At 73.2% G+C, this 56,252-nt stretch carries 56 protein-coding genes, 1 tRNA gene and 1 riboswitch (2 of these 58 cut by a window edge); of the genes, 37 read left to right on the plus strand and 20 right to left on the minus strand.

Annotation, left to right across the window (positions count from 1 at the left end; genetic code table 11):
• From rsmA to CKY47_RS11850, 4 genes are all read left to right on the plus strand, one after another.
• A protein-coding gene (rsmA, locus tag CKY47_RS11835) for a 16S rRNA (adenine(1518)-N(6)/adenine(1519)-N(6))-dimethyltransferase RsmA (RefSeq protein ID WP_306745770.1) crosses the window boundary here: on the plus strand, nt 1–353 show its final stretch. The gene continues 526 nt to the left of window position 1, outside the view; 353 of the gene's 879 nt are visible here — the last part of the coding sequence; its start codon lies beyond the left edge, outside the window; the stop codon is at nt 351–353.
• Nucleotides 354–440: 87 nt separating this feature from the next.
• Nucleotides 441–533: riboswitch (SAM riboswitch) on the plus strand.
• 215 nt (nt 534–748) lie between these two features.
• Nucleotides 749–1,759 (plus strand): methionine ABC transporter ATP-binding protein, encoded by a 1,011-nt coding sequence (locus CKY47_RS11840; protein ID WP_306745771.1) that lies wholly within the window; start codon nt 749–751, stop codon nt 1,757–1,759.
• Nucleotides 1,756–2,439 (plus strand): methionine ABC transporter permease, encoded by a 684-nt coding sequence (locus CKY47_RS11845; RefSeq protein ID WP_306745772.1) that lies wholly within the window; start codon nt 1,756–1,758, stop codon nt 2,437–2,439. The genes CKY47_RS11840 and CKY47_RS11845 overlap by 4 nt, the downstream gene beginning before the upstream one ends.
• Before the next feature lie 31 nt (nt 2,440–2,470).
• Nucleotides 2,471–3,280, plus strand: coding sequence for a MetQ/NlpA family ABC transporter substrate-binding protein (locus tag CKY47_RS11850; protein WP_306745773.1), 810 nt, complete (start codon nt 2,471–2,473; stop codon nt 3,278–3,280).
• 43 nt (nt 3,281–3,323) lie between these two features.
• On the opposite strand, the gene CKY47_RS11855 is transcribed toward CKY47_RS11850, so the two are convergent.
• Entirely contained in the window at nt 3,324–3,776 is a 453-nt protein-coding gene (locus CKY47_RS11855) for a hypothetical protein (RefSeq protein ID WP_306745774.1), read from the minus strand.
• Between the two features lie 130 nt (nt 3,777–3,906).
• Between CKY47_RS11855 and CKY47_RS11860 the strand changes: the two genes are divergently transcribed.
• On the plus strand, nt 3,907–4,872 hold the full coding sequence (locus CKY47_RS11860) for a 4-(cytidine 5'-diphospho)-2-C-methyl-D-erythritol kinase (RefSeq protein WP_306745775.1): 966 nt from the start codon (nt 3,907–3,909) through the stop codon (nt 4,870–4,872).
• A 3-nt stretch (nt 4,873–4,875) separates the two neighbouring features.
• Here CKY47_RS11860 and CKY47_RS11865 read toward each other — a convergent pair whose 3' ends face one another.
• A complete protein-coding gene (locus tag CKY47_RS11865) occupies nt 4,876–5,313 on the minus strand; it encodes a PASTA domain-containing protein (protein ID WP_306745776.1) in 438 nt (145 codons plus the stop codon).
• A 108-nt stretch (nt 5,314–5,421) separates the two neighbouring features.
• Between CKY47_RS11865 and CKY47_RS11870 the strand changes: the two genes are divergently transcribed.
• A complete protein-coding gene (locus tag CKY47_RS11870) occupies nt 5,422–7,194 on the plus strand; it encodes an ABC-F family ATP-binding cassette domain-containing protein (protein WP_306745777.1) in 1,773 nt (590 codons plus the stop codon).
• 100 nt (nt 7,195–7,294) lie between these two features.
• Here the strand turns inward: CKY47_RS11870 and CKY47_RS11875 are convergent, their stop codons facing one another.
• A complete protein-coding gene (locus tag CKY47_RS11875; protein WP_306745778.1) occupies nt 7,295–8,668 on the minus strand; it encodes a DivIVA domain-containing protein in 1,374 nt (457 codons plus the stop codon).
• Nucleotides 8,669–8,774: 106 nt separating this feature from the next.
• Here CKY47_RS11875 and CKY47_RS11880 point away from each other — a divergent pair, with 106 nt between their 5' ends.
• From CKY47_RS11880 to CKY47_RS11890, 3 genes are read left to right on the plus strand one after another with little or no spacing between them, the layout of a single operon-like run.
• Nucleotides 8,775–10,427 carry a fatty acyl-AMP ligase gene (locus tag CKY47_RS11880; RefSeq protein WP_306745779.1) on the plus strand — a complete coding sequence of 551 codons (1,653 nt, stop codon included), beginning with the start codon at nt 8,775–8,777 and terminating at the stop codon, nt 10,425–10,427.
• 39 nt (nt 10,428–10,466) lie between these two features.
• Nucleotides 10,467–11,237 carry a DUF3626 domain-containing protein gene (locus CKY47_RS11885; RefSeq protein ID WP_306745780.1) on the plus strand — a complete coding sequence of 257 codons (771 nt, stop codon included), beginning with the start codon at nt 10,467–10,469 and terminating at the stop codon, nt 11,235–11,237.
• Between the two features lie 19 nt (nt 11,238–11,256).
• The gene (locus CKY47_RS11890; protein WP_306745781.1) at nt 11,257–11,724 is read left to right on the plus strand and encodes a GNAT family N-acetyltransferase; all 468 of its coding nucleotides are present in this window, start codon (nt 11,257–11,259) and stop codon (nt 11,722–11,724) included.
• A 127-nt stretch (nt 11,725–11,851) separates the two neighbouring features.
• Here the strand turns inward: CKY47_RS11890 and pth are convergent, their stop codons facing one another.
• The 8 genes from pth to CKY47_RS11930 all read right to left on the minus strand — a co-directional run bounded on the left by pth (nt 11,852) and on the right by CKY47_RS11930 (nt 19,663).
• Nucleotides 11,852–12,421 carry an aminoacyl-tRNA hydrolase gene (gene pth, locus CKY47_RS11895; RefSeq protein ID WP_306745782.1) on the minus strand — a complete coding sequence of 190 codons (570 nt, stop codon included), beginning with the start codon at nt 12,419–12,421 and terminating at the stop codon, nt 11,852–11,854.
• Nucleotides 12,411–12,926 carry a DivIVA domain-containing protein gene (locus CKY47_RS11900; RefSeq protein ID WP_306745783.1) on the minus strand — a complete coding sequence of 172 codons (516 nt, stop codon included), beginning with the start codon at nt 12,924–12,926 and terminating at the stop codon, nt 12,411–12,413. Before CKY47_RS11900 ends, pth begins: the two co-directional genes overlap by 11 nt.
• 58 nt (nt 12,927–12,984) lie before the next feature.
• Nucleotides 12,985–13,590 (minus strand): 50S ribosomal protein L25/general stress protein Ctc, encoded by a 606-nt coding sequence (locus CKY47_RS11905; protein ID WP_306745784.1) that lies wholly within the window; start codon nt 13,588–13,590, stop codon nt 12,985–12,987.
• Nucleotides 13,591–13,919: 329 nt separating this feature from the next.
• Nucleotides 13,920–14,891, minus strand: a complete 972-nt coding sequence (locus tag CKY47_RS11910; protein WP_306746012.1) for a ribose-phosphate diphosphokinase — start codon at nt 14,889–14,891, stop codon at nt 13,920–13,922.
• Between the two features lie 13 nt (nt 14,892–14,904).
• A complete protein-coding gene (glmU, locus tag CKY47_RS11915) occupies nt 14,905–16,404 on the minus strand; it encodes a bifunctional UDP-N-acetylglucosamine diphosphorylase/glucosamine-1-phosphate N-acetyltransferase GlmU (protein WP_306745785.1) in 1,500 nt (499 codons plus the stop codon).
• Nucleotides 16,405–16,472: 68 nt separating this feature from the next.
• Entirely contained in the window at nt 16,473–18,098 is a 1,626-nt protein-coding gene (locus tag CKY47_RS11920) for a GGDEF domain-containing protein (protein WP_442638267.1), read from the minus strand.
• 112 nt (nt 18,099–18,210) lie between these two features.
• Nucleotides 18,211–18,281, minus strand: a tRNA-Gln gene (locus CKY47_RS11925).
• A gap of 236 nt (nt 18,282–18,517) precedes the next feature.
• Nucleotides 18,518–19,663 (minus strand): alpha/beta hydrolase family protein, encoded by a 1,146-nt coding sequence (locus tag CKY47_RS11930; RefSeq protein WP_306745787.1) that lies wholly within the window; start codon nt 19,661–19,663, stop codon nt 18,518–18,520.
• A gap of 154 nt (nt 19,664–19,817) precedes the next feature.
• Between CKY47_RS11930 and CKY47_RS11935 the strand changes: the two genes are divergently transcribed.
• Together CKY47_RS11935 and CKY47_RS11940 are read left to right on the plus strand one after the other, a co-directional pair.
• A complete protein-coding gene (locus tag CKY47_RS11935) occupies nt 19,818–20,777 on the plus strand; it encodes an acyl-CoA desaturase (RefSeq protein WP_306745788.1) in 960 nt (319 codons plus the stop codon).
• Nucleotides 20,778–20,882: 105 nt separating this feature from the next.
• Nucleotides 20,883–21,476 (plus strand): TetR/AcrR family transcriptional regulator, encoded by a 594-nt coding sequence (locus tag CKY47_RS11940; protein WP_306746013.1) that lies wholly within the window; start codon nt 20,883–20,885, stop codon nt 21,474–21,476.
• 196 nt (nt 21,477–21,672) lie between these two features.
• Here the strand turns inward: CKY47_RS11940 and CKY47_RS11945 are convergent, their stop codons facing one another.
• Together CKY47_RS11945 and CKY47_RS11950 are read right to left on the minus strand one after the other, a co-directional pair.
• Nucleotides 21,673–22,806 (minus strand): PQQ-dependent sugar dehydrogenase, encoded by a 1,134-nt coding sequence (locus CKY47_RS11945; protein WP_306745789.1) that lies wholly within the window; start codon nt 22,804–22,806, stop codon nt 21,673–21,675.
• Between the two features lie 36 nt (nt 22,807–22,842).
• Nucleotides 22,843–23,367: a DUF4291 domain-containing protein gene (locus CKY47_RS11950; RefSeq protein WP_306745790.1), complete on the minus strand. Its 525-nt coding sequence runs from the start codon at nt 23,365–23,367 to the stop codon at nt 22,843–22,845.
• Nucleotides 23,368–23,512: 145 nt separating this feature from the next.
• Between CKY47_RS11950 and mfd the strand changes: the two genes are divergently transcribed.
• Genes mfd through CKY47_RS11970 form a run of 5 tightly spaced genes read left to right on the plus strand, consistent with a single transcriptional unit; the run spans nt 23,513 to nt 29,594 of the window.
• Nucleotides 23,513–27,067, plus strand: coding sequence for a transcription-repair coupling factor (gene mfd, locus CKY47_RS11955; RefSeq protein WP_306745791.1), 3,555 nt, complete (start codon nt 23,513–23,515; stop codon nt 27,065–27,067).
• Nucleotides 27,068–27,092: 25 nt separating this feature from the next.
• Nucleotides 27,093–28,031: a SurA N-terminal domain-containing protein gene (locus CKY47_RS11960; RefSeq protein WP_306745792.1), complete on the plus strand. Its 939-nt coding sequence runs from the start codon at nt 27,093–27,095 to the stop codon at nt 28,029–28,031.
• Nucleotides 28,028–28,939: a nucleoside triphosphate pyrophosphohydrolase gene (locus tag CKY47_RS11965; protein WP_306745793.1), complete on the plus strand. Its 912-nt coding sequence runs from the start codon at nt 28,028–28,030 to the stop codon at nt 28,937–28,939. The genes CKY47_RS11960 and CKY47_RS11965 overlap by 4 nt, the downstream gene beginning before the upstream one ends.
• A gap of 39 nt (nt 28,940–28,978) precedes the next feature.
• Entirely contained in the window at nt 28,979–29,416 is a 438-nt protein-coding gene (locus CKY47_RS36890) for a DUF6247 family protein (protein WP_371320655.1), read from the plus strand.
• On the plus strand, nt 29,406–29,594 hold the full coding sequence (locus tag CKY47_RS11970) for a hypothetical protein (protein ID WP_306745794.1): 189 nt from the start codon (nt 29,406–29,408) through the stop codon (nt 29,592–29,594). Before CKY47_RS36890 ends, CKY47_RS11970 begins: the two co-directional genes overlap by 11 nt.
• Nucleotides 29,595–29,666: 72 nt before the next feature.
• Here the strand turns inward: CKY47_RS11970 and CKY47_RS11975 are convergent, their stop codons facing one another.
• Nucleotides 29,667–30,233, minus strand: coding sequence for a hypothetical protein (locus tag CKY47_RS11975; protein ID WP_306745795.1), 567 nt, complete (start codon nt 30,231–30,233; stop codon nt 29,667–29,669).
• Nucleotides 30,234–30,245: 12 nt separating this feature from the next.
• Nucleotides 30,246–30,485, minus strand: a complete 240-nt coding sequence (locus CKY47_RS11980; protein WP_306745796.1) for a hypothetical protein — start codon at nt 30,483–30,485, stop codon at nt 30,246–30,248.
• 68 nt (nt 30,486–30,553) lie between these two features.
• Here CKY47_RS11980 and CKY47_RS11985 point away from each other — a divergent pair, with 68 nt between their 5' ends.
• The 3 genes from CKY47_RS11985 to CKY47_RS11995 are packed head-to-tail and all read left to right on the plus strand — an operon-like array spanning nt 30,554 to nt 34,738.
• Nucleotides 30,554–31,378 carry a helix-turn-helix domain-containing protein gene (locus CKY47_RS11985; RefSeq protein WP_306745797.1) on the plus strand — a complete coding sequence of 275 codons (825 nt, stop codon included), beginning with the start codon at nt 30,554–30,556 and terminating at the stop codon, nt 31,376–31,378.
• Nucleotides 31,375–31,545, plus strand: a complete 171-nt coding sequence (locus CKY47_RS11990) for a DUF397 domain-containing protein (protein WP_306745798.1) — start codon at nt 31,375–31,377, stop codon at nt 31,543–31,545. Before CKY47_RS11985 ends, CKY47_RS11990 begins: the two co-directional genes overlap by 4 nt.
• A gap of 22 nt (nt 31,546–31,567) precedes the next feature.
• Nucleotides 31,568–34,738, plus strand: a complete 3,171-nt coding sequence (locus tag CKY47_RS11995) for a S41 family peptidase (RefSeq protein ID WP_306745799.1) — start codon at nt 31,568–31,570, stop codon at nt 34,736–34,738.
• Between the two features lie 101 nt (nt 34,739–34,839).
• Here CKY47_RS11995 and CKY47_RS12000 read toward each other — a convergent pair whose 3' ends face one another.
• Nucleotides 34,840–35,985 carry a hypothetical protein gene (locus CKY47_RS12000; protein ID WP_306745800.1) on the minus strand — a complete coding sequence of 382 codons (1,146 nt, stop codon included), beginning with the start codon at nt 35,983–35,985 and terminating at the stop codon, nt 34,840–34,842.
• A 165-nt stretch (nt 35,986–36,150) separates the two neighbouring features.
• Between CKY47_RS12000 and CKY47_RS12005 the strand changes: the two genes are divergently transcribed.
• Nucleotides 36,151–36,999 carry a lytic transglycosylase domain-containing protein gene (locus CKY47_RS12005; protein WP_306745801.1) on the plus strand — a complete coding sequence of 283 codons (849 nt, stop codon included), beginning with the start codon at nt 36,151–36,153 and terminating at the stop codon, nt 36,997–36,999.
• A gap of 28 nt (nt 37,000–37,027) precedes the next feature.
• Here CKY47_RS12005 and CKY47_RS12010 read toward each other — a convergent pair whose 3' ends face one another.
• Together CKY47_RS12010 and CKY47_RS12015 are read right to left on the minus strand one after the other, a co-directional pair.
• Nucleotides 37,028–37,405 carry a tetratricopeptide repeat protein gene (locus CKY47_RS12010; RefSeq protein ID WP_306745802.1) on the minus strand — a complete coding sequence of 126 codons (378 nt, stop codon included), beginning with the start codon at nt 37,403–37,405 and terminating at the stop codon, nt 37,028–37,030.
• An 81-nt stretch (nt 37,406–37,486) separates the two neighbouring features.
• Nucleotides 37,487–38,200, minus strand: a complete 714-nt coding sequence (locus CKY47_RS12015) for an alpha/beta fold hydrolase (protein ID WP_306745803.1) — start codon at nt 38,198–38,200, stop codon at nt 37,487–37,489.
• 109 nt (nt 38,201–38,309) lie between these two features.
• Between CKY47_RS12015 and eno the strand changes: the two genes are divergently transcribed.
• The 10 genes from eno to CKY47_RS12065 all read left to right on the plus strand — a co-directional run bounded on the left by eno (nt 38,310) and on the right by CKY47_RS12065 (nt 49,087).
• Nucleotides 38,310–39,596 carry a phosphopyruvate hydratase gene (eno, locus tag CKY47_RS12020; RefSeq protein WP_306745804.1) on the plus strand — a complete coding sequence of 429 codons (1,287 nt, stop codon included), beginning with the start codon at nt 38,310–38,312 and terminating at the stop codon, nt 39,594–39,596.
• Nucleotides 39,596–40,252, plus strand: coding sequence for an FtsB family cell division protein (locus CKY47_RS12025; RefSeq protein ID WP_306745805.1), 657 nt, complete (start codon nt 39,596–39,598; stop codon nt 40,250–40,252). The genes eno and CKY47_RS12025 overlap by 1 nt, the downstream gene beginning before the upstream one ends.
• On the plus strand, nt 40,249–40,746 hold the full coding sequence (locus tag CKY47_RS12030; RefSeq protein ID WP_306746014.1) for a DUF501 domain-containing protein: 498 nt from the start codon (nt 40,249–40,251) through the stop codon (nt 40,744–40,746). The genes CKY47_RS12025 and CKY47_RS12030 overlap by 4 nt, the downstream gene beginning before the upstream one ends.
• A gap of 203 nt (nt 40,747–40,949) precedes the next feature.
• A complete protein-coding gene (locus CKY47_RS12035; protein WP_306745806.1) occupies nt 40,950–42,248 on the plus strand; it encodes a lytic transglycosylase domain-containing protein in 1,299 nt (432 codons plus the stop codon).
• Between the two features lie 65 nt (nt 42,249–42,313).
• Nucleotides 42,314–43,264: a Ppx/GppA phosphatase family protein gene (locus tag CKY47_RS12040; RefSeq protein ID WP_306745807.1), complete on the plus strand. Its 951-nt coding sequence runs from the start codon at nt 42,314–42,316 to the stop codon at nt 43,262–43,264.
• Nucleotides 43,265–43,586: 322 nt separating this feature from the next.
• The gene (locus CKY47_RS12045; protein WP_306745808.1) at nt 43,587–45,212 is read left to right on the plus strand and encodes a peptide ABC transporter substrate-binding protein; all 1,626 of its coding nucleotides are present in this window, start codon (nt 43,587–43,589) and stop codon (nt 45,210–45,212) included.
• Between the two features lie 76 nt (nt 45,213–45,288).
• On the plus strand, nt 45,289–46,212 hold the full coding sequence (locus CKY47_RS12050; RefSeq protein ID WP_306745809.1) for an ABC transporter permease: 924 nt from the start codon (nt 45,289–45,291) through the stop codon (nt 46,210–46,212).
• Nucleotides 46,205–47,104, plus strand: coding sequence for an ABC transporter permease (locus CKY47_RS12055; RefSeq protein ID WP_306745810.1), 900 nt, complete (start codon nt 46,205–46,207; stop codon nt 47,102–47,104). The genes CKY47_RS12050 and CKY47_RS12055 overlap by 8 nt, the downstream gene beginning before the upstream one ends.
• An 8-nt stretch (nt 47,105–47,112) precedes the next feature.
• Entirely contained in the window at nt 47,113–48,099 is a 987-nt protein-coding gene (locus CKY47_RS12060; protein ID WP_306745811.1) for an ABC transporter ATP-binding protein, read from the plus strand.
• Complete coding sequence (locus CKY47_RS12065) at nt 48,092–49,087, plus strand: ABC transporter ATP-binding protein (protein WP_306745812.1); 996 nt, start codon at nt 48,092–48,094, stop codon at nt 49,085–49,087. The genes CKY47_RS12060 and CKY47_RS12065 overlap by 8 nt, the downstream gene beginning before the upstream one ends.
• A 55-nt stretch (nt 49,088–49,142) precedes the next feature.
• Here CKY47_RS12065 and CKY47_RS12070 read toward each other — a convergent pair whose 3' ends face one another.
• A complete protein-coding gene (locus tag CKY47_RS12070; protein ID WP_306745813.1) occupies nt 49,143–49,697 on the minus strand; it encodes an RICIN domain-containing protein in 555 nt (184 codons plus the stop codon).
• A 127-nt stretch (nt 49,698–49,824) separates the two neighbouring features.
• Between CKY47_RS12070 and CKY47_RS12075 the strand changes: the two genes are divergently transcribed.
• Nucleotides 49,825–50,286: a helix-turn-helix domain-containing protein gene (locus CKY47_RS12075; protein WP_306745814.1), complete on the plus strand. Its 462-nt coding sequence runs from the start codon at nt 49,825–49,827 to the stop codon at nt 50,284–50,286.
• Nucleotides 50,287–50,331: 45 nt separating this feature from the next.
• Here the strand turns inward: CKY47_RS12075 and CKY47_RS12080 are convergent, their stop codons facing one another.
• A complete protein-coding gene (locus tag CKY47_RS12080) occupies nt 50,332–51,816 on the minus strand; it encodes a S10 family peptidase (protein ID WP_306745815.1) in 1,485 nt (494 codons plus the stop codon).
• Nucleotides 51,817–51,846: 30 nt separating this feature from the next.
• Here CKY47_RS12080 and CKY47_RS12085 point away from each other — a divergent pair, with 30 nt between their 5' ends.
• The 6 genes from CKY47_RS12085 to CKY47_RS12110 form a co-directional block, all read left to right on the plus strand.
• Nucleotides 51,847–52,551, plus strand: coding sequence for a uracil-DNA glycosylase (locus CKY47_RS12085; protein WP_306745816.1), 705 nt, complete (start codon nt 51,847–51,849; stop codon nt 52,549–52,551).
• A gap of 162 nt (nt 52,552–52,713) precedes the next feature.
• Nucleotides 52,714–52,965: a hypothetical protein gene (locus tag CKY47_RS12090; RefSeq protein WP_306745817.1), complete on the plus strand. Its 252-nt coding sequence runs from the start codon at nt 52,714–52,716 to the stop codon at nt 52,963–52,965.
• A 172-nt stretch (nt 52,966–53,137) separates the two neighbouring features.
• Entirely contained in the window at nt 53,138–53,797 is a 660-nt protein-coding gene (locus tag CKY47_RS12095; RefSeq protein WP_306745818.1) for a DUF4129 domain-containing protein, read from the plus strand.
• Nucleotides 53,794–54,258, plus strand: coding sequence for a hypothetical protein (locus CKY47_RS12100; protein ID WP_306745819.1), 465 nt, complete (start codon nt 53,794–53,796; stop codon nt 54,256–54,258). The genes CKY47_RS12095 and CKY47_RS12100 overlap by 4 nt, the downstream gene beginning before the upstream one ends.
• Nucleotides 54,255–55,232 carry an AAA family ATPase gene (locus CKY47_RS12105; protein WP_306745820.1) on the plus strand — a complete coding sequence of 326 codons (978 nt, stop codon included), beginning with the start codon at nt 54,255–54,257 and terminating at the stop codon, nt 55,230–55,232. Before CKY47_RS12100 ends, CKY47_RS12105 begins: the two co-directional genes overlap by 4 nt.
• Nucleotides 55,229–56,252, plus strand: partial view of a DUF58 domain-containing protein gene (locus CKY47_RS12110; protein WP_306745821.1) — the 5' portion only. It continues 332 nt past the right edge of the window; the window shows 1,024 of its 1,356 coding nt (coding positions 1–1,024); it begins with the start codon at nt 55,229–55,231; its stop codon lies off the right edge, out of view. Before CKY47_RS12105 ends, CKY47_RS12110 begins: the two co-directional genes overlap by 4 nt.

Here is a 56,252-nt window from a genome sequence, read left to right on the forward strand (position 1 = left end):
GCAAGGTCTACGGCGTGCCGAGCGTGAAGCTCGCCTGGTACGCCGACGCCCGGCGCGCGGGTCCGGTGTCGCGCGCCGTGTTCTGGCCGGTGCCCAACGTGGACTCCGCGCTGGTCGCGTTCACCCGCCACGAACAACTGTCCACAGTGGACAAGAAGTTGCTGTTCTCGTTGGTGGACGCCGCTTTCGCGCAGCGGCGCAAGATGCTGCGCGGCGCGCTGGCCGGCTGGGCCGGGTCGGCCGCGGCGGCGGAGCGGTTGCTCGTCGAGGCCGGGGTCGACCCCGCCGTCCGGGGCGAACAGCTCGCCGTCTCCGACTTCATCCGGATAGCCGAGGTCGCGTCCACCCGATAGTCGTTGATCTTTCGGCCGAACGTGTGATTTGCCGAACGATCCTGTTTCGGACTTGCGTCAGGCGCGGGTCGTCGGGTGTACTCGGTGCTGCCATCCCGAGCGGCCGAGAGACCTGGCTCTACGACGCCGCAGCAACCACTCCTCCACAGGGGCAGGTGCTTCAGCCAGGACCGATGGAGGATCACATGCCCAGGATGCTGCTCACGCGAAGGCGGGTCGTCGACCACGGCCGCCGCACGGCCTCGGGCTGTCGCAGCCTCTAGGAGAGCCACGCGCCCGGTCACCGGGCCGCTTTTCGATCCTCGCCGTCCCCTCCGGGACGCCTTCCTGAGCTGAGCCCGCCGGTTGCCCGCGCCACGAGCGCGGGCCGCCGCACGCCTTCGTGGAGTGAAACCGTGATCACTGTCGAGAACCTCACCAAGACCTTCCCCGGGAGTACCGGCCAGGTCCGCGCGCTGGACGGCGTGAACCTCGACGTCGCGGCCGGCACCGTCCTGGGCGTCGTCGGCCCGAGCGGCGCCGGCAAGTCCACGCTGGCCCGCTGCGTCGCCCTGCTGGAGCGCCCGGACAGCGGCGCGATCCGCGTGGACGGCACCGACCTCGTCTCCCTCGACGGCACCGCCCTGCGCGCCGCCCGCCGGCGGATCGGCGTGGTCCCCCAGGGCGACTCCCTGCTGCGCCAGCGCACCGCCGCGGGCAACGTCGCGCTGCCGCTGGAAGCCGCGGGCGTCGCCGGGCCGCAGCGCCGCAGCCGCGTCGCCGAGCTGCTCGACCTGGTCGGCCTGACCGACAAGGCCGGCTCGTACCCCGACCAGCTGTCCGGCGGCCAGCGCCAGCGCGTCGCCGTGGCCCGCGCGCTCGCCGCGTCCCCGTCGGTGCTGCTGGCCGACGAGCCGACCTCGGCGCTCGACCCCGACACCACCGGTTCCGTGCTGACCGTGCTGGACCGGGCGCGCGCCGAGCTGGGCGTGACCGTGCTCGTCGTCACGCACGACATGGGCGTGGTCCGCAGGATCTGCGACGACGTCGCGGTGCTGGAGGGCGGCCGGGTCGTGGAGCACGGCAAGGTGCTCGACCTGGTGTCCGACGCGGCCAGCCGCACGGCCGCCTCGCTGCTGCCCGCCGTGGACCAGAACCCGGGCGCGGAGGCCGCGTTCGACCGGGTCGCGGACGTGGTGCTCGTCGGCTTCGCGGCCGTCGGCGCCCTGCTGCCCGAGGCGACCAGCCGGTTCGGCGTCGACCTGAACCTCCTGGGCGGCGGTCTGACCCGCCTGGGCGAGACCCCGGTCGCGCGGTTCCGCGTCGGCCTGAAGGGCGAGCGCGCCGACTCGGCGCTGGAGTGGATCTCCGAGGCCGGGGGCTCCGTGCGCAGGACCCTCGCGGGTCCGCAGGGAGTGGCTGCGTGAGGTCTGCGACACCCTGGTCCACCGTGTTCGACCACCTGCTCGTCGCGACCGGCGAGACGTTGTACATGGTGGCCGTCTCCACCCTGGTCGCCACCCTCCTGGGTGTTCCCGTCGGCGTCTGGTTGCAGCTCACCGCCCCCGGTGGGCTGCGCCCCGGGCCTCTGCCGCACAAACTGCTCGGCTTCGTGGTGGACCTGGGGCGGGCGATGCCGTTCCTGGTCCTGCTCGTGCTGCTGACGTCGTTGACGCGGCTGGTCATCGGCCAGTCGATCGGACCGACGGCGGCCATCGTGCCGCTGTCGGTCGGCGCCATCCCGTTCGTCGCCCGGCTCGTGCAGAACGTCCTGGCCGAGGTGCACGTGGCGGTCGTCGAGGCCGCCGTCACCACCGGCGCCTCGACGTTCCGCGTCGTGCGCAGCGTCCTGCTCCGCGAGTCGCTGCCCGCCCTGGTCAACGCCATCGGCGTCACCGCGATCGCCCTGCTCGGGTACTCGGCCATGGCCGGCGTGCTCGGCGGCGGCGGTCTCGGCGACCTCGCCGTGCGACTCGGCTACCAGCGCTTCGACGACCGCGTCCTGTGGTCGACGGTCGCGGTCCTCGCGGTCGTCGCGACGCTCATCCAGTTCTCGTTCAACCGCGTGGCGCGCGGTGTCGACCGCCGCCGCACGGCCTCCGTCTGAGGCCCCCTCTCCTCCACATCCAAGGAAAGCCATGCGTATTCGTGCTGCCCTGCTCGCCGTGCTGCTGACCGCGGTGGGCTGCGGAAGCGGCGCCCCGACCGGTGCCGCCTCGGACCCGGACGCGGCGCTCAGGGTCGGTGTGAGCCCCGTCCCGCACGCCCAGGTGCTGCGGTACGTGGCGGACAACCTCGCCGCGTCCAAGGGCCTGAAGGTCGAGGTCGTCGAGTTCACCGACTACGTGCAGCCCAACACGGCGCTGGTCGACGGCTCACTGGACGCCAACTACTTCCAGACCGTCCCCTACCTCGACACCTTCACGTCCGAGAGCGGCGCGGCCCTGGAGTGGATCGGCCCGGTGCACGTCGAGCCGCTGGGCGTGTACTCGAACAAGCACGAGTCGCTCGCCGACCTGCCCGAGGGCGGCCGCGTGGCCGTCGCCAACGACGCCACCAACGAGGCCCGCGGCCTCACGCTGCTCCAGGACAACGGCCTGATCAAGCTCAAGGCCGGCACCGAGAAGACCGCGACCGTCCGCGACATCGAGGACAACCCGAAGGACCTGGAGTTCGTCGAGCTGGAGGCCGCGCAGCTGCCCCGGTCCCTGGAGGACACCGACGCGTCCGTGGTGAACGGCAACTACGCCATCGACGCCGGCCTCAAGCCCGCCGAGGACGCCCTGGCGCTGGAGGCGGCGGAGGGCAACCCGAACGCCAACGGCCTGGTCACCCGCGCCGAGCTGAAGGGCGACAAGCGGATCGCCGACCTGCTCGAACTGCTCCAGTCGCAGCAGGTCGAGGACTACATCCGGACCGAGTTCGCCGGTTCGGTCCTGGCGGTCTGACGGTGCGGCGCCCCCGCCCCCCGGTCGGGGGCGCCGCCGTGCCTCACCCGCAGGCGAGCGGCCCGCCGCTGTAGGAGAACCGGTCCACCGAGTACGGCCCCATCTGGAGCGACGCCGACAGGTACACGCAGGTGTTCGCGGTCCCGGTGACGGCCACCCCGCCCGCGTAGGTCGTGTACACGCCGGAGTCGCTGCCCGCGTACGACAGGTTCGCCCGGCGCAGCGTCACGCTCATCTGGTGCGAGCCGGACGCGTTGTCGTACACCACCGCGCAGTTCGTGCCCCCGTTCACGCTGCTGTAGTACAGGTGGACGCTGCCCTGCGTGTCGCCCAGCCGGTTGGTCAGCACCTTCGGGAAGCCGCTGACGGGCGAGCCGGGGCACGAGCTGACGAGCTTGTAGGGCGCGGGCGTGCTGGGCGCCGCCTGCGCCGTCGGCGTCACCAGCGCCACGCCGGCGAACGCCGCCAGGGCCGCGAGGCCAAGGGTCTTCTTCATCGGGTCTCCCCCTCTTCGATCGGACCCGCACAGCCTGGCGAGGCCGTCTAACAACCCCCTAACAACCACGTCGCCGCAGGTGGGGCGTGGGGTGGCGCGGACGACCCGCAAACGCCCGTAGGCTCATGGCGTGCTCGCAGTCGTCCCGCCCCCGGTCACCGTCCGCGTCCCGGCCAAGGTCAACCTGCACCTGGCCGTCGGCGATCCCCGCGCGGACGGCTACCACGACCTGGTGACGATCTTCCAGGCCTTGTCGCTCACCGACGAGGTCACTGTCGCCACCGCCGACGACCCCGGGGTGGAGGTGCACGGCGAGGGCGCCGACTCGGTGCCCACCGGGCCGTCCAACCTCGCGTGGCGGGCCGTGCGGGTGCTCGCCGAGCACGTCGGCCGCGACCCGGACGACCCGAAGGTCCGGATCGTCATCCGCAAGTCCATCCCCGTCGCGGGCGGCATGGCGGGCGGCAGCGCGGACGCGGCGGCCACCCTCGTCGGCCTCGCCTCGCTGTGGCGGCTGGAGGTCACCCGCGACGAGCTGGCCGACCTGGCCGGGAAGATCGGCGCGGACGTCCCGTTCGCCCTCTACGGCGGCACGGCCCTGGGCACCGACCGGGGCGACCGGATCGTGCCCGTGCTGGCCCGGCACACGTACCACTGGGTGCTGGCGTTCGACCGGCGCGGCCTGTCCACGCCCGAGGTGTTCGGCGAGCTGGACCGGCTGCGCGCGGACGGCGACCCGCCCCGGGTGGGCGAGGCCGAGGCCGTCCTGGAGGGGCTGTCGTCCGGCGACCCGAGGCAGCTCGCGCTGCTGCTCGGCAACGACCTCCAGGCTGCGGCCGTGTCGCTGCGGCCCAACCTGCGGCGCACGCTGCGCGCGGGCGTGAACGCGGGCGCGCTGGCCGGCATGGTGTCCGGCTCCGGGCCGACCTGCGCGTTCCTGTGCACGGACGGTGACTCCGCGGTGCGCGTGGCGGCCGAGCTGGCGGGCGCCGGCGTGTGCCGCACGGTCCGCGTCGCGCAGGGACCCGTGCACGGGGCGCGCGTCGTGGGCACCGAGGAGGCGCCCAGGCCGGCGCCGCCCGAGGTGCACGCCTGAGGGCTACTCGTCGGTCTTCCGCGCCGCCAGGGTGATCTCCGTGTCGCACGCCACGACCTGGCCGGCGGCGACGCTCTGCGCCGTCGTGGTCCAGTTCCGGTCGACGATCAGCATGCGGCCCCGACCGGTGGCGTCCTCCTCGCGCAGCTGGAACAGGCCCGCGTCCTGCATGGTGTCCTGGGCCTGCTGGTGCACCATGCCGACGACGTCCGGCACGGTGCACGTCTCCGGCGCCGTGTCCTGCCTGCCCGCGTCCTGCCTGCCCGCGTCCTGGCTGCCCTCGTCGGGCGGCACGGCGGTCGGTTCGCCCACGGCCGCGGTCGCGGTCGTCGTCGTCGCCGGCGGCGCGTCCCCCTGCCCGCTCCCGTCGTCGTTCACGACGCCGATGACGAACAGGACGGCCAGGCCGCCCGCGATCCACACCCACTTCGGTTGCGCCACCACCTGATTACAGCGCGTGAGGTGGCCGCGGGCACACCGCCGTTCCGGGAGCGCCGGCTAGGCTGGAGTGTCGCTGTGTCCTCGCGTTCCCGATGAAGGTGCTGGTAGATGGCCAACTTGGTCAACTTGGAGAACGTCTCCAAGTCGTTCGGCGTTCGCCCGCTGCTCGACGGCGTGTCCCTGGGTGTCGGTGAGGGTGACCGCATCGGCGTCGTCGGCCTCAACGGCGGCGGCAAGACGACGCTGCTGGAGGTGCTGGCGGGCCTCGCCGAACCGGACGAGGGGCGCGTCAGCCAGAACCGCGGGCTGCGCATGGCCGTGGTCACGCAGCGCACCGAGCTGGGCGAGGGGTCCACGGTGCGCAACGCCGTGCTCGACCCGCTCGGGTACGGCGCCGACGACCACGAGTGGGCCGCCGACGCGCGGGTCCGGTCCATCCTCGACGGCCTCGGCATCACCGGCTTCGGCCTGGACTCGCCGGTCGCCACCATGTCTGGCGGCGAGCGGCGTCGCGTGGCCCTGGCGGCGGCGCTGGTGCAGGACCTCGACCTCGTGGTGCTGGACGAGCCGACCAACCACCTCGACGTGGAGGGCGTGCGCTGGCTGGCCGACCACCTGCTGACCCGGCGCACGGCGCTCGTCGTCGTCACCCACGACCGGTGGTTCCTGGACACCGTGTGCACCCGCACGTGGGAGGTCGTCGGCGGGCGCGTCGAGCAGTACGAGGGCGGGTACGCCGACTGGACGTTCGCCCGCGCCGAGCGCGGTCGGCTCGCCGACACGCTGGAGGAGAAGCGCCGCAACCTGGCCCGCAAGGAGCTGGCGTGGCTGCGCCGCGGCGCGCCGGCCCGCACGTCCAAGCCGCGCTACCGCATCGAGGCCGCCGAGGCGCTGATCTCCGACGTCCCGCCGCCGCGCGACTCGGTCGAGCTGATGGCGTTCGCCAAGCGCCGCCTGGGCCGCACCGTGCTGGAGCTGGAGGACGCGACCCTCACCGTGCCGGACCGGGTGCTGGTGCGCGACCTGACGTGGCGGATCGGCCCCGGCGACCGGGTCGGCATCGTCGGCGTGAACGGGTCGGGCAAGACGACGCTGCTGCGCGCGCTCGCCGGTGAGCGGGAGCTGGAGGCCGGCAGGCGCATCCAGGGCCAGACGGTGAAGCTCGCGCACCTGAGCCAGGAGCTGCACGACCTCGACCCGTCGCTGCGGGTGCTGGAGGCCGTGGAGGAGGTCGCCCGGCGGGTCGTGCTGGGCAAGCAGGAGATCTCGGCGTCGCAGCTCGCCGAGCGGTTCGGGTTCTCGTCGCAGAAGCAGTGGACGCCGGTCGGCGACCTGTCCGGCGGCGAACGGCGGCGGTTGCAGCTGTGCCGGCTGCTGATGGCCGAGCCGAACGTGCTGCTGCTCGACGAGCCGACCAACGACCTGGACATCGACACCCTCCAGCAGCTGGAGGACCTGCTCGACTCGTGGCCGGGGACGCTCGTCGTCATCTCCCACGACCGGTACCTGGTCGAGCGCGTGTGCGACCACGTGGTGGCCCTCTTCGGCGACGGCGGGCTGACCGACCTGCCGGGCGGCATCGACGAGTACCTGCGGCGGCGGGACGCGCAGAAGGAGGCGCAGGCCCCGGCCCCGGCGCAGAAGGCGGCGTCCACGTCGAACGCGGCCGACCAGCGCGCGGCGCGCAAGGAGCTGGCCCGGCTGGAGCGGCGGCTGGAGACGTTGCAGAAGAAGGAGAAGGACCTGCACGCGAAGCTCGCCGAGGCCGCCACCGACCCCGACCGCCTGCTGGCCCTGGACGCCGAGCTGCGCGCCGTGCTGGCCGAGGCGGAGGACGTCGAGGGCCAGTGGCTGGCGGCCGCGGAGACCGCCGAGGGCTGACGCGCGGCCGGTGGCTCGCCCGGGCGGAGGTGCGGGCGAGCCGTTCGGTCGGTTCGGGCCGGTTGGGCCGGGTCGGTCCGGTTCGGTCGGGTCGGTCCGGTCAGACGCCCCGGCGGCGGAGTTCGGCGGCCAGGAGCGGCATCAGCTCGTCGACGAACGCGGTGTCGTAGCCCTGTCCCGCCATGATCGACTGGGTGAACCTGGTCTTCGCCACCTCGGCCGAGGTCGCGCCGACCATGCCGTCCAGGGCGATGCCGACCTCCTCCAGCACCCGGTCCACCTGGGACGTGCGGTAACCGCGCGCCGCGGGGCCCGCCAGGGGGATCTTCAGCCGGCGCAGCTCCTTCCACGACGTGATCGGGGGCAGCGCGTCGGGCGGGAGGGGGCCGTCGCCCAGCTGCTTCTCCACCCGGGCCAGGAAGGCGTCGACCTCGGTCTCGTCGTAGCCGCGCCGGCCGAACATCGGGCGGCTGAAGCGGACCTCGCGGACCTCGCGGGCGGTCAGGTCGTCCTGGCCCAGGAGGGTGTTCTCGATGCGGTCCAGGAACCGGTCGACCTGCGACTCCTGGTAGCCGCGACGACCGCGGGGCGGTTTGCCGAACGCGGCGGTGCGGACGTCGCGCGCGGTCAGCGGGCGGGTTCCCGGACCCTGGCGGGGACGGGCGGGGATCGGCGGTGGCGGGGTGGTCGCCGTGGTCGAACCGGTCGGCGGGACCGACGTGACCGGTGGGACCCGGGCCGGGGTCGGGGCCGCCGTCGGGCCCGTCGTCGGCGGCGAGGCGGGCGGTGGGGTGCGGCCGGAAGGGGGGCGGTCGGAAGGGGTGCCCGCCGGCGGGCGGACCGCGGGGCGGACGGGCGGCGGGGTGCGCTCCAGGGTGACGACGACCAGGTCGAGGAACGTGTCCACGTCGTCCTCGTCGTACCCGATCCGACCGGGCGGGGCGTGCCTGAACTCCTGCTCCTGCACCTCCAGCGCGGTCAGTGTGTCGCGGCCCGCCAGGGTGTTCTCGATCCGGTCGAGGAACGCGTCGATCTCGCCCTCGTGGTAACCGCGGTTGCCCGGTCTGGGCTTGTGGAACCGCACGCCGCGCACGTCCTGCGGGGTCAGCCGCGGCGCGGCGGGGCGCATCCCGGTCGACGTGGCGTGCGCGCCCTGCGCGGGCGCGGTGGCCTGCCTCCGCTGCGGGGTCGAGCCCAGGGTGTCCGCGACGAGGTCCATGAACGCGTCGACCTCGGCCGCGTGGTAGCCGGGCCGCGCGGGTCTGAACCGCGCCCGGCGCACGTCGTCCTCGGTCACGTCGTCCCGGCCCAGCAGCGTGTCCTCGATGCGGTCGAGGAAGGCGTCCACCTGCGCCTCGTCGTAGCCCGGCTGACCCGGGGGCGGGCGGTGGAAGGCGACCTGCCGCAGGTCTTGCGCGCCCACCAGCGGCGCCGGGTGTGCGGGGGTGTGCTGGCGCGCGTCGAACCCGGCCACCCATTACCTCCTTCGTGTGGTGTACCGGGGAGTATCGCCGGATGGTGGTGTCGTTGTTTCGCCCTATCGGCTCAATGCTTCACGGGATCGCTCTACTCTGGCCCCCATGAGCCGGTTCGTGGACACGATGGTGGCAACCGCTGTGGGTGCCGGAGGACGTGAGCGGGGCATGACCACGGGAGAGCCGGGTGAGCCGGTCCGCCGCACGTGGGCCGAGGTGCACGAGCGGGCGACCCGCGTGGCCGGGGCGCTCGTGGCCGGCGGGATGACGCGCGGCGCGTCCGTCGCGGTGCTCGCGGGCGACCCGGCGGCCATCGCGCCCGCCGTGCAGGCGGTGTGGCTGGCGGGTGGCAGCACGACGATGCTGCACCAGCCGACGGCCCGCACCGACCTCGCCGAGTGGGCCGAGGACACGCTGCGCGTGCTGCGCATGATCGACGCGGAGCTGGTGCTGCTCGGCACGCCGTTCGACGCCCTGTCCGCGGTGCTCGACCAGCACGGCGTGGCCTACCGCCGGCTCGACGAGCTGGACGGGGAGCCCCTGGCCGCGCCGGTCGAGGTCGACGAGGACATGCCCGCGCTGCTCCAGCTCACCAGCGGCTCCACCGCCGACCCGAAGGCAGTGCGCATCACCCACGGGAACCTCTGGTCCAACGCCGAGGGCATGCGGGTCGCCGCCGCGCTCGACCCGGGCAGCGACGTGATGGTGTCGTGGCTGCCGCTGTTCCACGACATGGGCATGGTCGGCTTCCTGACCGTCCCCATGCTGCTCGGCATCGAGCTGGTCAAGGTCACCCCGCCCGACTTCCTGGCCCGGCCCACGCTGTGGCCGGACCTGATCTCGCGCTACCGGGGCACCATCACCGCCGCGCCGAACTTCGCCTACGCCATCGTCGCCCGCCGCATGAACGGCGTGGACGACGACGCGTTCGACCTGTCCGCGCTGCGCATCGCGCTCAACGGGGCCGAGCCGATCGACCCGGTCGCGGTGAAGGCGTTCACCGACGCCGGCGCGCGGTTCGGGATGCCCCCCGAGTGCGTGCTGTGCGCGTACGGCATGGCCGAGACGACGCTGGGCGTGGCGTTCGCGCCGCTGTTCTCCGGCCTCGCCGTCGACTGGGTCGACCCGGGCGAGCTGGAGGCCGGCAAGCGGGCCGTGCCGGTCGCCCCGGACACCCCGAACGCGCGGGCGTTCCCGCTCAACGGACCGCCCCTGCCGGGCCTGGAGGTGCAGGTCGTCGACGAGTCGGGCGCGGTGCGCGGCGAGCGCGAGGTCGGGCAGCTGCGGGTGCGCGGCGAGGCGGTGACGCCCGGCTACCTGACCGTGGACGGGCCGCTGGCCACGCAGGACGCCGACGGCTGGCTCGACACCGGCGACGAGGGCTACCTGGTGGACGGCCAGGTCGTCGTGTGCGGGCGGCGCAAGGACGTGATCATCATGGGCGGCCGGAACATCTACCCGACCGACATCGAGCGGGCCGCGCTGTCCGTGCCCGGCGTGCGCGCGGGCAACGCGATCGCCGTGCGGCTGGACGCGGGCACCCGGCGCGAGCGGTTCGCCGTGGTCGTCGAGTCGAAGCTGGCCGGCGAGGACGACGCGGTGAAGGCGCTGTCCAAGGAGATCAGCGCGCGGGTCGTGGACGCGGTCGGGCTGCGGCCGTTCTCCGTGGTCGTGCTGAAGCCCGGCAGCCTGCCCAAGACGCCGTCCGGCAAGCTGCGCCGCTCGTCCGCCGCGTCCCTGGTGCCCGCCGCGGGGTGATGCGGGGTGCTCGGCGCCGCGGCGCGCGCACTCGCCTTCGTGACCGCGCGGTCGACCGGTCCGCCGCTCGACCGCGCGGTGCGCGTCACCCTGAACTTCCACCCCGGACGAGTGGTTCCCGGGTTGGTGGACGGTGGCGCGTACGTGTCGCAGTTCGTGACCGGGACGAGCGGCGGCGGCCTGACCGCGTTCGAGGGCGGTGACCGGTGGCGGTGGGAGAGCCGCATGTTCGGCGGCGCCTACGACTCGGCCGCCGCCCACGAGAGACCGGTGTACGGGGGCCTGAACTTCCGGCTGAGTCAGTACGGCGCGTCACCACGTTTCGGATCGTCACACCTGCGGCTGAAACCTGACGTCCCGAGGCGTACTACGTTCTGCTACCCGGACAGCGTGACCGAGCCCGAGCACTTCGGCGTCGCCGACCGCATGCCGCTCGTCGCCGTCGCCCTGGCCGACCGCCGCGACCTCCTCGACGACTACGTCGAGGCCCACGTGCACGGCGGGGTGTCCGTCGCGATCGACGCGGAGGCCCTCGTGCTCGACCCGAGCTACCGGGGCACGCCCGTCGAGGAGGCCGCGCTGCGCCTGCCCTGCCCGGTCGAGTGGCACCCCGGGTTCCACCTGCACGTGGACGAGCTGCGCCGCCACCCGGACTTTCGCGGTCCGGAGTCCGTGGCGCTGGGGGAGCGCATCGCCGTGGACGGCGTGCTGACGCCGGAGGTCATCGGCGACCACGCGGGCCGCCACCACCCGCAGGACCTCAAGGAGGTCTGGCACCTGCTGGCCCGGTTCGGGCGGCGCGTCCCCTGATCCGGGCACCACGGGTCGCGTGACGTCGATCGAGATCCGCCCCGCCCGCCCCGACGACCTGCCCGCCGTGGCCGAGCTGCGCTGCCGGTGGGAGCACGAGAGCCGGGGCACCCGGGTGACGCCCGTGGAGGAGTTCGCGCCCCGCTTCGCGCAGTGGGCCCGCGAGCACGAGTCGACCCACCGGTGCGCGGTCGCCGCCGTGGACGGGCGCGTCGTCGGCATGGCGTGGCTCGCGGTCCTGCCCAGGGTGCCCCGCGGGGCCGCGTCCGACCGGGCGAGCGGCGACGTGCAGTGCGTGTACGTGACGCCCGACCACCGCGGCGCCGGGCTCGGCGGGCGGCTCGTCGACGCCGTCCTCGACCAGGCCCGCGCACTCGGGCTCGAACGGGTGACCGTGCACTCCGGGGAACGCGCCGTCACGGCGTACGCGCGCAGCGGCTTCGCGGTGTCCCCGCGCCTGCTCCAGGTCGAGTTCGGCCACCGCTGACCACTGGTCAGGGCTCGGCGCGGAATCGTGCCCAGTGGAACTCGTGCCCAGTGGAACTCGTGCCCAGTGGAACTCGTGCCCAGTGGAACTCGTGCCCAGTGGAACTCGTGCCCAGTGGAACTCGTGCTCAGTGGAACTTGTTCTGGGCGGCTTCCAGGCCCAGCTCCAGCAGCGCCTCCACGGCGTCCGCCGCCCGGTCCAGCTCGAACGCCAACTCCTTGCGCTCCACCAGCGAGAAGTCCCGCAGCACGTAGTCGGCCGGGTCCATCCGGCCCGGCGGGCGGTCCACGCCGAAGCGCACCCGGTGGTAGTCCTTGGTGCCCAGCGACTTGGTGATCGAGCGCAGGCCGTTGTGGCCGTTCTCGCCGCCGCCCAGCTTCAGCCGCACGGTGGCGAACGGCAGGTCCAGCTCGTCGTGCACCACGACGATCGACGCGGGCGGCACCTTGTAGAAGTTCGCCGTGCCCGCCACCGGACCGCCCGAGAGGTTCATGTAGCCGCGAGGCTTGGCCAGCACGACCCGACGCCCGGCCAGGCGGCCCTCCAGCACCTCGGCGCCGCCCTTGTGGGCCTTGAACTTCCCACCAACGCGTGAAGCCAGCTCGTCGAGGACCATGAAGCCGACGTTGTGCCGGTTGCCCTCGTACTTGGGGCCGGGGTTGCCCACCCCGACGACCAGGGCCACGTCATCGCCCACGGAACCGCAACTCCTGCTCCAGCTCGTCCAACAGGGTGTCGACCGCCCGCACCTGGTAACCGCGCCGGAGGCCCGACGTGGTGCTGAACCTGGTGTGGCGGACCTCGGCCGCGCTCATCCGCCCCCGGCCGTCCAGCGCCGCGGCGGCCCGGCCCAGGAAGGCGTCGACCTCGCCGCGATCGTAGCCGTTGGACGCCTTCGGCAGCTTCACCGCGAGCAGCGCGTCACCGGTCTGGAGCGTGGTCGGCGGCACGTGGCCGGAGCGCAGTTGGTGCTCCGCGGCGGTCAGGAACTCGTCCACGGCGCGCTGCTCGTAGCCGCCCGCGATCTCGGTGAACGCGACCGACCGCACCTGCTCGGGTCGCAGCACGAGCCGTCCGGCGAGGGCGTCCGCGATCTGCCGGGCGAACGCGTCGACCTGCGCCGGGTCGTACCCCCGGCCGCTCTTGCGGCGCGGGAACCGCAGGGCGCGCACCTGGGCGGGGCTCAGGTACGGGAACGGCACGCCACCCCAGCCGTGAGGCGGGGGAGGCGTGCCGTTCGAGTCGCCCGACGTGATGGGCTCAGCCTTCTTCGGTGGCCTCGGGCTCGGTGCCCTCGCCCGTGTCGCCCTCCATGGCGGCGGCACTCGGGGCCTCGTTCACCGCGAGCACCATGGCCTCGGGGTCGGTGGCGAGGGTCGAGCCCGCGGGGAGCACCAGGTCGGAGGCGTGCACCTGGGTGCCGGCCGCCAGGCCCTCGATCGAGTACTCGATCTGCTCGGGGATGTTCAGCGCGTCGGCCTCGACCTGGACCGTGGTGAGGTCCTGCGTGAGCAGGGTCGCCGAGGCGGGCTCGCCGGTGAGGACGATGGGCACCTCGACGGTGACCTTCTCGCCCCGCTGCACCAGCAGCAGGTCGACGTGCTCGATGTAGTTCTTGATGGGGTGGGTGGTGACGGTCTTGGTCAGCGCAAGCTCGCTGGACGAATCGATGTCCAGGGCGATGACAGCGTTGTGACCGTGCTCGCGGACAACACGGGCGAACTCGAGCGCCGGCAGGGCCAGGTGCTTCGGGTCGGAACCGTGGCCGTAGAGCACCGCGGGGATCTTGCCGGCGCGGCGGGTGCGGCGGGCGGCGCCCTTGCCGAACTCGGTGCGCTGCTCTGCGGCGAGACGGACCTCGGACACGGTGGGGCTCTCCTAACGGTCTGGCCTGGTACGTCGGGCGGGGCGTAAGCGGGGTGGCGAGCCTGCGGCGGCCGGGCGGCGCGGAAGGTGAACACGCGCGGCATCACAACCGCCGCGTCGATCACGCCGAGCGTGATGCTCGCCCTCGCCGAGGCAACCCGACCAGTGTAGGCCGACCGCGGCGGAGCGGCCTAATCGGGGGTTCGTTCCCCGCCCCGAACCCACCGAAACCCGAGAGTTAAACCCCCAGCTCGCGAGGGTCCAACCCCCGTTTCGACGCTCGCGACCTGGGGGGTGGACTCCCGCGACCTGGGCGTGGACTCCCGGGGTCAGGCGTTGCCGTCGAACAGGGAGGTCACCGAGCCGTCCTCGAAGACCTCCTGGATGACGCGGGCCAGCAGCGGGGCGATCGGCAGCACGGTCATCGCCTCGAAGCGCTTGTCGGCCGGGATCGGGAGGGTGTCGGTGAACACGACCTCGCGGGCGCCGCAGTCCTGCAACCGCTCCACGGCCGGGCCGGACAGCACCGGGTGGGTGGCCGCGATGACGACGTCCGACGCGCCCTCGGCGAGGAGCTGCTCCACGGCCTTGGTGATCGTGCCGCCGGTGTCGATCATGTCGTCGATGACCACGCACAGCCGGTCCTGGACCTGGCCGACCACGCGGTTCGCGACGACCTCGTTCGGACGCAGCGGGTCGCGGGTCTTGTGGATGAACGCGATGGGCGTGCCGCCCAGCGTGTCGGCCCACTTCTCGGCGAGCTTGGTGCGGCCCGCGTCCGGCGACACCACGGTGATGTCGTGGCCCGCGTACTTGGCGCGGATGTGCTCCGCGAGCAGCGGCATGGCCCACAGGTGGTCCACCGGGCCGTCGAAGAAGCCCTGGATCTGGGCGGTGTGCAGGTCGACCGCGACGAGGCGGTCGGCCCCGGCGGTCTTGAACAGGTCGGCGACCAGGCGCGCGGAGATCGGCTCGCGGCCCCGGTGCTTCTTGTCCTGCCGCGCGTACGGGTAGAACGGCATGATCACGGTGATGCGCTTGGCCGAGGCGCGCTTCAGCGCGTCCACCATGATCAGCTGCTCCATCAGCCACTGGTTGATGGGCGCGCAGTGCGACTGGATGACGAACGCGTCGCAGCCGCGGACGCTCTCCTCGAACCGCACGAAGATCTCGCCGTTGGCGAAGTCGTACGCCGACTGCGGCGTGACGGAGACGTTCAGGTGCTTGGCGACCTGCTCGGTCAGCTCGGGGTAGGCGCGACCGCCGAAGAGCATCAGGTTCTTCTTGGGTGTCCCGGCCATCGTGGGGTTCACGTCAGCGCCCTTCATCGGTTGTGCCATTCCCATTCTCGGACGCCAGTGCCCGCTCCGCCGCCTCCGCCGATGCGGTGCCGGCCCGACGGGACAGCACCCAGCCCTCCAGGTTGCGCTGGGGACCACCCGACACGGCCAGCGCGCCCGGCGGCACGTCGCGCCGCACGACGGTCCCGGCGCCGGTGTAGGCGCCGTCGCCGACGGTCACCGGCGCCACGAACATGTTGTCCGAGCCGGTGCGGCAGTGGGACCCGATCGTGGTCCGGTGCTTGTTCACGCCGTCGTAGTTCACCGTGACGCTCGCCGCGCCGACGTTCGAGTGCTCGCCGACCGTGGCGTCGCCGAGGTAGCTCAGGTGGGGGACCTTCGAACCGGCGCCGATGTCCGAGTTCTTCACCTCGACGAACGTCCCGATCTTGCCGTTCTCGCCCAGCCGCGTGCCCGGCCGCAGGAAGGCGAACGGGCCGACGGACGCGCCCTCGCCGATCTCCGCGCCGGAGCCGTGCGTGCGCACCACGGACGCGCCCGCGCCGACCGCGCACCCGCTCAGCGTGGTGTCCGGCCCCACGACCGCGCCCTCGCCGACGACCGTCCCGGCGCGCAGCTGCACGCCCGGCTCGATCAGCGCGTCCCGGCCCACCCGCACGTCCGCGTCCAACCACGTGGTGGCCGGGTCGACCACGGTCACGCCGGAGCGCATGGCCCGCTCGACGAGCCGCCGGTTCAGCTCCGCGCCCAGCCTGGCCAGCTGCACGCGGTCGTTCACGCCCTCCACGAGCCAGGCGTCGGGCGTCACGAGCGCGCCCACGCGCCTGCCGTCCGACCGCGCGATGGTCAGCACGTCGGTCAGGTACAGCTCGCCCTGCGCGTTGTCGGTCGACAGCCGCGACAGCCCGTCGCGCAGCACCGCCGCGTCGAAGGCGTACACGCCCGAGTTGACCTCGGTGATCGCGCGCTGCTCCTCGGACGCGTCCTTCTGCTCGACGATCGCCTCGACCTCGCCCGAGGCCGACCGCACGATCCGCCCGTACCCGGTCGGGTCGTCCACCACGGCGGTCAGCACGGTCACCGCGTTGCCCTGCCCGCCGTGCTCGGCCAGCAGCGCGCGCAGGGTGTCGGCGTCCAGCAGCGGCACGTCGCCGTAGGTCACCACGACCGTGCCGCCCGGGTCGTCGGACGTGCCCGTGACCTCGGCCAACGCGTCCAGGCCGCAGCCCACCGCGTGGCCGGTGCCCTTCTGCTCCTCCTGCACCGCGACGGTGACCTTGCGGTCCAGCGCGGTCGAGAGGCCGTCGAGGTGGTCGGCGACCGCGGCGCGGCCGTGGCCGACCACGACGGCCAGGTGGTCCGGATCGGTTCCCGCGGCCGCGCGCACCGCGTGCTCCACGAGGGAGCGACCGGCGATGCGGTGCAGGACCTTGGGGGTGGCGGAGCGCATGCGGGTGCCTTCACCCGCTGCGAGGACGATCGTGCTGACCGGGGTGGGGACACCCTCAAGCATCAGCGCTCTCCCTAGCTCGGTGCGTGCCTTGCAGCGGGAGGGGCCTGGCTTCCCGCCAGGTGCCGATACTAAGCCTCCGGGTCGGGCTCGCCTTCCACAGCCGCAACCCGGCAGCCACCCCCGCGCTTCGCCGCGTACATCGCCGAGTCGGCTCGCGCGAGGGCCGCGTGCGCCGTCTCGCGGGGGCGCGCGGAGATCACGCCGACCGACAGCGTGACCCCGCGCGACAGGTCGGAAGGCAAGGCCGCGACGGCTTCCACGGCGCGTGCCAGCGCCGCCTCGGCCGCGTGCAGCGGCGCACCCGGCAGCAGCACCACGAACTCGTCGCCGCCGTACCTGGCCACCAGGTCGTCACCCCGCAGGGCCTGCCGCAGTGTGCTGGCAATCACGCGCAGGACGTCGTCGCCCTCGGCGTGCGAGTACTTGTCGTTGACCACCTTGAACCCGTCGAGGTCCACCAGCGCGATGGCCATCGGGTGGGTCTGGGCGCTGATCAGCGCGGCCAGCCGGTCGTCGAGCGCGCGGCGGTTCGGCAGGCCCGTCAGCGGGTCCTGCAACGCCTGCTGCGCGATGGCGCCGTGCGCGCGGGTCAGCCGTTCGTGGTCGCGGCGGGTGAGCAGGGTGGCGGTGCGGGCCTCCTGCATCAGCCACAGCTCGGTCTCCAGGGCGGTCGCGTAGGTCTCCAGCGCGCTGATCGTGCGCTCGTTCTTCGGACCGGACATGCGGGCGAACTCGCGGGTCAGGCACAGCATCAGCGTCGGCTCGGACGTGTCGCGCTCCAGCCGCTCGCGGGCGCCGTGCAGCACCTGGAGCGCCTGCTGCGGCAGTTCCTCCATCTCCAGGCAGCGGGCCAGCGCGATCGACACGATGATCAGCTCGCGGGCGTACATGGACATCTCGCGCAGCGACCACAGCCGCGAGATGTGCCCGGCGCCCGGTTTCGCCAGCGCGTGGGCGGCCCCTATCACCGGCACCTGCTCGGCGGCGGTGCGGTCGCGGCGACCGGGGTGCAGGGACTCGCGGAACGCGCCCTCGACGGCGGTGGCGATGGCCGACGCGGTGGCGAACCGCTCGGCGGCCTCCTCGAAGTTGTCCACCCGCTCCAGCCGCAGCCCCCAGCCGATGAGCATGCGGGTCCGGTTGAGCAGGTGCACGTAGATCAGGTGCGGGTTGGCGCTCTCCCGGATGGCGTTGTGCGCGCGGGCCAGCACGTCGTCGGCCATCTCGTAGACGCCCAGCTGGGTGAGCACGAGCCCGGTCGACTGGAGCGCGGACGCCAGCAGGCGGTCCCACGTGCGCTTGTCGAGCATGGGGTCGGGGGCGAGGTCCTCCTCCAGCATCGCCAGGCCGCTCGCGACCTCGGTCAGCGCCTTGTCCTCGAACCCGCCGAGCAGGTAGCGGCGACCGCGCAGCGCGTGCGCCTCGGCCTCCAGCACCAGCAGGCCGTGCCGCCGGCAGTGGGCGAGCATCTCGTCGAGCACGGAGTCGGAGAGGTCGACCAGGCCGGGGGTGACGATCCGGACCACGGCGGCGGCGCGGAGCAGCTGGCCGACGATCCGCGGCTCGCCGCGGCCCTGCGCCTCGGCGAGGATCTCGTCGACCTCGTGCGCCGCGTCGAGCTGCTCGGACAGGTGGCTGCTCTGCGCGACGGCCACGAGTTCACTCGCGCGGCCGACCAGCCACGCGTCGGACATCTCGTGGAGCACCGGCGCCACGTTGCCCTGCTCGTCGACCGCTTCCTCGCGCAGCGACTCACACCCCCATGCAGACGCAGGGCGACCGGGCCCGGGCGGCCCGACCGGCTCGCTCCGCCACCAGGATTCGAACCTGGACCATCGGAACCAAAATCCGAGGTGCTGCCTTTACACCATGGCGGAACGGTCGAGGCGGACCCCGACCGCGCGAACACATGTTGTCACGAGTGCCCCCCGTAGGTCAGCACCACCACTCAAGTGGCGGCAACCCGTGGGTGATTGGATCATGACACACCGTGTTGTGGCTGGTCAGCGCAGGGATGTAGACAGTGCGCGCGGAGCGTCCGGCGTGCCGCGGCGGGCGGAGAACAATCATGTACACAACTACCGTCGGTAGTTAATCGAACACCTGACAGGGTTCAGCGGATGGTCTCGACCGAGTCGAGGAACTCGGTCACCGCCTCCTCGTACGCGTCCGGGTCCACGTTCCACGCCGCGGTGTGCTCGGCGGCGGGCACCTCGACGTAGCGCATCGGCCAGTCCAGCCGCGGCGCGGCCGCGGCCAGCTCGCGCGACGACCCCACGGGCACGGTGCCGTCCGCGCCACCGTGGAACAGCAGCGTCGGCGGCCGGTGCGCGGGCGGGTGGTCGGCCAGGTCGAACCGGTCGAAGTCCAGGTCGGCGCGCCAGTCCGACACCAGCTCCGCGATCGGCACGAGCTGCTCGGGCACGCCCCGGTTGCGCGACTGGAGTTCGAGCGTGTCCGTCCAGCTCACCACCGGCGCGTCCAGCACGACCGCCCGCACCAGCGGCGCGTCGGCGGACCGGGTCAGGAACTGGCCGACGATCGCCCCGCCCATCGACCAGCCGTACAGCACGACGTCGCGCGCGCCCCGGTCGCGGGCGAACCGCACGGCCGCCTCCACGTCACGCCACTCGGTGTCACCCAGGTGGTACAAGCCGTCCGGCGAACGGGGGGCTTCCTCGTCGTTGCGGTAGGTCACGGCGAGAACGGGTAGCCCGAGGTCGTGCAGAGTCGGCGCCACCCGCAGCGCCTCCGCCCGGGTGCCACCCCGGCCGTGCACCGCGACGACCCACGTGGACGACGTCGCGGGCACGAGCCACGCGGGCGCGTCCCCGAGTTCCGTGGGCACGCGCACGTCCTCGTGCTCCAGGCCGAGGGCGGTGCGCGGGTCGGTCGTCCACACGGAGGTCTCCAGCCGCACGCGCGTGCCGTCCGGGGGCGCCTGGCCGACCAGCTCGCGCACCACCGAGCCCTGCGACCGCCGCGTCACCGGGCCCACCTCCGCCCCGCCGCCGGGCCACACGAGACCCCACCTCCCGGGCAGGGCGCTCACCCGCGATTCCGCCAGCGTGACGGTCCCCGCGGCGGACGAGGTGACGGTGTCGCGGTAGCCGGGGCGGGAGTTCTCCGGCTCCAGCAGCTGCCCGCTGTAGTACCAGCCGAAGCCGACGACACCCGCGACGAGCAGCGCGAACACCGTGACGAGCGAGATCAGCGCGATCCGCAGGCGACGCCTGCCGCGAACGTTCGGGGACGACACCCCCGAATGATGCACCGGCGTTGATCGACACGCCCGGCTTCCTGAGAACACGCCGTGATTTTGAGCCGCCACCCTGGCGGCATCCGCAGGACCTAACCTACGGTGTCGTAAGTTACGGTTCCGTAGGTAGTCCCCGAGCGACGAGGTATCACGTATGACCAGCACCCTTGAGAGCAGGTCCACGCCGCAGGGCCCGGACGACAAGGGCCCCAAGCCGATCATCGAGGGGCGGCGCGGCCACGTCGAGCAGTTCAGCGTGTACGTGTTCGTCATCGTGCCGTTCCTGGCTCTGCTCGCGGCCGTTCCGCTCGCCTGGGGCTGGGGGCTGGGCTGGGTCGACGTCGCGCTGTTCGTCGTCTTCTACTACCTGGCCGGCATGGGTGTGACCGTCGGTTACCACCGCTACTTCACGCACGGCTCGTTCAAGGCCAACCGCGGGCTCAAGATCGCCCTCGCCATCGCCGGCGGCATGGCCCTCCAGGGCCCGGTCATCGTGTGGGTGGCCGACCACCGGCGCCACCACGCGTTCTCCGACCGCGAGGGCGACCCGCACTCGCCGTGGCTGTTCGGCTCCGGCCCCGTCGCCCTGGCCAAGGGCTTCTGGCACGCCCACATGGGCTGGCTGTTCGACCGCGACCAGACCAACGCGCGCCGCTTCGCCCCCGACCTGCTCGCGGACAAGGACCTCGTCCGCATCGACAAGCTGTTCCCGCTGTGGACCACGATCAGCCTGCTCGCCCCCGCCCTGCTGGGCGGCCTGATCACGATGTCCTGGTCCGGGGCGCTCAGCGCGTTCTTCTGGGCCGGTCTCGTCCGGGTGGCGTTCCTGCACCACGTGACCTGGTCGGTCAACTCCATCTGCCACATGGTCGGCGACCGCCCGTTCGCCGCCCGCGACCGCTCCGCCAACGTGTGGGCGCTCGCGATCCTCAGCTTCGGCGAGTCGTGGCACAACCTGCACCACGCCGACCCGACGTGCGCCCGGCACGGCGTGAAGCGCGGTCAGATCGACATCTCCGCGCGGGCCATCTGGCTGTTCGAGAAGTTCGGCTGGGCGACCAACGTGCGCTGGCCGAACGAGCAGCGCCTGGCCCGGATCAGCGCCAAGAAGTAGCCGACCACCCGCCCCCCTCGCAGTTCGCGCGGGGGGCGGGTGTTTAGGGTGGCTGGGATGGCGGGGAGACGGCGCGACGACGAGACACCGGTGCCGCGTGTGCGGATGACGGGCAAGGAGCGGCGCGAGCAGCTGCTCGACGTGGCCCGGGCGCTGTTCGCGGAGAAGGGCTTCGAGGTCACCTCGGTCGAGGAGATCGCGCACCGGGCGGGCGTGTCCAAGCCGGTCGTCTACGAGCACTTCGGCGGCAAGGAAGGCATCTACGCCGTCGTGGTGGACCGCGAGATGCAGCACCTGATGGACCACATCGTCAACGCCCTGTCCGGCGGGCACCCGCGTGAGCTGCTCGAACAGGCCGCGACGGCGTTGCTGGACTACATCGAGGGCTCGACCGACGGGTTCCGCATCCTGGTGCGCGACTCACCCGTGGCCTCCTCGACCGGCACGTTCTCGTCCCTGCTGAACGACATCGCGTCCCAGGTGGAGTCGATCCTGGGGCTGCACTTCTCGCGGCAGGGCTACGACCGCAAGCTCGCGGCGCTGTACTCGCAGGCACTCGTGGGGATGGTCGCGCTGACCGGCCAGTGGTGGCTGGAGGTGCGCAAGCCGAAGAAGGACGAGGTGGCCGCGCACCTCGTCAACCTGGCCTGGAAGGGCCTCTCCCACATGGACCACAAACCCCGCCTCCGCATCCGCTGACCCGCGAGTCGTAAGCCCACCCCGCGCGAGTCGTAAGTTCAAGCCCCGCGAGTCGTACGTCCACCCCGCGCGAGTCGTACGCCCAGGTCGCGCGAGTCCAACACTCAGTCACTCTGAGTTCTTCACTCACGAGTAAAGAACTCACGGTGCCTGAACGTACGACTCGCGCGACCTGAACGTACGACTCGCGGGGTGGTCAGGGGGTTCGGGTGATTCTCAGGATCTTGTCGTCCTCGCCGTTCGACGTGGTCACGTAGAGGGCGTTGTCCGGACCCAGCTCGGCGCCGCGCAGGCGGCCGTGGGTGCCGTCCAGTTCGACCGGGATGGACACCGAGTGGACGCCGCCCTCGGGGGTGACGGTGAACAGCAACACCTTCGAGCCCTTCAGGGCGGTGACGGCCAGTACGCCCTCCATGCCGCCCCACTGCTCGCCGGTCAGGAACGCGGCGTCGCAGATCGCCTCGGTCGGGTCGCCGGACGACCACACGGCCTCGACGGCGTCGGGGAACCGCTCCAGGTCCGTCATCGGCACGCTCTCGTCGTAACCGCCGGCCGTGCCGCCCCGCGACGGGTCCCACCCGTAGTTCGCGCCGGGGCGCAGCAGGTTGACCTCGTCGTCCACGCCCGGGCCGTGCTCGGCGGTGAACACCAGGCCGTCCCGCCGCACGGCGACGCCCTGCACGTTGCGGTGCCCGTAGGTGTAGATCCGGTCCCCGAACGGGTTGCCCTCGACGCCCTCGCCGGTCGCCAGGTCGACGCGCAGCACCTTCCCGCCGAGGCTCGACCTGTCCTGGGGCACGGTGCCGACCGCAGTGTCGCCGGTGCCGACGAGCAGTCGCCCGTCGCCGTCCAGCGCCATCCGGCAGCCCGAGTGCCGCCCGCTCGGGTTGTTCGGCAGGCCCGCGAGCAGCGGGTCCTCCACCCGGGTGGCCTTGGCGCCGTCGAGCCGCCACGTCACCAGCCGCACGTCCTCGGCCGTGTTGAAGCAGGTGGTGAACTGCTTCGAGGTCTCGAAGTCGGGGTGCACGACGAGGCTCATCAAGCCGCCCTCGCCGCGGACCGCCACGTCACCGAGGTCGGCCTCCACGTCGGTGGCCTTCCCGTTCTCGACCAGCGCGATCCTCGCCGGGCGCTGCGGCACGAGCATCCGCCCGTCGGGCAGGAACCCCACGTCCCACGGGTGGCTCAACCCGCCGACGACGACCTCGACCCGCAGCCCGTCCGGGTCCGTGGTGGCGGGCGCGTTGCCGCCCGGCGCGGCGGACGAGCACCCGGCCGCCGTGCTCGCGGCCAGCAGGGCAACGGCGGCAAAACCGGTGATCCGACGCATGCCGCCCAGCATCCCAAGCCGGGTGTGTGGTCGTGATCAGGCGCGGGGGTAGGGGCGTTCCTCCGGGAGCAGGGCGCGGGCCGCGTCGAGGTCGCCCGCGCGCACCAGGTCGCGCACCTCGTGCGCGAGCGGCGTGACGTCGGTGATCGACCCGGTCCACTCCTCGACGTAGCGGCGCGACGCCTCGCCCGCCAGCCCCAGCTGGAGCGAGCGGTGGGGGAGGGGGCTCAGGTGGAGGTCGCGCTCCGGGTCCCACTGGACGCGCACGTCCGGCCGCGAGCCGACGCCCGCGTCGCTCGGCACGGCCCGGTCCAGCGCCCAGTCGAACCCCGATCGGGTGATCCTGACGGCCAGCACGCACTCCTGGTCCGGCTTCGCGCCCCACCCGGAGCGGTACATCATCCACAGGAACGAGGGCTTGACCCAGGTCATCCGGCCGGGCTTGAACGGCGGCACGAACCGGCCCGCGGCCAGCGCCGCACGGGCGATCGCGGCCGGGTAGGCCTGGTAGACGGTGACGTGCCGATCGTCGTAGTCGGCCCTGATCCGCCTGTGCTCCACACCTCCAGGGTGATCACCCCGTCAACCGGTAATCCGCGCGCAGCCCGCGTCGGCGGCACGTAGGCTTGGTGGCGAGAACCCCTCCCGAGGCCGTTCCGAGGTCCCGGGCAGGGGTCTGTCCGCGTCTTCCCCGGGAGCCATCGCAATGCCCCAGTCCGGCCCGCTCTCCGGCCTGCTCACCGCAGTCCTGCCCGACAAGGCGCTGCGCGCCCTCGTGGACTCCGTCGGCGTCCCCGACCTGGAGCTGGAGGGACCGCCCGCCGCCCGGCCGCTGGTCGCCGCGGCCCTGGCGGGCAGCGCGCCCGTGCTGGCGGTGACGGCCACCGGGCGCGAGGCCGACGACCTCAAGAACGTCCTGTGCGACCTCATCGGGCACGGTTCCGTGGCGATCTTCCCGTCCTGGGAGACGCTGCCGCACGAGCGCCTGTCGCCGCGCGCGGACACCGTCGGCGCCCGCCTCCAGGTGCTGCGCCGCCTCGCCCACCCCGGCGACGACCCGCTCAAGGTGGTCGTCACCACGGTCCGCAGCCTGATCCAGCCGATGGCCCCCGGCCTCGGCGACCTGAAGCCGGTCGACCTGGCGGTCGGCTCCGAGCACGACTTCGAGCAGCTGCTCACCGACCTCGCCGGCCTGGCGTACACGCGCGTCGACATGGTGGAGAAGCGCGGCGAGTTCGCCGTGCGCGGCGGCATCCTGGACGTCTTCCCGCCGACCGCCGAGCACCCGCTGCGCGTCGAGTTCTGGGGCGACGAGGTCACCGAGATCAGGCCGTTCTCGGTCGCCGACCAGCGGTCGCTGCCCGACCAGGTGACCGGGTTCACGGCGACGCCGTGCCGGGAGCTGCTGCTCACCGACGACGTGCGGCGGCGGGCGGAGGCGCTGGCCGCCGAGCACGAGGCCGACGCCCAGCTGCACGAGATGCTGGAGAAGATCGCCAACGGCATCCCCTCGGAGGGCATGGAGGCGCTGATCCCGGCGCTGTGCGAGGGGCGGCTCCAGCTGCTCACCGACGTCGTCCCGGCGGGCACGCACGTCGTGCTCAACGACCCGGAGAAGATCCGCGCCCGCGCCCACGACCTGGTGCGCACCGGCCAGGAGTTCCTGGAGGCGTCCTGGATGGCCGCCGCCGGCGGCGGGAAGGCCCCGATCGACCTGGGCGCGAGCGCCTACCGGAACCTCGGCGACGTGGCCGGGGCCGCGCGCGCCGCGGGCCGGCCGTGGTGGACGCTCAGCCAGCTGACCACGGAGGGCGCCGACGTCCTGCGCCTGGAGCTCAAGCACGTCGAGGCGTACGGCGGCGACGTCGAGCGCGCGTTCACCGACCTGCGGGCGCACACGGCGTCCGGCGGCACGGCCGTGCTCGTCGTGCCCGGCGCGGGCACGGCGCAGCGCGCCACCGAGCAGCTGCGCGACGCCGGCGTGAGCGCGACCTGCGCGGACGCCCTCACCGACAAGCCTGCGGCGGGCGTCGTCACGGTGGTGCGCGGCGCGCTGGAGGACGGGTTCGCGCTGCCCGGGCTGGCGCTGGTCGTGCTCACCGAGACCGACCTGACCGGCGGCAGGCACGGCACGTCCACCAAGGACATGCGCCGGATGCCGAGCAAGCGCCGCAACGCGGTGGACCCGCTCGCGCTCAGGCCGGGCGACTTCGTCGTGCACGAGCAGCACGGCATCGGCAAGTACGTGGAGATGGTGCAGCGCACGGTGGCGGGCGCGACCCGCGAGTACCTGGTGCTGGAGTACGGCTCGTCCAAGCGCGGCCAGCCCGGCGACCGGCTGTTCGTGCCGACCGACCAGCTCGACGAGGTGTCCCGCTACGTCGGCGGCGAGCTGCCCACGCTCAACAAGCTCGGCGGCAGCGACTGGAAGAACACCAAGGCGAAGGCGAAGAAGGCGGTCAAGCAGATCGCCGCCGAGCTGGTGCAGCTCTACGCCGCCCGCCAGTCCGCGCCCGGCCACGCGTTCGGGCCCGACACCCCGTGGCAGCGGGAGCTGGAGGACGCGTTCCCGTTCACCGAGACCGTCGACCAGATGGCGGCGATCGACGAGGTCAAGTCCGACATGGAGCGGACCGTCCCGATGGACCGCGTGATCTGCGGCGACGTCGGCTACGGCAAGACCGAGATCGCGGTGCGCGCGGCGTTCAAGGCGGTGCAGGACGGCAAGCAGGTCGTGGTGCTGGTGCCGACGACGCTGCTCGCCCAGCAGCACCTGAACACGTTCGTCGGGCGGATGCACGCGTTCCCGGTGAACATCAAGGGCCTGTCGCGGTTCACCGACCCGCAGGAGGCGGAGCAGACGATCGCGGGCCTGGCCGACGGCGAGGTGGACATCGTCATCGGCACGCACCGCCTGCTCCAGAAGGGGCTGCGCTACAAGGACCTCGGCCTGGTCATCGTGGACGAGGAGCAGCGGTTCGGCGTCGAGCACAAGGAGCACATCAAGGCGCTGCGCACGAACGTCGACGTGCTCACGATGTCCGCGACGCCGATCCCGCGCACCCTGGAGATGTCGCTGGCGGGCATCCGCGAGATGTCCACGATCCTCACCCCGCCCGAGGAGCGGCACCCGATCCTCACCTACGTCGGCTCCTACGACGACAAGCAGGTCGCCGCCGCCATCCGCCGCGAGCTGCTGCGCGACGGCCAGGTGTTCTACGTGCACAACCGCGTCTCGACGATCGAGAAGGCGGCGCGGCGCATCCGCGAGCTGGTCCCCGAGGCCCGCGTGGTCACCGCGCACGGCCAGATGAACGAGGACAAGCTGGAGAAGATCATCCAGGGCTTCTGGGAGAACGAGTACGACGTGCTGGTGTGCACGACGATCGTCGAGACCGGCCTGGACATCTCCAACGCCAACACCCTCGTGGTGGAGCGCGGCGACCTGCTCGGGCTGTCGCAGCTGCACCAGCTGCGCGGGCGCGTCGGCCGCGGCCGGGACCGCGGCTACGCCTACTTCCTGTACCCGCCGGAGTCGCCGCTGACCGAGCTGGCGCACGACCGGCTGGCCACGATCGCGCAGAACACCGAGCTGGGCGCGGGCATGGCGGTGGCCATGAAGGACCTGGAGATCCGCGGCGCGGGCAACATCCTCGGCGCCGAGCAGTCCGGGCACATCGCGGGCGTCGGCTTCGACCTGTACCTGCGGCTGGTCGGCGAGGCCGTCGACGCGTTCCGCCGGCACGCGGGCGCGGACGGCGAGCTGGAGGAGGAGCTGGCCGAGGTCCGGGTGGACCTGCCGGTCGACGCGCACATCCCGCACGACTACGTGCCGGGCGAGCGGCTGCGGCTGGAGGCGTACCGCAAGATCGCGGCGGCCGGTGACGAGGAGGCGCTCCAGTCCGTGCGGGACGAGCTGAAGGACCGCTACGGCGCGCCGCCGCTGCCCGTGGACCGGCTGCTGGCGGTGGCGCGGTTCCGCCAGACGTGCCGCGCGCACGGGGTGACCGAGGTCGTCGTGATGGGGCAGACCATCCGGTTCGCGCCCCTGGACCTGCGGGACAGCCAATTGGTGCGGTTGAAGCGGCTGTTCCCCAAGGCGGTCCACAAGCCGGCGGCCAAGACGGTGAGCGTGCCGCGCCCGACCGAGGGCGCGGCCGGCGGCCGGATGGGCGCGCCCCAGCTGCGCGACCAGGAGCTGCTCGACTGGTGCGCCCACTTCCTGGAGACGCTGTCCGTGAGCCCCGTCACCAGGAGCTGACGGGCGTCGTGAGAAGGTACCGGTCGTGAGGACTGCACAGAGGCGCTCCACCCTGATCGCTGCGGCCGTCGCACTGCTGGTCGCGGGCTGCGGAACCGGCCCGGCCAAGGTCGGCTCGGCCGCGATCGTCGGCGACACCGTGCTGCCGCTGCAGACGGTGCAGCAGCGGCTGGAGGTCGTGCTCGACAAGGAGCCCGAGGCCCGGAAGCTGCACGACCAGCGCAAGCTGGACCAGGTCGCCCGCCAGCTGGTCACGCTCGGCGTGCAGCACGAGCTGATCGGCCTGGCCGCCCAGCGCGAGGGCATCACCGTGTCCGAGGAGGACGTGGCCGAGTCCGTCGAGCAGGCGGGCGGCGCCGACCTGGCCTCGCAGAACACCGTCTACGACGCGACGACGTTCCGGGAGCGCGCCAAGGACCAACTGCTGCTGGTCGAGCTGGCGCGCAAGTACGTCGACCGGATGGAAGTCACGTTCGACTACTTCTTCACCAAGGACAACACCGAGGCGGTCGAGAAGGCCAAGCAGGTCGCGGCCGACCCGGCGAAGATGGCCGAGTTCATCGCCGCCGCGCCGCGCAGCGAGCAGGGCCAGTCCCTCGGTCGCGAGAACCAGGTCGTGCGCTCGGCGGAGTCGCCGCAGTCGGCCCAGTCGCCGCTGTTCGGCGTCGAGCCCGGCACGGTCGTGGCGTTCCCGCCGGACCCGGGCAGCGCCCAGTGGATCGTCGCGCACGTCAAGGAGCGGCGCACCGACGTGCGGCCGTCGTCCGAGGAGTCGTCCACCGAGCAGCTCACGCCGCAGCTGCTGGAGCAGATCGGCCTGCGGCTGGTGCAGCAGCTGGCCGGCGACCCGTCGATCCGGGTGAACCCGCGCTACGGCGTGTGGGACACCACCGCGATCTCCCTGGCGCCGAGCGAGGGCGAGCTGTCCGGCTACCAGGCCACCGCCCGCCAGATCGCCCCGTGACGGTCGTCCACCTCGGTCGCGCACCGGTCCTGCCCGCCGCCGCGCTCCCCGCCGTGAGGAGCGCGGCGGTGGTGTACGCGGGGGTCGGCGTGGACGCCTCGCTGTGGGGCGCGGTGCCGGTGCCGGACGTGCTGAAGCCGGGCGCGGTGCTGCTGACGACCGACCCGTCCGAACCGGCCGCGCTGTGGATGGCCACGACGGGGTCGGAGGTGATCGGCCCCCCGTCGCCGCTGCTGGACGCGGTCGCGGTGATGGACCGGCTGCGCTCGCCCGGCGGGTGCCCGTGGGACGCCGAGCAGGACCACGAGTCGCTGCGGCAGTACCTCGTGGAGGAGACCTACGAGCTGCTGGAGGCCATCGAGGACGGTGACCGGGCCGCGTTGCGCGAGGAGCTGGGCGACGTGCTGCTCCAGGTCCTCTTCCACGCCCGGATCGCCGCCGAGGACCCGTCGGAGCCGTTCGGGATCGACGAGGTGGCCGGCGACCTGGTGGCCAAGCTGGTCGGACGTCACCCGCACGTGTTCTCCGGTGGCGACCCGAAGGTGACCGACGCGTCCTCCCAGCAGCACCGGTGGGAGGAGCTGAAGCAGGTCGAGAAGCAGCGGACGTCCAGCCTGGACGGCGTCGCGACCGGTCAGCCCGCGGTGGCGCTGGCGGGGAAGCTCGCGCAGCGGGTGGCGCGGGCCGGGTTCCCGGTGGACCTGCTGCCCGAGGGCGACGACACGGGGACGACGCTGTTCGCGGTGGCGGCCCTGGCCAAGTTGGCCGGCGAGGACCCGGAGACGGAGCTGCGCGCGGTGGCGCGGCGGTTCGCCTCGTCGGTGCGGGCGGCCGAGGCGTCGGCGCGCGCGGCGGGCGTGACGGGTGCCCTGACGGCCGAGGACTGGCGCGCCCACTGGCTCGCGTAAGTTCCTGGGCTTCGGGGCCGGTGACGCTACGACGAGGTCATGAGTTCCCCGGCGGCGCGCACTCCCGAGCCTGCCCGGCGCGGACCCGCCTCGTCGGACTCCGACGAGTTGGAGCCCGCGCCGGAGTGGGTTCGCGACGACGAGGCGGCCACTCGGTCCGGCACACCTGAGGCCATCCGCGCGGGACTGCTGCCCGAACAGGCCGCAGAGTTCGACGCCGCCTTCGACGCCGCGCTCACGGCCGCTCGGCGAACGCTGCGCCCGGACCAACCGCGCGGCACGCTCCAGGCGTGGCGGCGGGTGGCCCTGATGACCCAGGACGACCCCGACTCGGCTCGCGAACCGGCCGCTGCCATCACGGGGGGTCCGACGTACCGGTGCTCCTCGTCCGGGCAGTGTGAGCTGGGCGGACCTTCGATCCGAACTCGGGCTCCGATCGCTTTCGACGGGACTCCTCGACCGGCACGTGGCTCATGAACTCGACATCGGTCCCCGGGCCCGGGATCGGATCAACGCGCTGCCACCTGAAGCCCTCGCCGCTCTGGTCGAGGCGTTCGAGGTCCTTGCGATCGTGCCGGAACGAGGCCGTCCGTTGAACGCCGACAACCCCGGCGGAGGGCTGTTCACCCTGGACTTCGGTGCCGGCAGAGGTTGATCACGCACCTTCTGCTCATTGATCACGATCGGGTCGACGTGCTCGTCGTAACCTGGATTTCGTTCTGCTGACTCACCTGAGGACCAGGCCGAAGCGCTCGTGCAGGGCCCGCGCCTGCTCGGGCGTGGCGAGGGCGATGACGGTTTCGTGGACGTGGCCCGGGTCGCGGTCGAAGCCGACGTCGTGAAACCTGCGCGGGTCGTCGGGGGAGAGGTGGTCCACGGCCTCGGCGGCCGCCAGGTGGTCGAGGTACTCGTCCGAGAAGTGCTCGGCGCGGACGGTCACGACCTCGCCGTTGCGCGTGAACCCCAGCACGTCGTCGCGCGGGCCCTCGGCGACGTCGCCCTCGCCCCGGTGCAGCCGGACGGCGGTGACGGTGACCGCGCCGCCGGTCAGCTCGGCCGCCCGCGCCAGCAGGTGCTCGTAGGACTCCTCCAGGAAGTCGACGTCGTCGGCGTGGACGCTGACCGCCAGGTCGAACGACTCCAGTGCCGACGCGACGCCGTACGGGTCCAGTGGGTCCCGCGCGTACTCGGCGAGGTCGTCCAGGACCGCTCGCGCCTTGTCCGCGGAGATCATGCCGATCTCCAGCAGGACGGCGGCCACGCGCTCGTAGGTCATCGGGGGATCGTTCGACACGGGGCGATCCTGTCAGGCCGGCGGGTCCGGGGCGGTCGCGTTCGGGAAGGTCTCCAGCGCGGCGAGCGCGGCCGAGCCGGTGGCGACCAGGTTGCGGAGGCCGGCGGCGGTGACCAGGAGTTCGAGGCCGTGCCGGCCGCCGATGGTGAACCCGACCTCGTCGGGGCCGGCCTCCCACTCGATCGCCGTGTCGTCGCGGATGCGCGCCCAGGCCCGTACGTCGGTGCCGCCCTTGATCATCGCGTAGCTCATGAGATGAGTGTGGTGCGTCTTGGGAATTCCCGAAACTACACGTTTGGGTGTAGCCCTAGGCTGACCTCATGGAGAGCAACGCGCGGGCGCGGACACTCGGCGCGGAACTGCGGGACCTGCGCAAGGCGCGGGGGATGAGCATCGTCCAGCTCGGCGAGCGGGTCGGGTCGAGCAAGAGCATGCTCAGCCGCATCGAGCGCGGCGAGCGGTTCCTGACGGAGACCGAGCTGGCCTCGGTGCTGGGTGCGATGGGCGTGGTCGGCGCGAAGCGCCGGGAACTGCTCGCCCTCACCCGCGACGCGTCCCGGTCCAACTGGCTCGCCACGGGCGCGGACCTGCCCCGCCAGCTCAAGGCCCTGGTCGAGTACGAGCAGGTCGCCACCGCCATCACCGACGCCACCGCCCTCCTGGTGCCGGGACTGCTCCAGATCCGGGAGTACACCCGCGCGATCATGGTCGAGAGCGGTCTGGCCCGCGCCGACGCCGAGGCCCGGGTGAAGGTCCGCCTCGACCGCCAACGGGTCCTCACGCGCGTGCACTACCTGGCGATCCTCGACGAATCCGTGCTGCGGAGGCCGATCGGAGGGCGGGCGGTCCTGGCGGCCCAGGCGCGGCACCTGCTGGAGGTGGCCGACCTCCCCAACGTCACCCTGCGGGTGGTCCGGGAGGAGAGGGGCTGGTACCCGGGCCTGTTCGGCTCCTTCGCCCTGCTGGAGTTCGACCGGACCGCGCCGGTGGTGCACCTGGAGCACCTGCGGCCCACCGTGTTCCTGGACAAGCCCGAGGACGTTCAGGCATACATGGACATCAAGCCCACCCTGCTGGCCGCCGCCGCCAGTGCCGAGGACTCGGTGGGGGTGATCGCCGGGTACGCGAAGGAGTACGAGCGATGAGCGAGTGGCGCAAGTCCAGCCGGAGCGCGACCGAGACCAACTGCGTGGAGGTCGCGCACGTGGACCGGCGGGTGGCGGTGCGGGATTCGAAGAACCAGGCCGGGCCCGTGCTGACGTTCGGCCCCGGCGCCGCGACGAGCTTCCTGGGGTGGATCAAGAGGGCGTGACCGGCGCGCTAACGTCGGGAGGGTGACCGAACCGGCCTACCTCCGCTTCCCGCACCTGCACGGCGACCTCGTCACGTTCGTGGCCGAGGACGACGTGTGGCTGGCACCCCTCGACGGGGGCCGGGCCTGGCGGGTGACCGCCGACCAGGTCCCGGTGTCCCACCCGCGCTTCGACCCGACCGGCACGCACCTCGCCTGGACCAGCCGCCGGGACGGCGCGCCCGAGGTCCACCTGGCGCCGGTCGACGGCGGCCCGGCGACCCGCCTGACCCACTGGGGCGACTACTCGACCGGTGTGCGCGGCTGGACGCCGGGCGGCGAGGTCGTCGCCGTCACGGCCGCCGGGCAGGCGTCGGGCAACCGCAAGTGGGCGCACGCCGTGCCGACCGACGGCGGCCCCGCCGACCGGCTGCCGTTCGGGTGGGTCGACGACGTGTCGTTCGGCCCCGCCGGCCAGGTGGTCGTGACCTCCGTCTACGGCCGCGACCCCGCGTGGTGGAAGCGGTACCGGGGCGGGGCGGCGGGCAAGCTCTGGGTGGACGTCGAGGGCGCCGGCGAGTTCGACCGCATCCTGCCGGAGCTGACGTCGTCGCTCACCTCGCCGGTGTGGGTGGGCGACCGCATCGCGTTCCTGTCCGACCACGAGGGCGTCGGCAGCCTGTACTCGGTGCTCCCGGACGGCTCCGACCTGCGCCGGCACACCGAGCAGGAGTTCTACGCGCGCGTCGCGTCCACCGACGGCACGCGGGTCGTCTGGCAGCACGCGGGCGAGCTGTGGGTCCTCGACGGGCTGGACGCCGAGCCGCGCCGGGTCGACGTCGCGCTGGGCGGTCCCCGCACGGCGCGCCGGCCGCGACCGGTCGGCTCGCGCCCCGACGACTTCCACCCGGACCGCACCGGCCGCGCGAGCGTCGTGGAGGTGCGCGGCACCGTGCACTGGGTGACGCACAGGGACGGGCCGGTGCGGGCGCTGGCCGAGCAGCCGGGCGTGCGGGCCCGCCTGCCGCGCGTGGTGGGCGACGCCGTGGTGTGGGTGACCGACGCCGACGGCGAGGAGGGCCTGGAGTTCTCGCCGGTCGGCGGGGTCGAGCCGGGCAACGAGCCGCGCCGGGTCGCGGTCGGCAGGCTGGGCCGGGTGCTGGAGCTGGTCCCCTCGCCGGACGGGCGGCGGCTCGCGGTGGCCACCCACGACGGGCGGCTGCTGCTGGTGGAGGTCGAGTCGGGCGAGGTCCGCGAGGTGCTGGCCGGGGCGAACCCGCACGTGGACGACCTGGCGTTCTCCCCGGACTCGAACTGGCTGGCCTGGGCGCACCCGGGTCCGCGCCCGCTCCAGCACATCCGGATGACGAACACGACCGACCTGTCCGTGGTGGACGTGACGCCGCTGCGGTTCTCCGACTTCTCGCCGACGTTCACCGAGGACGGCCGGCACCTGGCGTTCCTGTCGGTGCGCAGCTTCGACCCGGTGTACGACGCGCACGTGTTCGACCTGGCGTTCCCCACCGGCTGCCGCCCGTACCTGGTGCCGCTGGCGGCGACCACGCCGTCGCCGTTCGACCCGATGCGGCTGGGCCGGCCGGTCGGCGACGACCCGTCCGACAAGGACAAGGACAAGGACGACGAGAACCCGATCACCGTGGTCGACCTGGACGGCCTGGCCGACCGGGTGGTCGCGGTGCCGGTCGGCGCGGCCAGCTACGCGGGGCTGACCGCGGTCAAGGGCGGCCTGCTGTGGCTGCGCTCGCCGCTGCGCGGGGTGCTCGGCGACGACCTGCCGAGCGGCGCCCGCCCGCCGCGCGCGGTGCTGGAGCGGTTCGACCTGGCCAAGTCGCGCACCGAGGTGCTGGTGGACGGCCTGGACGCGTTCGACGTGACCGGGGACGGGCAGCGGGTCGTCGTGCGGGACGGCGGCGACCTGCGGGTCGTGCCCGCCGACCGCAAGGTCGACCCGGACGACGGCGACTCCGTCGAGGTGGACCTGTCCCGCGTGCGGGTCGTGGTGGACCGGGCCGCCGAGTGGCGGCAGGCGTACGCCGAGGCGGGCCGGCTGATGCGGGACAACTTCTGGCGCACCGACATGGGCGGCGTGGACTGGGAGGGCGTGCTGGAGCGCTACCGGCCGCTGGTGGACCGGCTGGGCAGTTACAGCGACCTCCTCGACCTGCTGTGGGAGGTGCAGGGCGAGCTGGGCACGTCGCACGCCTACGTGATCCCGGCGCACGGCACGCGCGGTCGCGCGGTGGGGCTGCTCGGCGCGGACCTGGCGCGCGACGAGTCGGGCGCGTGGCGGGTGACCAGGGTGATCCCGGGGGAGACCTCGGACCCGGCGGCCCGCTCGCCGCTGGCCGCGCCGGGTGTCGCGGTGCGCGCCGGCGATTCGATCGTCGCCGTGGACGGGCGGCAGGTGGACCCGCGCACCGGTCCCGCGCCGCTGCTCGTGGGCACGGCGGGCAAGCCGGTGGAGCTGACGGTGCGCCCCGGCGGCGGCGGCGAGCCCCGCCGGGTCGTGGTGGTGCCGCTGGAGGACGAGGAGCCGCTGCGCTACCACGCGTGGGTGGCCGACCGGCGTGCGCGCGTGCGGGAGCTGTCCGACGGGCGGGTGGGCTACCTGCACGTGCCGGACATGATGGGCGCGGGCTGGGCGCAGCTGCACCGCGACCTGCGGGTCGAGCTGGCGCGCGAGGCGGTGGTGCTCGACGTGCGGGAGAACGGCGGCGGGCACACGTCCGAGCTGGTCGTCGAGAAGCTCGGGCGCAGGATCATCGGCTGGTCCGTGGCGCGCGGCTACACCACCGCGGACAGCTACCCGGGCGACGCGCCGCGCGGGCCGGTGGTGGCCATCGCGGACGAGTTCGCCGGGTCCGACGGCGACATCGTCAACGTGGCCATCAAGGAGATGGGCATCGGGCCGGTCGTCGGCACCCGCACGTGGGGCGGGGTGATCGGCATCGACATGCGGTACCACCTGGTCGACGGCACGCTGGTCACGCAGCCCCGCTACGCCACCTGGTTCGCCGGTCCCGGGTGGGGCGTGGAGAACCACGGCGTGGACCCGGACGTGGAGGTCGTGATCACGCCGCAGGACCGGGTGGCCGGTCGTGACCCGCAGCTCGACACGGCCGTGCGGCTGGCGCTGGAGGCGCTGGAGACCCGACCGGCCGCCACTCCGCCGCAGCTCCCGCCGCTCGGTTGATCGAAACCACCCGGGCGCGTGATCCCGTGGTGGTTGCGGCCACCGGTCCCGGACCGACCAATGGACAGCACGTGGGTTCGTCGTCGGGGGGTCGGGTTGAGTCATCGGTCGTTGCCGCGCTCGGGGCGCGGGTGCTTCGCGGCGGTGGTGCTGCTGCCGCTGGCGGCGGCGGGCGGGTTGGCGGCGCTGCTGGCGACCGTCGACCGGCCCGCCCCGCCCGCGGGTGACGTGGTCGGCGCGGTGCCGGCGAGCGGCCGGCACGCGCCGGTGAGCACGCGGCCCGGCGTGCCGCCCGCGCCGTGGGAAGAGGTGACGGGCGCGCCCGCGGACCGGCGGGAGGTCCAGCGGGGCAGGCCCGAGCCGACCGCGTGGCCGCGGCCCGACGAGCCGCGGCGCACGGACGAGCCGCGGCCGGGGCGGCCACCGGACCCGGCGGCGCCGTGGACGGTGGTGCTGCCGACGTTCCCGTCGCCGCCGTCCCCGCCGACGGGGGCCGGACCGACGAGCACGACGTCGGTCCCGCCGAGGCCGTCGTTGCCGGGCCTCTCGCCGGACCACCCGACGAGCGCGCCGGGCACGACCGAGCCGACGCCCCCGGGCACGACCGGGCCGGACCCCGGCGCGCCGACGACGGAACCGGGTACGCCCGAGCCGGGTACGCCCGAGCCGGGTACGCCCGAGCCGGGTACGCCCGAGCCGGGTACGCCCGAGCCGGGTACGCCCGAGCCGGGTACGCCCGAGCCGGGTACGCCCGAATCGGGTACGCCCGAGCCGGGTACGCCCGAATCGGGTACGCCCGAGCCGGGTACGCCCGAATCGGGTACGCCCGAGCCGGGTACGCCCGAATCGGGTACGCCCGAGCCGGGTACGCCCGAATCGGGTACGCCCGAGCCGGGTACGCCCGAATCGGGTACGCCCGAGCCGGGGCCGACCGAGCCGGGGCCGACCGAGCCGGGGCCGACCGAGCCGGTCTCTCCGGGAGCGGGGCGGCGGATCGGGTGACGCGGTGGAGGCGGCCGGTCGGGGCGGGGGCAGGGGGTCGCCCCGCGCACGCCCGGCGCGCCGGTGACGAAGGCCACGGCGAGCGGCGACGTGCCGCCGGCGAACGCCTCCCGCCGCTCGAACGTCCTCGTTGTGGTGGTGGAGCGCACCACCGCGACGACGACCGGGAAGGCCACCAGGATGCCGACGACCAGAGCCGCCTCCGACCACGCGCGCGGTCCGACGAGCCCGTCGGCGGGGTGCACGGCGGTCCCCTCACGGAGCGTTGACGGGGGCTTACCGGGATCGGGCGGGCCCGCGCTGCCCCGTCCAACGGGCGAAGGGGCCTTGACCAGGCATTCCGGTCGTTCGACGCAGACCGCCACGTGATGTCCGCCGAAAAGGGTGAACGAGCACGTAGCCTGGGTGCCGTGGTCGTCCCGCCGCCCTCGAAGCCGAAGCCGGAACCGCGTCCGCGCGGTCACGTCGGCAACCTCGTCGGGCGCCTGTCGCTGGTGCTGCTGCTGATCGCCGTCGTGGCGGGCGGCGCGTGGGCGCTCGGCGCGCTGAACCGCTCCGCCCCGCGCCCCGGCGCCGAACCGCCGTTCCCGGTGCCGTTCCTGGAGGTGGAGCCGGGCGCGTCCGCGCCGGGCACCGGCGGTCAGGTCCCCGTCACCGGCCAGGCGTCACCCGCGGAGACCGGCACCGTCGAGCCGCTGACCGCGTGGGCGTCGTCGCTGTCGGGGAAGATCGACGTCCCGGCCCGCGCCCTGCGCGCCTACGCCATCGCCGACCTGGTGATGCGCGCCCAGAACCCGTCGTGCCGCATCTCGTGGGCGACCCTGGCGGGCATCGGCCGCATCGAGTCGCACCACGGCACCATCGGCGGCCTGAAGCTCGGCGAGGACGGCAGGCCGTCGCAGCCGATCATCGGCATCCCGCTCGACGGCTCGCCGGGCGTCAAGGCCATCGCCGACTCGGACGGCGGCACGCTCGACGGCGACACCACGTGGGACCGCGCGGTCGGCCCGATGCAGTTCATCCCCACGACCTGGGCCCGCTACGCGATCCGCGCCAACGGCGACGGCGCGTCGCCCGACCCGCAGAACATCGACGACGCGGCCCTCGCCGCCGCCCGCTACCTCTGCTCGGGCGGTCGCGACCTCGGCACCGGCTCGGGCTGGTGGGCGGCCGTGCTCGACTACAACAACTCGACCGAGTACGGGCAGAACGTGTTCAGCGGGGCTGAGGCGTACGCCAGGGCCAGCACCGGCACCTGAGACCGCCCGGCCGGCGGTCGCGGGCGGGCTAGCGGTCGCGCTCGACCGCGAGGCGGGCGCTCACCTCGCCCAGCGCCTCCTGGTACTCGGGCGTCGGGTTCATCGCCGCCGCCATCCGCAGCTGCGTCAACGCCTCCGGCAGGCGGCTCTGCCGTTGCAGGGTCCGGCCGAGGGCGAAGCGCGCGTAGTGGTCGCTGGGGTCGATCTCCAGGACCTTGCGGAACGCCTCCTCGGCGCGCGCGAACTGGGCCGACCCGAGGTAGGCCCGACCGGCGAGCAGTTGCACGCCCGCTTGCTCCGGCGCCGCTTCGAGCACGATGCGGAGCTCGCGCAGCGCCTCCAGGGGTCGGCGCTCCGCGAGCAGCGCCTCGGCTCGGCGGAACGCCTCGAAGGTGCTGTCCGTCATGGTCCGATCAACGCTACCCGCGCATCCGGTCGCGGTACGACAGCCGACCGGATGACGGGACGGCGTGTCACGCGAGCCGCGTCACGCGAGCAGGGCGTCGTGCAGCCAGGACAGCACCGGGGTGATCGACGCGGGCCGCTCCACGTGGGCGTTGTGGCCCACCCCCGGCAGCACCAGCCCATCCGGCTGGGCGGCGCGCAGGTGGTCCGGCGGGCACATCGGGTCGTCCTCGCCGGCGGCCAGCAGCACCGGGCAGCGGGCCGCGCCGAGCAGCCCGTCGACGTCCGGCGCGCCGACCCCGAACGCGGCCGGGTCCAGCGCCGCGCGCCACCCGCCGGCCACCTCGACCACGCCGTCGTCCAGCGGCACGCCCGCGAGCCTCGACGCCCAGTCGGCCGCCTCCTCGCGGGTCGGGAGCACGCGGGGCGGCCTCGCGGCCAGCGACGCGGCGCGCGCCAGCTCGTCGTCGGTCCACCGCAGCTTGACCCCGAGCCCGGCGGCGGCCCGCACGTCCACGCCGAACCACCCGCTCGCCAGCGCCAGCGCCACCACGCCGCCCAGCGAGTGCCCCAGCACGGCGACCGGGCCCGGCGGGACCGCGGCCGCCACCGCCGCGGCGAACGACCCGAACGAGCAGCGGGCCGGCGGTGCCGAGCGGCCGTGCCCCGGCAGGTCCACCGCCAGCCACGACCCGGGCCACGTTTCCGCAGCTGAGCGCCATACCGAGCCCGTGGCGCCCAGCCCGTGCAGCAGCACCAGCAGCGGTCCCGAACCGCCCCGTGAGACGTGAACCAAGACGTAACCTCCCGTGAACACGGCCGCCACGGCGGAGCCGGGGTTTTCCCACACCTTGCACCAACTAGGCTCGGCACCGATACAGAGATGGTCTGACGAGGGAGCGCACGTGGCGGTCATCGAGCAGGTCGGCGCCCGCGAGATCCTGGACTCGCGAGGCAACCCGACCGTCGAGGTAGAGGTGGCGCTGGACGACGGCACGCTGGAGCGCGCCGCGGTTCCGTCCGGCGCGTCGACCGGTGAGCACGAGGCGGTCGAGCTGAGGGACGGCGACGCCAAGCGCTACCTGGGCAAGGGCGTCGAGCGCGCGGTCACGGCGGTGCTCGACGAGATCGGCCCCGAGCTGGCCGGCATCGAGGCCGTGGAGCAGCGCGTGGTGGACCAGAAGCTGGTCGACCTGGACGGCACGCCGGACAAGTCCCGCCTCGGCGCGAACGCCATCCTCGGCGTGTCGCTGGCCGTGGCGAAGGCGGCGGCGGCGTCCAGCGGCCTGGAGCTGTTCCGCTACATCGGCGGCCCGAACGCGCACATCCTGCCGGTGCCGATGCTGAACATCCTCAACGGCGGCGCGCACGCGGACACCGACGTGGACATCCAGGAGTTCATGATCGCGCCGATCGGCGCGGAGAGCTTCCGCGAGGCCCTGCGCTGGGGCGCCGAGACGTACCACGCGCTGAAGTCGGTGCTGAAGTCGAAGGGCCTGGGCACGGGCCTGGGCGACGAGGGCGGTTTCGCGCCCTCCCTGTCGAGCAACCGCGACGCGCTGGACCTGATCCTGGTCGCGATCGAGAAGGCCGGCTTCACCCCCGGCCGCGACATCGCGCTGGCCCTGGACGTGGCCGCCACGGAGTTCTACTCCGACGGCGCCTACACGTTCGAGAAGACCAAGCGCAGCGCCGAGCAGATGACCGGCTACTACACCGAGCTGGTCGACGCCTACCCGATGGTGTCGATCGAGGACCCGCTGTCCGAGGACGACTGGGACGGCTGGGTGCGGATGACCGCCGAGCTGGGCGAGCGCGTGCAGATCGTCGGCGACGACCTGTTCGTGACCAACCCGGAGCGGCTGGAGGAGGGCATCTCCCGCCGCGCGGCCAACGCGCTGCTGGTGAAGGTCAACCAGATCGGCACGCTGTCCGAGACGCTGGACGCGGTCGCGCTGGCCACGTCGTACGGCTACAAGTCGATGATGTCCCACCGGTCGGGCGAGACCGAGGACACCACGATCGCGGACCTCGCGGTCGCCGTCGGCGCGGGCCAGATCAAGACCGGTGCCCCGGCGCGCGGCGAGCGCACCGCGAAGTACAACCAGCTCCTGCGCATCGAGGAGGCCCTGGGCGACGCGGCTCGCTACGCCGGTGACCTGGCCTTCCCGCGGTACACGCCGGAGGGCTGATGTCGGCACGGGAGCGCGACCCCCGCCGCGGCCCTGACGCCGTGCGGGGGTCGCGCCCTGCCCGCGCGCGCCGCGCCGGGGACGGCACGACCGGCAAGGCGGCGTCCGGCAAGGGCACGGGCGGCGCGTCCGCGGCGTCCGGCAAGGGCGCGGGGCGCTCGGCCACCGGTCGGGGGAAGGCCGGCGCCGCGAAGGCCGGTCCCGCGAAGGCAGGGGGCAGGCCGGCGGCCCGCAGGCCGCAGTCGAGGGCCCGCAGCCGGGCCGGCGCGGGCACGGGCGGCGCGTTCGGCATGACCGGCACCCGCCGGGCCGCCCTGCTGGCCATGGTGGTGTGCGCGCTGGCGCTGAGCATCGCCGTGCCGCTGCGCACCTACCTCGCCCAGCGCGAGGAGCTGCGGGAGGTCACCGCCTCGCAGGAGACCCTGCGCGCCGAGGTCGCCCAGCTGGAGCAGCGCAAGCAGGAACTGGCCGACCCCGCGCACGTCGAGGCCGAGGCGCGGCGCCGGCTGCACTACGTGCGACCGGGGGAGACGCCCTACGTGGTGCAGCTCCCCGGCGACGCGGAGCGCGAACTGGAAGAACGGCGCCCGGCGACCGAGCCGGCCGAGGACAAGGCGTGGTACGAGCAGTTGTGGGATTCGGCGGCGGCACGATGACGGTGGGCGACGAGGACCGGGCGGCGGTCGCGGCCCAGCTGGGGCGCGCGCCGCGCGGCATGCGGGAGATCGCCGCGCGCTGCCCGAGCGGGCACCCGGCGGTCGTGCAGACCAGCCCCAGGCTGGAGGACGGCACCCCGTTCCCCACGCTGTACTACCTGACCTGCTCCCGGTTGAACTCCTACGTCAGCAGGCTCGAAGGGGCCGGCCTGATGAAGGAGATGACGGACCGGCTGGCGACCGACGGGGACCTGGCGCGGCGCTACCGGCGCGCGCACGAGCTGTACCTGGCCGAACGGGACGCGATCGAGCCGCTCGGCACCACCGTCACGGCCGGCGGCATGCCGGACCGGGTCAAGTGCCTGCACGTGCACGTCGCGCACGCCCTGGCCGCCGGGCCGGGGGTCAACCCGTTCGGCGACGAGGCCCTGGAGCGGCTGGCCGAGTGGTGGCCGAGCGGGGATTGCTCGTCAACGGTGAAAAACCGCCCCTAAGGGCAGCTGCCGGGCACAAAGCCGGTGCTCACCCGTGACACCGCCGTTCGGATCAGGCAGGCTGGGTCGTGGCCGGGTGACGAGGCGATGGGGAGTTCGTGGCTGTGCCGAAATCGAGGCGACGCGCGCGCAAGCGGACGGGGGTCCGGCGGGGCACGCTGACACCACGTCAGTGGGGCTTCGCGTCGGCGGCGGTCGGGGCGATGCTCGTGCCCACGCTCCTGCACGGGATGAACCCCGTGGACTGGGTGGCCCTGTCCGGCGGGTCCGACATCGAGGCCATCCCGCCCGGCCCCGGTGACGTCCTGGGCACCCTCGCCCTGGACCGCGGCTCGCTGGGCGCCGGCGGTCGCCTCCCGGAGGCCGACGAGCTGTCCGCGTCGCTGCTCGCGGACGCCGACGACCCGTCCGAGTTCGAGGACGACCTGCCCCCGCTGGAGGGCGGCTTCCTCCGCGAGGGCCAGCACGGCATCCCCGGCGTCATGCTCGACGCGTACATGCGCGCCGCCGACCGCCTCGCCGAGACCACGCCGGGCTGCAACCTCGACTGGTCGCTGCTGGCGGGCATCGGCCGCATCGAGTCGGGCCACGCCCGCGGCGGCCGGGTGAACGAGAACGGCGACACGGTCAACCCGATCCTCGGCCCCGTCCTCGACGGCGGCCCCGGCATCGCGGCGATCCGGGACACCGACGGCGGCCGGTACGACGGCGACCGCACGTGGGACCGGGCCGTCGGCCCGATGCAGTTCATCCCGTCGACGTGGGCGGGGTACGCCGCCGACGGCAACGAGGACGGCAAGAGCGACCCGAACAACATCTACGACGCGACCATCGGCGCCGGCAACTACCTGTGCGCGGACGGCGCGGACGTGGGCGACCCGGAGCAGCGGGCCCGGTCCGTGTTCCGCTACAACCACTCCAACGAGTACGTCGCCACCGTCCTGTACTGGGCGGACCTGTACGCCAACGGCGTCACGCCGCTGCCCGACCTGGTCGGTTCGGACGAGGACTACCTCCCGGACGACGACGAGGGCTCCACCACCAGCCCCGGCGGCGGCTCCACGACCCGGCCGGGCACGTCGAACCCGCCGGGCACGTCGAACCCGCCGGCCACGTCCACCACCACGGCGCCCGGCACGACCACGAACCCGGGCACCACGATCACGATCACGCCGACGGGCACGACGACCACGACGACCACGACGACCTCGCCGACCTGCCCGACCACGCCCACCAGCACGACGACCACCACGAGCACGACGACGACCGCCCCGACGACGACCACCGCGGTCCCGCCGGACTGCCCGACCCCCACGACGACCACCACGACGACCACCGCCGCGAGCACGCCGGGCACCACGACCGGTCCGGCCGGTTCGTCGGACGCGGCGCCGGGTTCCTCGTCGGTCGGCTCCTCCCCGGCGGGGTCGTCCTCGGCCGGTTCCTCGTCGGCGGGGTCGAACTCCGCGCCGTCGGTCACGTCCTCGATGAAGCCCGCCTGACGACCGTCGCCGTGCCCGCGCACTAGGCTTGCCGGTCGAGCACCGAGTGCGTGGAGGTAGCCGGCATGGCGCGTGTGGCCGCGATCGACTGCGGGACGAACTCGATCCGCCTGCTGGTGGCCGATGTGACCACTTCGGACGGTGGCGGGCGGTGGTTGCGGGACGTGCACCGGGAGATGCGCGTCGTGCGGCTGGGCCAGGGCGTCGACGCCACCGGTGAGCTGCACCCGGACGCGATCGCCCGCACCCGGGCCGCGCTGGTCGACTACACGGCCGTGCTGCGGCGCAAGGGGACCGAGCGGGTGCGGATGGTGGCGACCTCCGCGACCCGGGACGCGCGCAACCGCGACGCCTTCTTCGACATGGTGCGCGAGGTGCTGGGCGCCGAGGCCGAGGTGATCACCGGTGACGAGGAGGCGCGGCTCTCGTTCACCGGCGCGGTGTCGGACCTGGACCCCGACGAGGGCCCGTTCCTGGTCTCCGACGTCGGCGGCGGCTCGACGGAACTGGTGCTGGGCACGTGGGACGGGGTGGCGGGGTCGGTCGCCGCGGCGCGGTCGGTGGACATCGGGTGCGTCCGGCTCACCGAGCGGTGCCTGCGCGACGACCCGCCCACCGAGCGGCAGGTCGAGGACGCGGTGCGGGTGGTGCGGGACGTGCTGGGCGAGGCGTTCGACGCCGTGCCGACCGGTGACGCCCGCACGTGGATCGGCGTCGCGGGCACCGTCACCACGCTCGTCGCGCTGGCGAAGGAGCTGCCGGAGTACGACCCGGAGGCGATCCACCTGGCCCGGCTCACCGTCGACCAGATCCGGGAGACGACGGCGCGGCTGCTCGCGATGGACCACGACCGGCGCGCCGCGCTCGGGCCGATGCACCCCGGCCGGGTGGACGTCGTCAACGGCGGCGCGCTGATCGTGCGGGCCCTCGCCGACCACCTCGCCGGGCACGGCGTGACCGAGCTGGTGGCGAGCGAGCACGACATCCTCGACGGGATCGCGTTCTCGGTGTCCTGAGCGACCCCGGCGGGCACCGCCCGCGCACCGGTCGTCCGGGTGCCGGCGGCCGGTGCCGGACGTTGTCCGGTGTCGACGGACCGGCCTGACAGTGGTCACGTCCCCGCTGGTCGAGACCGTGATCATCGATCAAGGCCGACGCCTTCGGGTTGTCCGCTGATCGACTTCGGCGCCCGCCGGGACAACTGTCAACTGGGATCGGCCGTGATCAGGTCGTGACCCGGTCACCCATGTGACCCCGACCACGGCGCGAATACCGTCCCTCCCACGCTGTGGAAGCGGTCGACTCTGCTCGGTCACACCCGAACAGGTGGGAGGACCCATGTCACGTGCACGCTTAGTCCCCGCAGCACTCGCGGTCGCCGTCGTGGCGGCCGGCTGCGGCGCCGCCGAGGAGAGCCCGACGGGCTCGAACACCGAGGCCGGCATCACGATCTTCAACACCGAGCCGGAGAACCCGCTCGTGCCCGGCAACACCACCGAGGTGGGCGGCAGCCGGGCGCTCGACCCGATGTTCACCGGCCTGGTCGAGTACCGGTCCGAGGACGCGCAGCCCGCGAACGCGATGGCCGAGTCCATCGAGACGACGGACTCCAAGGTCTTCACCGTGAAGATCAAGCAGGGCTGGACGTTCCACGACGGCACGCCGGTCACCGCGAAGAGCTTCGTGGACGCCTGGAACTGGACCGCCTACGGCCCCAACGCCACCCAGGGCGCCAGCTTCTTCTCCCAGATCGAGGGCTACGGCGAGGTCCACCCGAAGGACCCGGACGGCGCGGACGGGCCGCAGGAGGCGCCCACGCCGACCGTCAAGGAGATGTCCGGGCTCAAGGTGGACGGCGACCACCAGTTCACCATCACCCTGTCCGAGCCGTTCTCCGTCTTCCCGGTGACCATCGGCTACGAGGTGTTCGCGCCGCTGCCCGAGGCGTTCTTCGAGGACCGGAAGGCGTTCGAGGCCAACCCGATCGGCAACGGCCCGTTCAAGTTCGTCTCCCGCACGGTCGGCACCGACATCAAGCTGACCCGCTACGACGACTACAAGGGCGACGACAAGCCGAAGTTCCGCGACCTGACGCTGAAGGTCTACCAGAGCCGCGAGTCGGCCTACGCGGACCTCGTGTCGAACAACCTGGACTTCATGGAGGAACTGCCGCCGAACGCCCTGGCCGGCAAGAAGTACGAGACGGACCTGGGCGACCGGGTCGTGCAGCGCGAGACGCTGAACATGCAGACCATCGCGTTCCCGTTCTACCAGCCGCCCTACGACAACGTGGAGCTGCGGCGCGCGATCTCCATGGCCATCAACCGGGAGGAGATCACGCAGCGGATCTTCGAGGGCACCCGGAAGCCGGCCGACGGCTGGGTGCACCCGCTGATGAAGGGCTACAAGCCCGGGCAGTGCGGCGACTACTGCGCGTTCGACGAGGCGAAGGCCAAGGAGGCGTTCGCGAAGTCCGGCTACACCGGGGAGATCGTCCTGCTGTCCAACACGGACGGCGGGCACCAGGAGTGGGCCGAGGCGGTGGCGAACAGCATCAAGAACACGCTCGGCGTGGAGGCGCGGTTCGTGCCGTCGACGAGCTTCGGCGAGTTCCGGCAGAAGGTCAACGCGCACGAGATGACCGGCATGTACCGGGCGGGCTGGATCGCCGACTACCCGTCCATCGAGAACTGGCTGACGCCGCTCTACCGCACCGGCTCGTCCTCCAACGACGGGCTCTACAGCAACCCGGCGTTCGACGCGAAGCTCGCCGAGGCCGACAAGGCCCCCAGCGAGGAGGAGGCCATCGACCTCTACCTGGAGGCCGAGCGGATCATGGCGCCGGACATGCCCGTCATCCCGCTGTGGACGCAGTTCACCGTCGGCGGCAAGTCCGACCGGCTGAAGGTCGCGAACCTCGACCCGTTCCGCGCCCTCGACCTCGAATCCGTGGAAGTGGCGTAGCGCTCGGTGTGATCGGGCCGGTCCGCCGCCCCCCGCGGGGTGGCGGCGGACCGGCCCCCGGCGGTGGGAGGCTCCGTTGGGGCGCTACGTGCTGCGCAGGCTGCTCCAGATGGTCCCGGTGTTCCTCGGGACGACGTTCCTGATCTACGTGATGGTGTGGGCGGTCCCCGGCGACCCGTTCGAGGGCAAGTGCGGCGAGCGCGACTGCCCCGAGTCGTACGTGTCGGCGATGCGGGACCGGTTCAACCTCGACGACCCGCTGCTCGTGCAGTACGGCAAGTACCTGCTGAACCTGCTCCAGGGCGACTTCGGGCTCACCTCGTCGGGTCTCCAGGTCGCCGACCGGATCGCGGCCACGTTCCCCGTCACGCTCAAGCTCGCCCTGGTGGCGCTGGTGGTCGAGGCCGTCATCGGCATCACCGCCGGCGTGGTCTCCGGCCTGCGCAACCGCGGCTTCCTGGACAGCCTCGTGCTGGTGTCGACGCTGTTCCTGATCTCCATCCCGGTGTTCGTCACCGGGTACGTGGTGCAGCTCGTGTTCGGCCTCCAGCTCGGCTGGATCTCGCCGACCGTGACGTCGCCGACGGTCGGCAACCTGATCGTGCCCGGCTTCGTGCTGGCGTCGCTGTCCATGGCGTACGTGGCGCGGCTGTCGCGGGCGAGCATCTCGGAGAACCGGCGCGCGGACTACGTGCGCACGGCGCTGGCCAAGGGACTGCCGCCGCGCCGGGTGGTGGGCGTGCACCTGCTGCGCAACTCGCTGATCCCGGTGATCACGTTCCTGGGCACGGACCTGGGCGCGTTCCTCGGCGGCGCGATCGTCACCGAGGGAATCTTCAACGTGCCCGGCGTCGGCGGCCTGGTGTTCCGGTCGATCCTCACCAAGGACGGCGCGATGGTGACCGGCGTGGTGACCGTCCTGGTGCTCGTGTACCTGCTGATGACGCTGCTGGTGGACCTCCTCTACGCCGTCCTGGACCCGAGGATTCGCTATGACTGAGCAGATCGCCTCACTGGTCGAGGAACGCCCGCGCGGGCTGTTCGGCGACGCCTGGCACACCCTGCGCCACCGCGCGCTGTTCTGGGTGGCCGTGTCGATCATCCTGCTGGTCGTGCTGATGGCCGTGTTCCCGGGGCTGTTCGCGTCCGGCGACCCGAACCTGGCGCAGCTGTCCCGCTCGCGCGGCGCGCCGTCGTCGGAGGCGTGGTTCGGCTACGACAACCAGGGCTACGACATCTACACGCGGGTCGTGCACGGCGCGCGGGCGTCCATCGTGGTCGGTCTGCTGTCCACGGTGGGCGTCGTGCTGGTCGGCGCGTCGATCGGCATGCTGGCCGGGTTCTACGGCGGCTGGCTCGACGCGGTGGTGTCGCGGATCGCCGACGTCTTCGTGGGCGTGCCGTTCGTGCTCGGCGCGATCGTCATCCTCACCACCCTCAACGCGGGCGGTGACGCCGGGCCGGTGCGGATCGTCGCGCAGGTCGTGCTGTCGATCTCGGCGCTGTCCTGGCCGGTGGCCATGCGGATCATGCGGTCCACCGCCATCGCCGCCAAGCAGCAGGACTACGTGAAGGCGGCGCGGGCGCTGGGCGCGCCGTCGTCCCGGATCATCGCCAAGCACATGCTGCCCAACTGCGTCGCGCCCGTGCTCGTGTACTCCACGATCGCGCTGGGCGCGTTCATCGGGGCCGAGGCGACCCTGTCCTACCTGGGCATCGGGTTGCGGCAACCCGTCGTGTCGTGGGGTGTGATGATCAACAGCGCCAAGGACTACCTGCGGGTGGCGCCGCACGCCCTGCTGTTCCCGGCCGGGTTCCTGACCGCGACCGTGCTGGCGTTCGTGATGCTGGGCGACGCCGTGCGCGAAGCCCTCGACCCCAAGTTGCGGTGAGGTGGGCTGTGCTGGAAGTCGAAGACCTGCACGTGGAGTTCCGCACCCGCGACGGCGTGGCGCGGGTCCTCAACGGCGTGACCTACCGCGTGCACGCGGGCGAGACGCTGGCCGTGCTCGGCGAGTCCGGGTCCGGCAAGAGCGTCACCGCGCAGGCCGTCATGGGCATCCTGGACACGCCGCCCGCGTTCGTCACCCGCGGTTCCGTGCGGTTCCACGGCGAGGAGCTGCTGACCGCCTCGCCGGAGCGGCGGCGCGCGGTGCGGGCCTCCGGCGTGGCGATGATCTTCCAGGACGCGCTGTCCGCGCTGAACCCGGTGTTCACCGTGGGGTTCCAGATCGAGGAGCAGCTGCGGCTGCGGCGCGGGATGACCCGCAAGGAGGCGCGGGCGCGGGCGGTCGAGCTGCTGGACCTGGTGCGCATCCCGTCGGCGAAGCAGCGGGTGCGCGAGTACCCGCACCAGTTCTCCGGCGGCATGCGGCAGCGGGCGATGATCGCGATGGCGCTCGCCCTCGACCCCGAGGTGCTGATCGCCGACGAGCCGACGACGGCGCTGGACGTGACCGTGCAGGCGCAGATCATGGACCTGCTGCGGGAGATCCAGCGCGAGCGGTCGATGGGGCTGGTGCTGATCACGCACGACCTGGGCGTGGTCGCGGAGGTCGCCGACCGGATCGCGGTGATGTACGCGGGGCGGATCGTGGAGGAGGCCGACGCGGTGTCGCTGTTCCGCTCGCCCGGCCACCCGTACACGGCGGCGCTGATGCGGTCGCTGCCGAGGCTGGACTCGTCGAAGCACTCGGCGCTGGAGACCATCCGAGGGCTGCCGCCGAGCCTGCTGCGCATCCCGCCGGGGTGCCCGTTCCACCCGCGCTGCCCGCGCGCCGAGGCCGTGTGCGCGGTGGACGTGCCCGCGTTCGTGCCGCTGGGGTCGGTGCCCGGCGTCGGGCGGGGCAGTGCGTGCCACTTCGCGGAGGAGGTCGTCCGTGGCTGAGCTGCTGGAGGTCAGGGACCTGGTCAAGCACTTCCCGGTGACGCGCGGGGTGCTGTTCCGGCGGACGGTCGGGCGCGTGCGGGCCGTGGACGGCGTGTCGTTCTCGCTGCGGGCGGGGGAGACCCTGGGCGTGGTGGGCGAGTCGGGGTGCGGCAAGTCGACGCTCGCGCAGGTGCTGATGCGCCTGGAGCCGCCCACGTCCGGGACGGCGCTGTTCGAGGGCGCGCCGGTGTTCCCGCTGCGCGGTCCGGCCCTGAAGGCGTGGCGGCGCGACATGCAGATCGTGCTCCAGGACCCGTACACGTCGCTGAACCCGAGGATGACGGTCGGCGACATCGTCGGCGAGCCGTTCGACATCCACCCCGAGGTGGCGCCGCGCGGGTCGCGGGCCGGGCGGGTGCGCGAGCTGCTCGACGTGGTGGGCCTGAACCCGGAGCACCTCAACCGCTACCCGCACCAGTTCTCCGGCGGCCAGCGGCAGCGCATCGGCATCGCGCGGGCGCTGGCGCTGCGCCCGAAGGTGATCGTGTGCGACGAGCCGGTGTCCGCGCTGGACGTGTCCATCCAGGCGCAGGTGATGAACCTGCTGGCGTCGTTGCAGGCCGAGTTCGGGCTGTCCTACGTGTTCATCGCGCACGACCTGTCCGTGGTGCGGCACCTGTCCGACCGCGTGGCCGTGATGTACCTCGGGAAGATCGTGGAGATCGGCACCGAGCGGGAGATCTACGAGCACCCCACGCACCCGTACACGCAGGCGCTGCTGTCGGCCGTGCCGGTGCCGGACCCGTCGCTGCGCGGGCGGCGGGACGTGATCAGGCTGACCGGCGACGTGCCGTCCCCGATCGACCCGCCGTCGGGCTGCCGGTTCCGCACGCGGTGCTGGAAGGCGCGGGACGTGTGCGCGGCGGAGGAGCCGGCGCTGATCACCCGGGTCGGCGACCACCCGAGCGCGTGCCACTTCGCCGAGGAACGCCACGTGGTGCCGTGACGCGGCGCGGCGCGGGCCGACCCCTCGGGAGGTCGGCCCGCACCCGTCGGCCGGATCAGATGAAGAAGAGCCAGTACTGGTCGGCGAGGTCGGTACAGGTGTACTGGAAGGCGCCTGCCCCGTTGGCGCCGCCCTGCACCACCAGGCACTTCCCGCTGTTGACGTTGCGCAGCTGGACGTAGCCACCGCCCTTGTTGACGGCTGTCCAGTACTGGTCGGCGAGGTTGGCGCAGGTGTACTGGAAGGCGCCTGCCCCGTCGGCGCCGCCCTGCACCACCAGGCACTTGTTGCTGTTCAGGTTGCGCAGCTGGAAGGTGCCGCCGCCCTTGTCGTCGACCGCCCAGTACTGGTCGGCGAGGTAGGTGCAGGTGTACTGGAAGGCGCCTGCCCCGTTGGCGCCGCCCTGCACCACCAGGCACTTCCCGCTGTTGCCGTTGTACATGAACCACGGGCCGTCGGCGGTGGCCTCGGCCGGCGAGGCCACCGCCGACGCCGCGGACGGGGTGGCCGGCGTGCCGTCGGCGGGCGCGGCCGTGGCGGTCGAGGACGTGGCGACGAGCGCCAGGACGCTGAGCAGGGTGAGAACTAAACTGGCGAAGAGCTTGCGCATGACTTCCCCCTCGTATCGGAGTGAGCACACTCAACGTAGCGAAGGTGCAGCTCAAGACGTTGAGTAAAGTTTAATGAACAAGATGTGATCTGTGTCACGTGCTGTTGGGGTACGACGAGGAGGTCCTGTGCCACCTTCGGGAGCGCGGCGCACCCTGGCGCAGGCGCTGAGCAGGTTGATCGACGAGAAGGCGAAGTGCGACGGCGAGGCGTCCGTCGCGGACCAGGTGATCGGCGAGGCCATCGGCAAGTCGCGGACGACGGTGTGGAAGCTGCGGACCGGGCAGGAGGTCAACCCGAAGGTCGAGACGCTGGAGGCCCTGGCCCGTTACTTCGGCGTCCGGGTCGCCTACTTCCTCGACGAGGACGACGTCGCCGACGACCAACTCGCCGCCCTCGCCGCCGCCCGGCGGCTCCGGGAGGCGGGGGAGAAGTACGGCGTGCCGGACGTCAACGCCCGCCTGGCCGGCCTCTCGCCGGTGGCCCTGGCCGCGGTCGCCCGGCTCATCGAGCGACTCGGCGACCCCGAGCGGTCGGGTGACCCCGGGCGGTCCGGCCCCGAGGGGCAGGTTTCGTCCGACGTGGACTGACGCGTCCCGGCGCGGTGGTGACGCGACCACCGCGCCGGGACGGGATCAGCGGTTCGAGGCGGACTGGACGAAGGCGGCCAGGTCCTTCGACTGCTGCACGCGGCTGGGCTCGTGGACGTACATCATGTGCCCGGCGGGGTAGTAGGCGTGCTCGATGTTGGCGTGCAGCGCGGCGGGGACGCGGAGGTGCGCCACCACGTGCTCGGCCGCGTAGTACGGGGTCGCGCCGTCGAGGTGCCCGTAGGCGATGTGGACCTTCAGGTGCGGGTTGGCGCGCATCGCCGCCGCCAGCTTGTCGGCCACCGTGACGTGCTTGCCCTCGAACTCCTTGTACGACCACGGACGCACGTTGCCGGTCAGGATCTCGTACGGCAGGTCGTTCTCGTACCCCAGCTCGGCGCGCACGTAGTGGTTCAGCGCCGCCGTGTACGGCCCGAGGATCGCCGAGTACGACGGGTCCTGGCTGAAGTGCTCGCGGCCGTAGTCGTCCTCCGGGCCGGTGAAGCGCGAGTCCAGCCGGCCGACGACCTGGCGCCGGTCGCGCAGCAGCTCGGTGAAGAACCGGACGTGCTCGATCCGCAGGTCCACGCGGTCCACGTAGTCGACCGACAGGCCGGTGAGGGACGCGAGCCTGGTCACGGTGGCCTCGCGCTCCTCGGCGGTCAGCCGGTTGCCGCGCGCCAGCGCCCACGGGTAGTCGCGGGAGGCGAAGTCCTCGGCGTCGGCCAGCACCTCCTCCAGCGGGCGGTCGCCGTGCAGGCCGTGGTAGTGCGCGATCGCCGCGTACGTGGGCAGGAACAGGGTGTGCGGCAGGTCGTTGCCCTCGCTGAAGTCCAGCGTGGTGAAGTCCAGGACGGACGAGATGAGCATCAGCCCGTTGAGGTACATGCCGTAGCGGGTCTGGAGGTAGTCGGCGAGCCCGGCGGCGCGGGTCGTGCCGTACGACTCGCCCGCGAGGAACTTCGGCGACATCCACCGGCCGTTGCGCGACGTCCACAGGCGGACCACCTCGCCGACGGACTCCAGGTCGCCCTGGAAGCCGTGGTACTGGCCCGGCTTCTCGCCCTTCACGGCCCGCGAGTAGCCGGTGGACACCGGGTCGATGAACACCAGGTCGCTGTGCGCGAGGAGCGTCTCGGCGTTGTCGACCAGGTCGTACGGCGGGGGCGCCAGGTCGCCCACGTCACCGGAGACCACCCGGCGCGGCCCGAGCAGGCCCAGGTGGAGCCACACGCTGGAGGACCCGGGGCCGCCGTTGAACGCGAACGTCACCGGCCGCCGCGCGGGGTCGGCGCCGTCCAGGGTGTACGCGGTGACGAAGACCTCGGCCTTCGGCTGGTGCCCGTCGAACGTGCCCTCGGTCAGCACCTCCTGGCGCAGCACCACCCGACCGGTGGTCGTGGTGTAGTTCAGCTTGCGCCGCTTGACGGTGATGCTGTGCCGGGTGGTGACCAGGTCGTCGGTGGGGAGGTCCTGCGCGGAGTCCTTCCCGGCGTCCTCGGGCTGCTCGTCGGTGGTCTTGTCCGTCATGGTCGAACTCTACGATCGGAGCCGAGGTCCGTGCTCGACCTTTCCGCCCTGGACGAACGCGTTACCAGTTGCCGCGCCTGCCCCCGCCTGGTGGCGTGGCGCGAGGAGGTCGCGCGGGTCAAGCGGGCCGCGTTCCGCGACCAGGTCTACTGGGGGCGGCCGGTGCCCGGGTTCGGCCCGGCGGACGCGCGGTTGGCGATCGTGGGCCTCGCCCCGGCCGCGCACGGCGCCAACCGCACGGGCCGCATGTTCACCGGCGACCGCTCGGGCGACTTCCTGTACGAGGCGATGCACGCCGTGGGCCTGGCCACCCAGCCGACCGCCACGCACCCCGGTGACGGCCTGGAGCTGATCGGCACCCGCATCACGGCCCCGGTCAAGTGCGCCCCGCCGGAGAACAAGCCGACCCCTGAGGAGCGCGACAACTGCCGTCCGTGGCTGGTCAGGGAGCTGGAGCTGCTGCGGCCGACGCTGCGGGCGGTGCTCGTGCTCGGCGGGTTCGGCTGGCAGGCCCTGCTGCCGGTGCTGGCGTCGTGCTGGGCGGTCCCCCGCCCGCGCCCGGTGTTCGGCCACGGCGCGCACGTGGTGCTGGAGGCGCACGACGACGGCGAGCCGCTGCACCTGTTCGGCTGCTTCCACGTCAGCCAGCAGAACACCTTCACGGGTCGCCTGACCCAGTCGATGGCGCGCGACGTCCTGCGCGCCGCGAAAGAGGCGGCCGGAGTAGGTTCTTGACCGAACCGGCGTGCGGTGAGTTGCCCGTTCTCATACTCGGTGATCGTTGACAGAGCGCCGTCCTGTTGGCAGGATTGGGAAATCGTAGAAGCCCCCCACGGGTGTACCCGTGGGGGGCTTTGCTGTTTCAAGGGTTTTCACCATCGGAGGTTCGCTTTGTGGATGGCCGTCGCCACGTTCGCAGCAGCGCTGATGGGGCTGGCGGGGCACGCGCTCAGGCTCCGCTTCTTCCGCCACGTCTACGACAAGGGAGGACGAGAGGACCTGAGGGCCGCCGCCGACGCCGTGTGGAACTCCGGGTCAGCCGACTCCCGGACCGCTCAGGAAGCCGTCACGCCGAACGCCGCTGAAGGGGTGCGGGCCTCTCTCGGCGAGGTGCTCGCCCCGGGGGACAGGGTCACCGAGGCGGCTTGACGGGTGGCGGGTGTGGAGGTGCTCGACTGCTTCGCGGGAGAAGGCGGAACACGTCCACGAACACGCGATCCCGCCGAGAACTCCGCGCCGCCAGGATCGCTGCCGGGATTCACTCGTAGGGGTTCTGCCGAATGCCGGGCGGGTGATGTGGGGCGCACGGCATCCTGGGACCATGAAGCCCCGGCTCGCGATCGTGCTCCTCACCGGGGCGGCCCTCGTCCTGGTGGCGTTGGCCGCGCGCGGCTCGTCGCCGGTCCGGTACGCGGACCTGCCCGGCGGCGCGGTCGACGCCCCGCCGCCGCCCGCGCCCACCACCGACGAGCCGGACACCGGCATGGCCGGCTCGGTGGTCGGCGGGTCGTTCGCCGCGCTGCTGATCGTGCTGGTCGCGGTGACGCTGATCGTCGTGGTGGGGCTGCTGCTCTCGCTCGGCCTGCACCGCCGCCGCCGTCGCGCGGGACGCGGCGGGGTGGTCGACGCGCCGGTGCTCGACCCCGGCCGCGCGGAGGCGTCCGCGATCCTGCTGCGCCGCGCCGCCGAGGCGCTGGCCGACCTGCGGGACAACCGGGGCGGGCCGCCGGGGGACGCGGTGGTCGCCGCCTGGCTCGCGCTGGAACGCGCCGCCGAGGACAGCGGGGTCCCCCGGAAGGGGCACCAGACGCCCACCGAGTTCACCGGGGAGCTGCTCACCCGCCACCGGGTCGACGAGGACGCGGCGGGCACGCTGCGGCGCGTCTACCAGCGCGCCCGGTTCGGCACCGCCGAGGTGACCGAGGAGGACGCCCGCACGGCCGCCTCGGCCCTGGAGCGCGTCGTGCGGGACCTCGGGTGACGCCCCTCGCCGGGCTCGGCCGGGCCTGCGTGCTGGCCGCCGCCGCCGCCGCGGTCACCGCCTTCGCGCTGACCAGGTTCGGGGCGCCGGTGCACTGGGCGGTGCTGTGCGCGCTGCCCGCGGGCGGGGTGGCGCTGCTCGTCGCACGCCTGCCGCGCGCCACCGACGTCGTCTGGTCGCCGCCGCCCGCGCACGTCGCCGGGGCCACCACCACGCAGGCGAGCGCGCTCGCCGGGCGGCTCGCCGAGGCCGCCGTCGACCAGGACCGCTTCGCCACCCGCGTCCAGCCGCGCCTGCGCCGCCTCGCCGAGGCCCGGTTGCGGCAGCGGCACGGCATCCCGGACGTGCACGACCCGAGGGCGGCCGGCGTCCTCGGCCCCGAGCTGCACCGCCTGCTCACCGACCCGACCGCGCCGCTGCCCGAGCCCGCGAGGCTCGTCGACCTCCTGGAGGAGCTGTGAACGCGCCCACGCCCGGTGCCATCGAGCCCGGTGCCATCGCGACCGAGGCGAAGGCCGTGCTGGCCGCCGTCGGCACCGTCGTCGTGGGCCGGGAGCGGTCGCTGCGGCTCGCGCTCGCGGCGATCCTCGCCGGCGGCCACGTGCTGCTGGAGGACGTGCCCGGCCTGGGCAAGACGCTGATGGCGCGCAGCCTCGCGCAGGCGCTGAAGCTGGAGTTCACCCGCCTCCAGTGCACGCCCGACCTGCTGCCCGCGGACGTGACCGGCTCGTTCCTCTACGACCCGGCCGACCGCGGGTTCACCTTCCGCGAGGGCCCGCTGTTCACCGGCCTGCTGCTGGCCGACGAGATCAACCGCACCCCGCCCAAGACGCAGTCCGCGCTGCTGGAGGCCATGCAGGAGCGGCAGGTCACGGTCGAGGGCCGCACGTTCCCGCTGCCTCGCCCCTTCCACGTGCTGGCCACCGCGAACCCGGTCGAGTACGAGGGCACCTACCCGCTGCCGGAGGCCCAGCTCGACCGGTTCCTGCTGCGCCTGGACATCGGCTACCCGCCGCCCGAGGAGGAGGTCGAGGTGCTGCGCCGCAGGCTGGTCCGGCAGCGCGAGGAGACCGAGGTGGAACCGGTGCTCGACACGGAGCGGCTGCGCCTGCTCCAGCAGGGCGTCGAACGGGTCGCCGTGGACGACGACGTGCTGCGCTACTGCGTCGACCTGGCTTCGGCGACCCGGGGGCACGGCGCCGTCGAGGTCGGGGCGTCACCGCGCGGCGCGCAGGCGCTGGTGCTCGTCGCCCGCGCCCTGGCCGTGCTCGACGGCCGCGACTACGTGCTGCCCGAGGACGTGAAGGAGTGCGCGGTGCCCGCGCTGGCGCACCGCCTGACGCTGCGCCCGGAGACGTGGACGTCCGGCACCACGGGCGTGGAGGTGGTCACCGAGCTGCTGGGGCGGGTGCCCGGCCCGGCGAGCAGCAGGTGAACCGGCCCCAGCGGCTCCGGGAGGCGTTCACCGGCGGCCGGGGCGCGCACTGGCACGCCACCGACGCCCTGGTGCGGGGCCTCGCGCTGGGGGTCGGCCTGGTCGTCGTCGGAGGGCTGCTGCACCGGGTCGAGCTGGTGCTGATCGGCGCGCCGCTGCTGGTGTCGACGCTGCTCGCGCTGACCGCGCCGGTCGGCGGCACGCCCGAGGTCGCGGTCCGCGGCCTGCCCCGCACGGGCGAGGTCGGCGCGGCGACGTCCGCCGTCGTGGTCGACCCCGGCCGGGGCGCCGAGCTGCTGGCGATCCGGCTGCCCGCCGCGGGCGAGGGCATCGGCCCGGTGCACCTGCTGGCCGCCGGGCCGCGCGAGATCGAGGTCGTGCTGCGGCGCGGCGCGTGGGGCGAGGGCGTCGACCTGCGGCCCGACCACCTGGTCGCGGGACCGGACGCGCTGCTCGTGCACGGTCCCGTCACGGCGCCCGAGCGTGGCCGGGTGATCCTGCCGCCGGTGGAGGCGCTGCCCGCCGGCCTGCTGCCCGCGCGGGCGGTGGGCCTGGTCGGCGCGCACCGGTCGCGGAGACCGGGCGACTCGGTGGAGCTGCGCGACATCCGGCTGTTCCAGCCGGGTGACCGGCTGCGGCGCGTCGACTGGCGGGTGTCGCTGCGCAGCGGCGCGATGGCCGGGTCGCCCGCGGGGGCGAACCTGCACGTCCGCGAGCACCACGCGGAGGCCGACGCGGACGTCGTGCTCGCCCTGGACACCCGCCTGGACGTGGGCGCGGAGCTGGGCGAGTGGTCGGCGGCGGTGCGCGACGCCACGGTGCGGCGCGGCGGCAGCCTCGACCTCGCGGTGCGCGCGGCGGCGTCGCTGGCCGCCGGCTACCTGCGGCAGGGCGACCGGGTGGGCCTGGCCGACCTGGGCCGGCCGCAGCTCGGCGTGCGGCCCGGCGCGGGGCGGCGGCAGCTGCTGCGCCTGCGCAACCAGCTCGTGGTGTGCGCTCGGTCCGCCGGGTGGGCGCAGC

Source organism: Saccharothrix longispora, assembly GCF_030852425.1.
Classification (GTDB): domain Bacteria; phylum Actinomycetota; class Actinomycetes; order Mycobacteriales; family Pseudonocardiaceae; genus Actinosynnema; species Actinosynnema longispora.

Excerpts from the sequence above, each read along its gene's own strand:
- CKY47_RS11945 (WP_306745789.1), bottom strand. The coding sequence starts at position 22,806 with ATGCGTCGGATCACCGGTTTTGCCGCCGTTGCCCTGCTGGCCGCGAGC.
- CKY47_RS11920 (WP_442638267.1), bottom strand. The coding sequence starts at position 18,098 with ATGTCCGACGCGTGGCTGGTCGGCCGCGCGAGTGAACTCGTGGCCGTC.
- CKY47_RS11980 (WP_306745796.1), bottom strand. The coding sequence starts at position 30,485 with ATGAGCTACGCGATGATCAAGGGCGGCACCGACGTACGGGCCTGGGCG.
- CKY47_RS12035 (WP_306745806.1), top strand. The coding sequence starts at position 40,950 with ATGCTCGTGCCCACGCTCCTGCACGGGATGAACCCCGTGGACTGGGTG.
- mfd (WP_306745791.1), top strand. The coding sequence starts at position 23,513 with ATGCCCCAGTCCGGCCCGCTCTCCGGCCTGCTCACCGCAGTCCTGCCC.
- CKY47_RS11940 (WP_306746013.1), top strand. The coding sequence starts at position 20,883 with ATGACGGGCAAGGAGCGGCGCGAGCAGCTGCTCGACGTGGCCCGGGCG.
- CKY47_RS12025 (WP_306745805.1), top strand. The coding sequence starts at position 39,596 with ATGTCGGCACGGGAGCGCGACCCCCGCCGCGGCCCTGACGCCGTGCGG.
- CKY47_RS12040 (WP_306745807.1), top strand. The coding sequence starts at position 42,314 with ATGGCGCGTGTGGCCGCGATCGACTGCGGGACGAACTCGATCCGCCTG.
- CKY47_RS12070 (WP_306745813.1), bottom strand. The coding sequence starts at position 49,697 with ATGCGCAAGCTCTTCGCCAGTTTAGTTCTCACCCTGCTCAGCGTCCTG.
- CKY47_RS11985 (WP_306745797.1), top strand. The coding sequence starts at position 30,554 with ATGGAGAGCAACGCGCGGGCGCGGACACTCGGCGCGGAACTGCGGGAC.
- CKY47_RS12095 (WP_306745818.1), top strand. The coding sequence starts at position 53,138 with ATGAAGCCCCGGCTCGCGATCGTGCTCCTCACCGGGGCGGCCCTCGTC.
- CKY47_RS11880 (WP_306745779.1), top strand. The coding sequence starts at position 8,775 with ATGAGCCGGTTCGTGGACACGATGGTGGCAACCGCTGTGGGTGCCGGA.
- CKY47_RS11850 (WP_306745773.1), top strand. The coding sequence starts at position 2,471 with ATGCGTATTCGTGCTGCCCTGCTCGCCGTGCTGCTGACCGCGGTGGGC.
- CKY47_RS11935 (WP_306745788.1), top strand. The coding sequence starts at position 19,818 with ATGACCAGCACCCTTGAGAGCAGGTCCACGCCGCAGGGCCCGGACGAC.
- CKY47_RS11990 (WP_306745798.1), top strand. The coding sequence starts at position 31,375 with ATGAGCGAGTGGCGCAAGTCCAGCCGGAGCGCGACCGAGACCAACTGC.
- CKY47_RS11870 (WP_306745777.1), top strand. The coding sequence starts at position 5,422 with ATGGCCAACTTGGTCAACTTGGAGAACGTCTCCAAGTCGTTCGGCGTT.
- CKY47_RS36890 (WP_371320655.1), top strand. The coding sequence starts at position 28,979 with ATGAGTTCCCCGGCGGCGCGCACTCCCGAGCCTGCCCGGCGCGGACCC.
- CKY47_RS12045 (WP_306745808.1), top strand. The coding sequence starts at position 43,587 with ATGTCACGTGCACGCTTAGTCCCCGCAGCACTCGCGGTCGCCGTCGTG.
- CKY47_RS12055 (WP_306745810.1), top strand. The coding sequence starts at position 46,205 with ATGACTGAGCAGATCGCCTCACTGGTCGAGGAACGCCCGCGCGGGCTG.
- glmU (WP_306745785.1), bottom strand. The coding sequence starts at position 16,404 with ATGCTTGAGGGTGTCCCCACCCCGGTCAGCACGATCGTCCTCGCAGCG.
- CKY47_RS11910 (WP_306746012.1), bottom strand. The coding sequence starts at position 14,891 with ATGGCCGGGACACCCAAGAAGAACCTGATGCTCTTCGGCGGTCGCGCC.
- CKY47_RS12030 (WP_306746014.1), top strand. The coding sequence starts at position 40,249 with ATGACGGTGGGCGACGAGGACCGGGCGGCGGTCGCGGCCCAGCTGGGG.
- CKY47_RS12080 (WP_306745815.1), bottom strand. The coding sequence starts at position 51,816 with ATGACGGACAAGACCACCGACGAGCAGCCCGAGGACGCCGGGAAGGAC.
- CKY47_RS11855 (WP_306745774.1), bottom strand. The coding sequence starts at position 3,776 with ATGAAGAAGACCCTTGGCCTCGCGGCCCTGGCGGCGTTCGCCGGCGTG.
- CKY47_RS12090 (WP_306745817.1), top strand. The coding sequence starts at position 52,714 with ATGGCCGTCGCCACGTTCGCAGCAGCGCTGATGGGGCTGGCGGGGCAC.
- CKY47_RS12010 (WP_306745802.1), bottom strand. The coding sequence starts at position 37,405 with ATGACGGACAGCACCTTCGAGGCGTTCCGCCGAGCCGAGGCGCTGCTC.